Raw genomic sequence first — 57,671 nt, 5'->3', positions numbered from 1 at the left:
GGGCCGGGAGATGCCGATCATGTCGGTTTCCTGGAACGCGTCGGTACCCACCAGCGTGCTGGCCACCTGCCCGGAGAGGATCACCATCGGGATGGAGTCCATGTAGGCAGTGGCGATACCGGTGATGGCGTTGGTGGCACCCGGACCGGAGGTCACCAGCACGACACCGGCCTTGCCGGTGGCACGGGCATAGCCGTCGGCCATGTGGGTGGCTGCCTGCTCGTGACGGACCAGCACGTGCTCGACAGCAGGCTCCTTGAACAGGGCATCGTATACATGCAGGAGGGCACCGCCGGGGTACCCGTAGATGTGCTTAACGCCTTCGTCGCGCAAGAAGCGGACGACCATTTCAGCGCCAGATAAAAGCTCCACGTTGTTCACCTCTAAAACGCCAGAATACCGTTCCATGGGAACGGGTCTTAATAGGTTTACTGCCAGCAGAGCATGAGCGACGGTGGTCGCCGACGTACGTCAGCACTGACTGAGCAAGTATTGGGAGTACCCAAGTGTCACGGGTTTTTCCCACCCAGCGCGAGGTAACGCGTTGCGGGTATTACGGGTCGGCGCTGGTGTGCGCCTGTGCTCTGCTGTGTGGGTCTGCTTCTGGCAGTCCCTGTACAGCGGACTTTCGATTGTTGTGATTCGTCTGCTGCAAGTCAAGCGATGCGTGCATTTTATTGCGCGCCTGCACCCAAACGGCGCAATAAACCCTGCCGAGCTGCCAGGCTATGGTAGTTTCATGCGTAACCCACCCTCAGAGAAGGCGCCATGCGTTCAACCATTGCTGTGAGTATCCTGCTGCTTGCCCTGTGCCCGTTGGCAATGGCAGGGCAAATCTACAAATGGGTCGATAGCCAAGGTGTGACGCATTTTGATGCACGACCGCCCAACGGTGTTCAGGCGACAGCCGTCGAAGGCGTGAAACCGGTGACCCCGCCCGAGCCGATCTCCAACGAGGCGGTGATGAAAGCCAGTGGCGAAGCCGAGCAACGCAGGATCGACCGCAAGGTGAAATCGCAGGTTGCCGACGAGTCAGCGCGGCGTAACGAATTCTGTACGGGCGTCAGGACCAACCTGGCGCAGCTGAAGAACAATCCGCGGGTGCTTCAACAGGTCAACGGCGAGGTCAAGCGCCTGACAGAGCAGGAGCGTCAGGCGAGGATCGAGGAAGTGCGCAAGGTGATCGACGAGCAGTGCAGCTGAAGGGCTAGCGCACCTGGCCGATCAACTCGTCGAAGCGCGCCAGGCTGGCGCGCAGGCCGCGGCTCTGCTCGGCGCGATCGGCATAGACCATTTCGGCCATGGCCAGGATGCCCGACGCATTGGGCAATGGCAGGTCCTGCTGGATGATGGTTTTCATGCGCGGCAGGAAGATCCACTGCAGCCACTGATCGAAATCCAGTGTGTCCACGCTGAACGGCTCGACACTGGCCAGCGCTTCGGCGCTGGGTGGCACGTCCTGCCACCACCCCTGCTGGCGCAGCTCGCGTTCGATCAACAGCAGGTGTTCGGCAATCGCCAGGAAACGATTATCCATCAAGACGCGCTCTTGGCTTTCTGACGGGCCAGATTGGCCCCGGCGGCATCACCCTGCTTGTCGCGCGACTGGGCAATGGTGTTCCACAGGCTCGCCTGCAGATCCGGACGGCCATTGGCATAGGTCAGCGCGCGACGGGCCAGTTGCTCGGCCTGGGCCGCATCACCCTGGGCCAGGCGCACCTGAGCCAGCTTGTACAGAACCTGCGGTTCGCGCGGTGCGATCCGCTGTGCACGCTCCAGGCTCGATGACGCACCGTTCAAGTCGCCACCGCCCTGCTGTTGCTGGGCCGTGGTCAACAGGGCAAGCACCGGCCCGTCCAACTGCTCATCGGCGGACAGGCCGGCACTGTTGCCGCTGGCTCGCGGAATCCCGCTAGGAGCATTGGCCGGCATGTTGTAGGTCGTGCTGGGCGCCGGCGGGGCATAGGCCGGGGCCGAGCTGCTCGGGCCGGGGACGATCGGGCCTGGTGTGATCGGGCCGGTGCTGATCGGCGCGCTGTTGCCCGGCGCCGGAAAGCTCTGGATCGGCTGCGAGCCTGCACCCTGCGGGACCATGACCACCACGCCGGAATCTTCGGTGATCGCCTGGGCCTGCGCCTTGGGCCGGACCACGGTGGTCTGGCGGAAGCCGCCGGTACGCGATACGCGTTCGCCATTGGTGACCGCAGAGCCGGAATCGACCACTGGAATGGAGCCACGCTCCACGCTGGCGCAACCGTTGAGCAAAGCCAATGCCGTCAAGGCAGGAAACCACCACTTGTTCACTTCATTCCCCTTTGCTTAGTTCAACCAGCCTTTGACCCAGTCCATCACCGAATCGTCGGCCGCCGGATTGGCACCGCCGCATGCGGTGCCTGGCGTCGGTTCGCTGCCACGAATATACGGCATCTGCACAGCGTTGGGGCAGCTGGCATCCGAGCCCTGTCCGGTCTTGGCGTCGATCCAGGCCTGCACCACGTTTTCCGGCACCGGCGTATCCAAAGGCAAGGGATCGGCTTTCTTCATGAAGCTGGTCCAGACCTGCAGCGCACCGGTGGCACCGGTGAACGGCGTCTTGCCATTGTCGTCACGGCCCAGCCAGACCACGGCCAGCACGTCCTGGCTGAAGCCGGCGAACCAGCTGTCGCGAGAGTCGTTGCTGGTGCCGGTCTTGCCGGCCAGGTTAAGGCTGCTCGGCAGCACGTTGTAGACCGAACGTCCGGTACCTTCGCGCATCACGCGCTGCATGGCGTTCTGGATCAGGTAGATGGAGGCAGGATCGAAGCGCTGCTGAATCTGGAACGGGTAGCGCTTGAGCGGTTCGCCTTCGGCCGTGAGGACACTGCGAATGCCACGCATAGGCGTGTTGAAACCGCCGTTGGCCAGGGTTTGGTACATGGTTGCCACTTGCATGGGCGACAAGCCACCGGCACCGAGCAACATCGACGGGTAGGCTGGCCAGTCGACCTGCACGCCCAGTTCGCCGAGGGTCTTGAGCACATTGGGCACGCCCAGTTCCAGACCCAACCGAGCCGTCGACAGGTTGTAGGAATGGGCCAGGCCCTGATACAGGAACACCGTGCCATTGGAGGTACGTTCGTAGTTCTGTGGCTTCCAGATCTGGCCGTCCGCACCCTTGACCGAGAACGGTACGTCCTGCACCCAACTGGTCAGGGTGTATTTGCTTGGCTGCTCCAGCGCGGTCAGGTACACCGCAGGCTTGATCAGCGAGCCGATCGGGCGTACGGCGTCGAGCGCGCGGTTGAAGCCGGCAAAACCCGGTACGCGACTGCCGACCAGCGCCTGGACCTCACCACTTTCAGGGTTGGTGACGACCATGGCCGCCTCGACCTCGTCCGACCCCTTGCGCCCGGCCAGGCGCTTGAAGGTATCGGTGACCGACGATTCGGCCTTGGTCTGCAGGATAGGGTCGAAACTGGTGAAGATGCGCAGGCCTTCTTCGGTCAAGTCTTCGTCGCGGTAGTCGTCGCGCAGCTGGCGTTTGACCAGGTCGAGGAAGCCAGGGAACGAGCTGTCCGCCAGGCTGCCGCGCTTGGTCACGCCCAATGGCATCTTCTTGGCCGCATCGACCGCCTCCTGGGTCGCCACGCCCTGTTGGGCCAGCAGATCGAGCACCAGGTTGCGGCGTTCCATCGCCCGTTCCGGATTGCGCCGCGGGTTATAGGAAGACGGCCCCTTGACCATCCCCACCAGCAAAGCCACCTGATGCAGCTTGAGTTCGGACAAGGGTTGGCTGAAGAAGAACTGGCTGGCAAGACCGAAGCCATGCACGGCGCGCTGGCCGTCCTGACCAACGAAGACCTCGTTGAGGTAGGCCTCGAGGATTTCACCCTTGTCGTAGTGCAGCTCCAGCAACACCGCCATCATCGCTTCGGTCAGCTTGCGGGTCAGGCTGCGCTCGTTGGTCAGGTAGAAGTTCTTGACCAACTGCTGAGTCAGGGTACTGCCGCCCTGGCGCATGGCGCCCGAGGACGTGTTGACCCAGATGGCGCGTGCGATCGACTTGGGCGAGACGCCAAAGTGGTGGTAGAAGTCGCGATCTTCGACGGTGACCAGTGTGTCAAGCAGGTACGGCGGCACCTGGTCGAGCTTGATGAGGATGCGGTCTTCGAGGTTTTTCGGGTACAGGCCGCCGATCAGCAACGGCTCCAGACGCACCACCGCGACCTTCTTGCCTGCGCCGCCACCCAGTTCGGAGACGTAGTCGCCGGAAAACTTCACGCGCACCGCCTGCGGCTGCTCGAGCCCTTCGTAGAACTGGAAGCCGCGTGTATTGAGGTCGACCGTGTTGCCACTGACCGAGGCGGTGCCGGGACCGTCGACGGTCGTTTGCCGACGGTAGCCGAGCGCATCGAGCTCGGTGAGGAAATCATTCTTTGCCAGTTTCTGACCGACGAACAGCTCGAGCGGGCGTGCGTAGACCTTGGCGGGAATGGTCCAGCGCTTGCCAGAGAATTTTTCCTGCACAACGGCGTCCAGGTAGACGGCAAAGCCGGCCAGGATCACCAGGCCTACCAGACCCAGCTTGAGGCCCCAGCCAAGCCAGGTGCGCAAGCCGCCGGAAGGAGGTTTTTTCGGGGTACGGGAAGATCGGGTTCGAGTCATGGCGGCGGATTATACGCACTTTGAATTGTCGCGGGCAGGGACCGTCGGCGGTTTGCATCATCGGTGGCAGTGGCCATAATGACCGCCTTGAAATCACCTCTGCCAATGAAGGATCGCCTGTGAGCCAGACCCTGATCGCCGCCCTGCAAAACCCGGCCCTGTACCCGCATCCGGTAGAAGGGTTCCAGGTCGTCGAGACGCATATCTCCTGGGTGATACTGACCGGGCCTTACGCTTACAAGATCAAGAAACCGATGAATTTCGGCTTTCTGGACTTCACCGAACTGTCCGCCCGCTCCCACTTCTGCGCCGAGGAGCTGCGACTGAACCAGCGCCTGACCACCGACCTGTATCTGCAGGTTCTGCCGATCACCGGCAGCGTGCAAACGCCTCAGCTGGGCGGCGAAGGCGCCCCCATCGAGTATGCCTTGCAGATGCGCCAATTCGAAGGCGGCAATTTGCTGAGCACCCTGCAGGCCAATGGTGAGCTGACCCAGGAGCACGTGGATTCGCTGGCGCGGCAGATTGCCGATTTCCACCGGGCCGCGCCAGTGGTGCCGGAGGCGCACGAGGCCGGCACGCCGAAGGCGGCGATGGCCCCGGTCGAGCAGAACTTCGAACAGATTCGCCCGTTCCTTACCGAAAAGGATGATCTGGCCCAGCTGGATGCCTTGCAGGCCTGGGCCCAAAGCAGCTACGTACGCCTGGAGCCGCTGCTGGCGCTGCGCAAGCAGGAAGGGTTCATCCGCGAGTGCCATGGCGACATACACCTGGGCAACGCCACCGTCATCAATGGCGAAGTGGTGATCTTCGACTGCATCGAGTTCAACGAGCCTTTCCGTTTCACCGATGTGTATGCCGATATCGCCTTCCTCGCCATGGACCTCGAAGACCGCGGGCTGAAAAGCCTGGCGCGGCGCTTCGTCAGCCAGTACCTGGAATTGACCGGTGACTACCAGGGGCTGGAGCTGCTCAACTTCTACAAGGCCTACCGCGCATTGGTACGGGCCAAGGTGGCCCTGTTCAGCATGTCGCCCGATGCCAGTGGAGTGCAGCGTGCAACGACGCTGCGCCAATACCGCAATTACGCGAACCTGGCGGAAAGCTACAGCGCCATTCCTTCGCGTTTTCTGGCCGTTACCAGCGGTGTGTCGGCTGTAGGCAAGAGCCACGTCGCGCTGCGCCTGGTCGAAGCGCTGGGCGCCATCCGCCTGCGCTCGGACGTGGAGCGCAAACGCCTGTTCGGTGCCCAGACCGCCGAAACGGGCCTGTATGACGCCAGCACCAGCGAAGCGACCTACCTGCACTTGCACGCATTGGCCGAGCACGTGCTGCGCGCCGGCCTGCCGGTGGTGATCGACGCGACCTATCTCAAGGCTGACCAACGGGCGGCAGCGGCTCGAATCGCCGAATCCACCGGAGTGCCGTTCCTGATCCTGGACTGCAACGCGCCCGCAGCCGTGATATCCAGCTGGCTGCAGCAGCGCCAGGCACAGGCCGAGGATCCTTCGGATGCTACCCAGGCCGTGATCGACGCTCAGCAGGCCGGCCGCGAGCCGTTGAGCGAAGCCGAGCTGCTGCAGACTCGCCGCGTGGAAACCAACGAAAGCGGCAGCCTGGACAAGCTGGTCGAGCAGATCCGGCAACGCCTGCCAGGGCTGTAACATACAGCCAGACCCGGAAAGGCAGATCGGCCATTCGGCACGCCGCTCTGCCACCGCTACACTGCCAGATTGGCAACTGCTTCATCGCCCCCCGCTCATTCCTTGGCCGAGGCCAGGAGGTTTGATGACCGATGAACTTCTGGCCCTGAAGAATCTGGGCAAGACATCCGCGCAGTGGCTGCATGCCGTCGGCATCCACAGTGCTTCCGACTTGCGCCGGGCAGGTGCCGTGCAGGCGTACTGCGCGGTGAAGCAGCGCGGCTTCCGCGCCTCGAAAGTGCTTCTCTATGCCATCGAAGGGGCGTTGCGCAATGTGCATTGGAGTGAGCTGTCGTGCGAACTGAAAAACAGTCTCAATAGCCAGGTCGAAGCCCTGTCGCCCCCTCGCAGGCTCTAGACCGAGGGTCCGCAGGTGGATTAAATAATTGCACGTAGCACTTGACTCTTAAATGAGAATCGTTATGATTATCACATCCAGTCGCGAGACTGGTGATCTCTGGAAGGCCCTTGGTTCGGACTTTCAGATGTCTCCTCATCAGGCTAATCACGGTTATTGACCCGGCACTTTGCCGGGTCTTTTTTTGCCTCGACTTTTGCAGCACCTCGCCCACTCAGCCTTGCAGGATTACCGGCAAGCGATGGTCGATGACAATCTCGTGCGTATCCAGATGCACCCCATAAGCCAGCACTTCAACACCAGCCTCCACTGCCTGGCGCAATGCCAATGCGTAGCCTGCGTCTATCTCGGTAGCGGGGCGTACAGCATCCACACCGTCAAGGTTGACGCAGTACAACTGCACGGCCCGCACTCCGCTGCGCGCCAGTACGGCCAGCTCGCGCAAGTGCTTCGCGCCGCGCTGGGTGACAGCGTCGGGAAACGCTGCAATGCGACTGCCGGCAAAGCCCAGGGTCACACTCTTTACTTCGACCCATGCGGACGCGCCAGGATAGTCCAGCCGGAAGTCGATACGGCTGCGCTCCTGGCCATAGGGCACTTCGCGTTTGAGCGCAACGAAGCCGGCAAGCTCCGGTATGCGACCTGCGTGCAATGCCTCCTCGACCAGAGCGTTGGCCCGCGCGGTATTGATGCATGCCAGCCGACCTTGCGGTGTTTCGCTGATCTCCCACGTGCCTGGAAGCTTGCGCTTGGGGTCGCTGGAGCGGGTGAACCACACGCGGCCACCGGGCATCATGCAGTTGAGCATCGAGCCAGTGTTGGGGCAGTGGATGGTCATCCGCTCACCGCTTTCAAGTTCGATGTCGGCCAGAAACCGCTTGTAGCGCTGGATCAGGCGCCCCTGCTCCAGGGCCGGCGAAAAAATCATCGCGCCTGCCAGCTCTGCAGGCCACGGGCAATCCGCGCCACAGCCTGTTCCAATCGGGGAAGGCTTTGGGTATAGGCAAAGCGCACATGGTGGCTGGCCTTGTAGCGGCCGAAATCCAGGCCGGGCGTGAAAGCAACGTGCTCGGTTTCCAGGAAATGCTGGCAGAACGCGAAGGCATCGTCGCTGAATGCACTGATATCGGCATACAGGTAGAACGCACCCTCAGGCTCGACCGCAATCGCAAAGCCCAAGGCACGCAAGGCGGGCAGCAGATAGTCACGGCGGTGACCGAAGGCTTCGCGGCGTTGCTCGAAGATCTCCAGCGTGGCCGGTTCGAAGCAGGCCAATGCTGCATGTTGCGCCATGCTCGGCGCACTGATGTACAGATTCTGCGCCAGCTTTTCCAGCTCAGGAATGGCTTGGGGCGGCGCGACCAGCCAGCCAAGCCGCCATCCGGTCATTCCGAAATACTTGGAAAAACTATTCAGGACGAATGCGTCGTCGTCCACTTCAAGCACGCTGGCGGCCGTCGTGCCATAGGTCAAGCCGTGGTAGATCTCGTCGACCACCAGATGCCCCTGGCGCGCCGTGACGGCCTGGCTCAATGCGCTCAGTTCGTCCTTGTTCAACAGTGTGCCGGTAGGGTTGGCAGGCGATGCCACCAAGGCGCCGACGCTGTGCTCGTCCCAGTGCTGCTCCACCAGTTGGGCGTTGAGTTGGTAGCGCTGTTCGGGGCCTACCGGCACCAGATGCGCGGCGCCCTCGACCAGGCGCAGAAAGTGCCGATTGCACGGGTAGCCGGGGTCTGCCAGGAGCCAGTGCTTGCCCGGATCGACCAGCAGGCTGGCGGCCAGCAGCAAGGCTCCCGAGCCGCCCGGGGTGATCATGATGCGCTGCGGGTCGATGTCCAGGCCGTAGCGCTGCTGATAGAAACCGGCGATCGCCTCGCGCAGCGCCGGCAGGCCTCGCGCTGCGGTGTAGCGGGTATGGCCAGCGGCCAATGCGGCCTGCCCGGCGGCAACGATGGGGGCCGCCGTGGTGAAGTCTGGTTCGCCGATTTCCAGGTGGGTCACGTCGTGACCCTGGCTCTGCAGTTCATTGGCACGGGCCAACAGCGCCATCACGTGAAAAGGTTCGATGGCGCGACTGCGTGCGCTGTAGAGCGAAGCCATGGGTATTCCTTGGGACGAGGAAAAAAGCCGATTCTACCCAACCTTTGCATCGAACGTTTCGCCGAACGTGCGATCGAAACCCACCACATCGTGCCTGCGACGCAGGCGTTCCGGGCACGACAACCGGGAGTAGCGCGTGCTGGTTCGATCTGGTAAGTTCGCCGGCTTGCAGTCGCAGGGCCGGCGGGTGTCGGAGAGGGATCATCCTGCGCAATGGATTAGTAGAGCGAGAGGCGGTTGATTCATGCCCACCAATGAAAAGCAACAAAGTACTGGCAACTTTTCCGGCTTCGCTCCCTACGTTGCGACGAAGGGCGAGGAATACATGGGCGCGCCGATGCGTGCTCACTTCACCAAGATCCTGAACAAGTGGAAACAAGACTTGATGCAGGAAGTGGATCGCACCGTCGACCACATGAAGGATGAAGCCGCCAACTTTCCAGACCCGGCCGATCGGGCCAGCCAGGAAGAGGAATTCAGCCTCGAACTGCGCGCGCGCGATCGCGAGCGCAAGCTGATCAAGAAGATCGACAAGACGCTGCAGTTGATCGAAGACGAAGAGTACGGCTGGTGCGAATCCTGCGGCATCGAGATCGGCATTCGTCGTCTCGAGGCACGTCCGACCGCCGATCTGTGCATCGACTGCAAGACCTTGGCGGAAATCAAGGAAAAACAGGTCGGCAAGTGACCTGTCGACAAAGGGGCGCCACGGCGCCCTTTTGTTTCTGTATTGCCCGTAGAATCCCGCACCCATGACTACCCTTCCTTATATAGGTCGCTTTGCTCCGACCCCGAGCGGCTACCTGCATTTCGGCTCCCTGGTGGCCGCTCTGGCCTCATGGCTGGACGCACGCGCCGCAGGTGGCCGCTGGTTGCTGCGCATGGAAGACCTGGACCCGCCCAGGGAAGTCGCCGGCGCACCGGCAGCGATCCTCAAGACCCTTGAGCGCTACGGGTTGCAGTGGGATGGCGAGGTGGTCTACCAGAGCCAGCGGCATGCGGCCTATCAACAGGTGATCGACCGCCTGTTGGCGCAGGGGCTGGCCTATGCGTGCACCTGCTCACGCAAGCAGTTGGAACCCTACCAAGGGATCTATCCCGGCACGTGCCGCAATGCCGGACATTCCACGCAGGATGCAGCCATCCGCCTGCGTGTCCCGGAACTGCGGTATCGCTTCGAGGACCGTGTCCAGGGAACGTATGCACAACATTTGGGCAGCGAGTCGGGGGATTTCGTCATTCGTCGTCGCGACGGTCTGTATGCCTATCAACTGGCCGTGGTGCTGGACGATGCGTGGCAGGGAGTGACCGACATCGTGCGCGGTGCCGACCTGCTCGATTCGACGCCGCGCCATCTGTATCTGCAGGAGCTGCTCGGGTTGCCGCAGCCGCGATACCTTCATGTTCCCTTGATTACCCAGCCAGACGGCAACAAGCTGGGCAAAAGCTACCGATCGCCGCCCCTGGATGCGGACCAGGCTGCGCCACTGCTGGTGCGTGCCCTGCGGGCGCTGGGCCAGCGGCCCGAGGCGGACCTGGCGCACGGCAGTGTGGACGATGTGTTGCGCTGGGGTGTGGAGCACTGGGACAGTGGTGCGATTCCCCCGGTGCGCACGGTGGCGGAAGCGCAGCTGGAGTAGCGATCGGCTGGTGCCCGGCTCTTCGCAGCGACACGCCGATCCGCTACCATCGCCGCACTGTTTTCGCACACTTACCCTACCCCGAGGCCAGCATGTATATCTATCGTTTGGTCCTGCTTCTGGTGGTGGGGATATACCTGTTCTCCCCCGCCATCATGGACTGGTGGATCGAGCCCACGGGCGCGTGGTATCGACCTTACCTGCTGTGGCTGATTCTGATCGTGGTGACCTTTATCCTGCAGAGCCAGCGTGATGCCGATGAGCTTTAGCCTTACCCAGATGCTTCTGGTCAGCGCCGCGTACCTGCTGGTGCTGTTCGCCGTGGCCTGGGTCAGCGAGCGCGGCATGATCGCGCGGGCGATCATCCGCCATCCGCTGACCTACACCTTGTCGCTGGGTGTCTATGCCAGCGCCTGGGCGTTCTACGGCACCGTGGGCCTGGCCTATCAATACGGCTATGGTTTCCTGGCTTGCTACCTGGGGGTTTCCGGCGCATTCCTGCTGGCGCCGGTGTTGCTGTATCCGATACTCAAGGTCACCCGTACCTACCAATTGTCGTCGTTGGCAGACCTTTTCGCGTTTCGTTTTCGCAGCACCTGGGCCGGCGCGCTGACCACGGTATTCATGCTGGTCGGCGTACTGCCCCTGCTCGCGTTGCAGATCCAGGCGGTGGCCGACTCCATTGGCATCATGACTCGCGAACCGGTGCAGAACCACGTGGCGTTGAGTTTTTGCGTGCTGATCACGCTGTTCACGATCTTCTTCGGCTCACGCCACATCGCCACCCGCGAGAAGCATGAAGGCCTGGTATTTGCCATCGCCTTCGAATCCGTGATCAAACTGATCGCCCTGGGCGGTATTGGCCTGTATGCCCTGTACGGGGTGTTCGACGGCCCGCACGATCTGGAGCAATGGCTGCTGCAGAACCAGACGGCCCTCGCTTCGCTGCATGCGCCGCTGCAAGAGGGACCCTGGCGCACGCTGCTGCTGGTGTTCTTCGCCTCGGCGATCGTCATGCCGCACATGTACCACATGGTCTTCACCGAAAACCTCAATCCGCGTGCGCTGGTCAGTGCCAGTTGGGGGCTGCCGCTGTTCCTGCTGCTGATGAGCCTGGCGGTGCCGCTGATCCTGTGGGCCGGCCTGCGCCTGGGCGCGACGACCAGCCCCGAGTTCTTCACCCTGGGCATCGGTATTGCCGCCAACAGCAAGTCACTGGCGCTGCTGGCTTATGTAGGCGGACTTTCCGCGTCCTGCGGGCTGATCATCGTCACCACCCTGGCGCTGTCGGGCATGATGCTCAACCATCTGGTGTTGCCGCTGTACCAGCCGCCGGCCGAAGGCAACATCTACCGCTGGCTGAAGTGGACACGCCGGGCGCTGATCGTCGCCATCATCATGGCCGGCTATGCCTTCTACCTGCTGCTGGGCGCCAAGCAGGACCTTGCACACCTGGGGATCGTCGCCTTTGTCGCCACGCTGCAGTTTCTGCCGGGCGTGCTGTCGGTGCTGTACTGGCCCACCGCCAATCGACGCGGATTCATCGCCGGCCTGCTGGCCGGCATGGCCGTCTGGCTGGTGACCATGCTGCTGCCGCTGATCGGCAACCTGCAGGGCTTCTACATCCCGCGCCTGAACATGATCTACGTGCTCGACGATACCAGCTGGCACATGGCAGCCATCGCTTCCCTGGCTGCCAACGTATTGCTGTTCACGCTGATCTCGCTGTTCACCGCTGCCAGCAGCGAAGAAGTCAGTGCTGCCGAAGCCTGTGCCGTGGATAACGTGCGGCGCCCGCAGCGGCGCGAACTGCATGCCGCATCCCCCCAGGAGTTCGCCACGCAACTGGCCAAACCGTTGGGCGCCAAGGCCGCCCAGCGCGAGGTGGAACAGGCCCTGCGCGACCTCTACCTGCCCTTCGACGAGCGCAGGCCCTACGCATTGCGGCGCCTGCGGGACCGGATCGAAGCCAATCTGTCAGGGCTGATGGGCCCCAGCGTGGCGCAGGACATGGTGGAAACGTTCCTGCCCTATAAATCAGGCAGCGAGAACTATGTCACCGAGGACATCCACTTCATCGAAAGCCGGCTGGAAGATTATCACTCGCGCCTGACCGGCCTTGCCGCCGAGCTCGATGCCTTGCGCCGCTATCATCGACAGACCCTGCAGGAGCTGCCCATGGGCGTTTGTTCGCTGGCCAAGGACCAGGAGATCCTGATGTGGAACAAGGCCATGGAAGACCTGACCGGCGTGCCCGCGCAGCATGTGGTCGGCTCGCGCCTGGTAACCATCAGCCAGCCATGGCGCAGCCTCCTGATCGACTTCATCAACGTGCCCGATGAGCACCTGCACAAGCAACGCCTGGCCCTGGATGGGCAGACACGCTGGCTGAACCTGCACAAGGCCGCCATCGACGAGCCGCTCGCGCCCGGCAACAGCGGGCTGGTGGTGTTGGTCGAGGACCTGACCGAAACGCAGATGCTCGAAGACAAGCTGGTGCACTCCGAGCGGCTGGCGAGCATCGGCAGGCTGGCGGCCGGGGTCGCCCACGAGATCGGCAACCCGATCACCGGCATCGCCTGCCTGGCGCAGAACCTGCGCGAGGAGCGCGAGGAAGACAGCGAGATCACCGAACTGAGCAGCCAGATTCTCGAGCAGACCAAGCGCGTGTCGCGCATCGTCCAGTCGCTGATGAGCTTTGCCCATGCCGGCGGCCACCAGCACAGTGACGAGCCGGTCAACCTGGCTCAGGTAGCGCAGGATGCCATCGGCCTGTTGGCGCTGAACAGGCGCAACTTCGAGATCCAGTTCTACAACCTGTGCGATCCGGAGCACTGGGCCGTGGGTGATCCACAACGCCTGGCCCAGGTGCTGATCAACCTGTTGTCCAACGCCCGGGATGCCTCTGTGGCCGGAGGCGCGGTGCGGGTCAAGACCGAAGCGTGCGAACACACCGTCGACCTCATCGTCGAGGACGAAGGCAGCGGTATTCCCAAGAACATCATGGATCGGTTATTCGAACCGTTCTTCACTACCAAGGACCCGGGCGAAGGAACCGGACTGGGGCTCGCTCTGGTCTATTCCATCGTTGAAGAGCATTATGGACAGATCACCATCGACAGCCCGGCCGATCCCCTGAGCCAGCGCGGTACCCGAATTCGGGTGACATTGCCGCGTCATGTCGAAGCGACGTCCGCTGTGAACTGAGACCGTCGAGAGAATTGAATCAATGCCGCATATTTTGATCGTCGAAGACGAAACCATCATTCGATCTGCCCTGCGTCGCCTGCTCGAACGCAACCAGTATCAGGTCAGTGAGGCCGGCTCCGTGCAGGAAGCGCAGGAGCGGTTCAGCATCGCATCGTTCGACCTGATCATCAGCGACCTGCGCCTGCCGGGTGCACCGGGCACCGAATTGATCAAGCTGGGCGAGGGCACCCCGGTGCTCATCATGACCAGCTATGCCAGCCTGCGCTCGGCAGTGGACTCGATGAAAATGGGCGCGGTCGACTATATCGCCAAGCCCTTCGACCACGATGAAATGCTCCAGGCCGCCGCGCGTATCTTGCGCGATCGCCACAACGCACCCGCGGCAGCGGTGGAGCGCCCGGCGAACAAGGCCGGTGCGGAAAAGCCCGCCGCGCAGAATGCCAATGGCGATATCGGTATCATTGGTTCCTGCCCGCCCATGCAGGACCTCTACAGCAAGATCCGCAAGGTCGCCCCGACCGATTCCAACGTACTGATCCAGGGTGAGTCCGGCACCGGCAAGGAGCTGGTCGCGCGGGCACTGCACAACCTGTCCCGGCGCGCGAAGGCACCGATGATCTCGGTGAACTGTGCGGCGATCCCGGAAACCCTGATCGAATCCGAACTGTTCGGTCACGAGAAAGGTGCTTTCACCGGCGCCAGCGCCGGTCGCGCCGGGCTGGTCGAGGCTGCCGATGGCGGAACACTGTTTCTCGACGAGATCGGCGAGTTGCCTCTCGAGGCCCAGGCGCGCTTGCTCAGGGTGCTGCAGGAAGGCGAGATTCGCCGCGTAGGCTCGGTGCAGTCGCAGAAAGTCGACGTTCGCCTGATTGCCGCAACCCACCGGGACCTGAAAAGCCTGGCCAAGCTGGGGCAGTTCCGCGAAGACCTCTACTACCGGCTGCACGTGATTGCCTTGAAGTTGCCGCCCTTGCGCGAGCGCGGCGCCGATGTCGGCGAAATTGCCAAGGCGTTCCTCATTCGCCAGAGCTCACGGATCGGGCGGACCGACCTGCGCTTTGCCGCCGATGCCGAACAGGCCATCCGCCAGTATTCCTGGCCCGGCAATGTGCGGGAACTGGAGAACGCCGTCGAACGCTCGGTGATCCTGACCGAGAGCACCGAGATATCGGCCGAACTGCTGGGCATCGACATCGAACTTGCCGACCTGCAGGACACCGATGACTTCGTCGGCCTGCCATCCCAGCAGAACGGGGCGAACAACACGGCCCACGATCCCACCGAAGATCTTTCCCTGGAAGACTATTTCCAGCACTTCGTGCTGGAGCATCAAGACCACATGACCGAGACCGAATTGGCGCGCAAATTGGGCGTCAGTCGCAAGTGCCTGTGGGAGCGTCGTCAGCGCCTGGGGATTCCTCGGCGCAAGTCGAGCGTGGCCAGCGAAAGCTGATACGTTTCAGCTCTAGCCCGCGGGTTTGCGCGGGTTGACGGGTAGCCGTGACAAACTGTTACCCTAGGCCTGCGACGTAACAAGACACGGTTCCATCGGTAACGAATACAGGGTCAATTTCAGCCCTCGATCACCGCCCTCCTCCTCGCAAAGCCCCGTTCTTGAGGGGTTTGCAAAAGTTGGCATGGGACCTGCTATATCTCTGGTACAAGAACAACAACAAGCAAGCAAACTCATAACAAGAACAAGACGAATCGACTCACGCATAACAAGAACAACACGGCGGAGGCGCAGCTAACTGATTCTTTTGGAGAGGCGTTGTTTTTGGGGAAACCCGCAGCCAGGCAGAGAACTACAACAACTGCTTTGAAGCAGATGCCAGAACTGGTTGGATCACATCGATCATCACAGCACAGCGACCAAAGCAATCCGTTTGCTCTTGCTCCCGAATAGGGAGACACCCCCGAACCCAGGTTCGGTGGGCAGGGCACTCAACAAAAACAAAAAGCCCGACAAAAAACAAAAACAGAGCACGCAACTACTTCTTGGGGAGCTTCGGCTCCCCTTGTAGTTTCCGGCTTTTGTCCTGCCGCTTGTGCCGACCGGCGCAGCCTCCTACACCATCCCTCGACTAAATGCTAGAATCCCCGCCCATCATGCGGTCGTTCTTCGTATATGGCCGAAAATCCCTTCAAACAGTGCATCCCATGCTGAAGAAGCTGTTCAAGTCTTTGAATACTCCCGCGCGTCATCCGCAGCACCGGCGTACCACGCCCGAAGTGCTCAATGCTGGCCAACACTCGCTGCAGCGCAGCCAGTTCAGCCGCCACGCCGTGGGCATCGTCGAACGCCTGCAGACTGCTGGCTACCAGGCCTATCTTGTAGGCGGTTGCGTACGTGACCTCATGCTGGGCATCGTGCCCAAGGATTTCGACGTCGCTACCAGCGCCACGCCCGAACAGGTACGTGCCGAGTTTCGCAATGCGCGAGTGATTGGCCGACGCTTCAAGCTCGTGCACATCCATTTCGGCCGCGAGATCATCGAGGTCGCGACGTTCCGCGCCAATCACCCGGAAGAAGACGACGAACAGGACGTGCATCGCTCCTCGAGCAGCGAGAGCGGACGCATCCTGCGCGATAACGTCTACGGCACCCTGGAAGACGACGCCCAACGCCGCGACCTCACCATCAATGCCCTGTACTACGATCCGGTCAGCGAACGCATCCTGGACTACGCCAATGGCGTACACGACGTGCGCAACCGCCTGATTCGCCTGATCGGTGATCCAACTCAGCGCTATCAGGAAGATCCGGTGCGCATGCTGCGGGCCGTACGCTTTGCCGCCAAGCTGGATTTCGGCATCGAGAAGCACACGGCTGCGCCGATTCGCGAGCTGGCGCCGATGCTGCGCGAGATACCGTCGGCACGCCTGTTCGAGGAAGTGCTCAAGCTGTTCCTGTCCGGCCATGCCGCCGACACGTTCGAGATGCTGGTCGACCTTCACCTGTTCGATTCGCTGTTTCCGGCGACCACGCAGGCGCTGGAAGACACGCCGACCTACACCCATACGTTGATCAGCGAGGCGCTGCGCAACACTGACCTGCGCATCAAGCAGGGCAAACCGGTGACGCCGGCCTTTCTGTTCGCCGCCCTGCTCTGGCCGGCGTTGCCGGCACGCGTACTGCGCCTGCAGAGCCGTGGCATGCCACCGATCCCGGCAATGCAGGAAGCGGCCCATGAGCTGGTTGCCGAGCAATGTCAGCGCGTCGCCATTCCCAAGCGTTTCACCATCCCTATTCGCGAGATCTGGGACATGCAGGAGCGCCTGCCGCGCCGCAGCGGCAAGCGTGCCGACCTGTTGCTCGACAATCCGCGCTTCCGCGCCGGCTACGACTTCCTGCTGCTGCGCGAAAAAGCCGGCGAAGAGACCGAAGGCCTGGGTGAGTGGTGGACCGACTATCAGGACTGCAACGACAGTCAGCGCCGCGAGATGATCGCGGATCTGGGCGGCAAGGATGAATCAGGTGCGCCACGCAAGCGTCGCCGTACCGGCGCCAAGCGCAAGCGCGCCGAGGGCGACGAATAAGCATGGTGCGCGTGCACATCGGGCTGGGCAGCAATCTGGACAGCCCGCAACGGCAACTGCATGAGGCCCTGCAGGCCTTGGGCGCACTGCCGGAAACCACGCTGGCAGCGGTTTCTTCGTTCTACACCAGCGATTCACTGCTGCCCGGCCAGCCGCGCTACAGCAATGCCGTAGCAGCCCTGGACACCGGGCTGGCGCCGCTGCCACTGCTCGATGCGCTGCAGGCGATCGAGAACGAGCAGGGCCGCGAGCGTGCCGAGCGCTGGGGGCCGCGCACCCTGGACCTGGATATCATCACCTATGCCGACCGGGTGATCGACGAGCCTCGTTTGCAAGTGCCGCACTACCACCTTCAAGTCCGTGCATTCGTGCTGTATCCGCTGGCCGAAGTGGTTGACGAGGGCTTCATGCTGGCGGACGGCCGCAGCCTGCGCGAGCTGCTGGCTGCCTGCCCGTTCGCAGGGCTGGAGAGGCTGTAGCGCAGGCAGGCCTCTTCGCAGGCTCTGTTCGCGCAGAAGCCGTCAACCCAATTGACTTCCCCGGTCGTGCTCACGACTATAGGCGGCCCGTTGCACCCCCGAGGTGCCAAACGGCGCGAAACCAACCTTTATGAGTGGGTTTCCAAACATCACGACAGATGATGTTGTGTCGACACAGCGCCAGCCCGAGGATACTTTTCATGCCCGAACTCACCCTGACCGCCCTGCAGAGCCTCAAGCTCAAGGGCGAAAAGATCACCATGCTGACCTGCTACGACGCGACGTTCGCCCACGCCGCCTGCGCGGCCGGCGTCGAAGTATTGTTGGTGGGGGATTCGCTGGGCATGGTGCTGCAGGGGCATGACAGTACCTTGCCGGTGACCGTGGCGGACATGGCCTACCATGTCGGCTGTGTGAAACGTGGCAACCAGGGGGCCTTCATCGTTGCCGACCTGCCGTTCATGGCTTATTCCACCTGCGAGCAAACCCTGGCCAACAGTGCACTGTTGATGCAGGCCGGGGCGCACATGGTCAAGCTCGAAGGCGCCGCCTGGCTCGCCGAATCGGTGCGCCTGCTGGCCGAGCGCGGTATTCCAGCCTGCGTCCACCTGGGGCTGACCCCGCAATCGGTGAACTTGCTGGGCGGCTACAAGGTGCAAGGGCGCCAGGACATCCAGGCACGCCAGATGCGTGCCGACGCCATCGCCCTGGAGCAGGCCGGAGCGGCCATGCTGCTGCTCGAATGCGTGCCCGTCGAGTTGGCTGCCGATATTGCACAGGCAGTGAAAGTGCCGGTGATCGGCATTGGCGCCGGCAGTGCGGTCGACGGCCAGGTGCTGGTTCTGCACGACATGCTCGGGCTCTCCCTGAGCGGCCGCGTGCCGCGGTTCGTGAAAAACTTCATGGCCGGGCAGAGCGATATTCAAGGCGCAATGCGCGCCTACGTAGCCGCCGTCAAGGCGGTGGATTTCCCCGCACCTGAACATGGATTCGCCTCATGAACACCGTCAAGACCGTACGAGAACTGCGCGCCGCCGTGGCCCGTGCCCGTGGCGAAGGCAAGCGTATCGGCCTGGTGCCGACCATGGGCAACCTGCACAGCGGTCATGCCGCGCTGGTCGCCAAGGCTACCCAGCGTGTCGATTTCGTCGTGGCGAGTATCTTCGTCAACCCGTTGCAATTCGGCGCCGGCGAAGACCTGGACAAGTATCCGCGCACCCTGGCGGCCGATCAGGAACGGCTGGTGCAGGCAGGCTGCAGCCTGCTGTTCGCACCATCGGCAGCGGAAATGTACCCCGACGGCATGGCCGGGCAGACCCGAGTGAGCGTTCCGCAATTGTCCGAGGGCTTGTGCGGCAGCAGTCGTCCAGGCCATTTCGAAGGCGTGGCGACGGTGGTCAGCAAGCTGTTCAACATGGTCCAGCCGGACCTTGCCGTGTTTGGCCAGAAGGACTACCAGCAACTGGCCGTGATTCGCGCGCTGGTACGCGACCTCAATATGCCCATCCAGATCATCGGCGAGCCGACCGTGCGTGCCGAAGACGGCCTGGCGCTGTCTTCGCGCAATGGGTATCTGAGCCAGGAGCAGCGTGCCCAGGCACCTCTGCTGTATCAGGTGCTCAGCCAGGTCGCGGCGCAGATAAGCCAGGGCCGTCGCGATTACCCGCTGCTGCTGGACCATGCCAAGCAGGTCATTGCCCAAGCCGGCTTCGCTCCTGAATACCTGGAAATCCGGCATGCGGTGACCCTGCGTCCGGCCACTGCCGAAGACCGCGACCTGGTGATTCTGCTCGCGGCGAATCTGGGTACCACACGACTGATCGACAACCTGCACCTGGACCTCGATCACGACACTCAACACAGCTGAACCGCGACAGCCTGAAAGTCCCTCGCGCATCGTTCACTAGGCGCAGACAGAACGCGCGCGGCGGTTTAAGGTGGTGCAGCGTCCGAACCGTGCATTGGCAGCCGATCAGCGGCCCGCAACCACCCTGGCCGCCTGCTGGATCTTTCGATGCAGCAGGCACGCAACCGGCCGAGCGTTCCAATGTCCAAAGGCAGTTCAAGAAAAAGGAAATTTGCAGCGATGGCGTACTACCGAACCCCGCATGACGTGACCACCCTGCCCGCTTGGCAGGCGCTAACCCAGCACCGCGCTGCCATGCAAGACTTCAGCATGCGCGATGCCTTCAATGCCGACCCTCAGCGCTTCGAGCATTTCTCCCTGAGCGCCTGCGGGCTGTTCCTCGACTATTCGAAAAACCTGATCGACACCCAAACCCGCGATCTGCTGGTGCAACTGGCCAACGAAGTGGACCTGCAAGGCGCGATCAAGGCGATGTTTGCCGGCGAACTGCTGAACGCTTCCGAAGGCCGTCCGGCGTTGCACACCGCATTGCGCCGGCCGGTGGGCGACAAGCTCAATGTCAACGGTGTCAACGTGATGCCGGACGTGCACAAGGTGCTCAACCAGATCACCGAGTTGGTCACGCGCATCCATGACGGCCTGTGGCGTGGCTACACCGAGAAGCCGATCACCGACGTGGTGAACATCGGTATCGGTGGCTCCTTCCTCGGCCCGGAACTGGTGTCCGAAGCTTTGCTGCCGTATGCCCAGAAAGGCGTGCGCTGCCACTACCTGGCCAACATCGATGGCAGCGAATTCCACGAGCTGTCGGCCAAGCTGCGTGCCGAGACCACTCTGTTCATCGTTTCCTCGAAATCGTTCAGCACCCTGGAAACGCTGAAGAACGCCCAGGCTGCGCGTGGCTGGTACCTGGCCCAGGGCGGTTCGGAAGCCGAGCTTTACCGCCACTTCATCGCGGTGTCGAGCAACAATGCCGCAGCCGTCGAATTCGGGATCCGCGAAGAAAACATCTTCCCGATGTGGGACTGGGTCGGCGGGCGTTATTCGCTGTGGTCGGCCATCGGCTTGCCGATTGCCATGTCGATCGGCATGGCCAACTTCAAGGAGCTGCTGTCGGGCGCCTACACCATGGACCAGCACTTCCAATCGGCGCCGTTCGAACAGAACATGCCGGTGCTGCTGGCCTTGCTGGGGGTCTGGTACGGCAATTTCTGGGATGCCAAGAGCCACGCGATCCTGCCGTACGACCACTACCTGCGCAACATCACCAAACACCTGCAGCAATTGGACATGGAGTCCAACGGCAAGAGCGTGCGCCAGGACGGCACGCCGGTGAATATCGACACCGGCCCGGTCATCTGGGGTGGCGTGGGCTGCAACGGCCAGCATGCCTATCACCAGTTGCTGCACCAGGGCACCCACATGATCCCGGCCGACTTCATCGTCCCGGTGGTGAGTTTCAATCCGGTCGCCGATCATCACCAGTGGCTGTTCGCCAACTGCCTGTCGCAGAGCCAGGCGCTGATGCTGGGCAAGAGCCGCAGCGAGTCCGAAGCCGAACTGCGCGAGCGCGGCATGGCTGAAGACGAGGTGCAGAAGCTGGCCCCGCACAAGGTCATTCCCGGCAACCGTCCGAGCAACACCTTGGTGGTCGAGCGCATCAGCCCACGTCGCCTCGGCGCCCTGGTAGCCATGTATGAGCACAAGGTGTTCGTGCAGAGCGTGCTGTGGGGCATCAATGCTTTCGATCAGTGGGGCGTGGAACTGGGCAAGGAGCTGGGCAAGGGTGTCTACCAGCGCCTGATCGGTGAAAACGAATCGCTGGCCGAAGATGCCTCTACCCAGGGCCTGATCAACTATTTCCGCGGTCGTCATCGCGGCTGACCCTGGATACCCCGCGGCGCTGCAAGCCAGCGTCGCGGTGGTTCGATACCCCGTTGCGCCGGGCAATTGATGTAGAATTGCCTCCCTTCTTTTTGCGTCAGGCTCCGTGCATGTCCGCTTTGATCCAGGCGCTGCGCGCCGCCCTCGACGTCCGCTCCTCGCTGCTCGAGCAACTGCATGAACAGGGCACTGATTGCTATCGCCTGTTCCATGGCAGCCAGGAAGGCGCCGGTGGCTTGACCGTCGACCGCTATGGTCCGCAATTGCTGATCCAAAGCTTCCATCAGACGCTGACACGCGAAGATCTGCTGGCCCTGCACGGCGCCGTCGAGCAACACCTGCAGACGCCGCTGCTGCTGGTGTACAACGACCGTTCGCGGGGCAACTCGCGGATCGATCGGGAAGACACGGTGTATCGTGCCGAAGACGCGGCGCTGGCCGACATGATCGGACACGAATGGGGCTTGAATTATCGCGTGCGCGGACGGCATCCCGGGCAGGACCCGTTGCTGTTTCTCGACCTGCGCAACGCGCGCGGGTGGGTCAAGCGACACAGTGCTGGCAAAAGCGTATTGAACCTGTTCGCCTACACCTGCGGCGTGGGCCTGAGCGCAGCAGCAGGCGGCGCCCGCGAGGTGTGCAACCTGGATTTTGCCGAAGGCAACCTGGCAGTCGGCGCCGAGAACGGTGCACTGAACCCCGACCTTGCGCCCATGCAATTCATCCAGTCGGATTACTTTCCCGCCATCCGCCAACTGGCTGGTTTGCCCATCACCCCGCGTCGCGGGCAGAAGCTGCCATCCTACCCGCGCCTGCAACAACGCCAGTACGATCTGGTCTTTCTGGACCCGCCCGCCTGGGCAAAGAGTGCGTTCGGCACGGTCGATCTGCTGCGCGACTACCAGAGCCTGCTCAAGCCCGCGATCCTGGCCACGGCCGACAGCGGTGTACTGGTCTGCTGTAACAATTTGGCCAAGGTCAGCCTCGACGACTGGCGTGATCAGGTGTTGCGCTGCGCCGAGAAAGCCGGGCGGCCCGTGCGTGAATGCTCGGTAATGGGCCCGGCGGCCGATTTCCCTTCCAGCGACGGCCAGCCACCGTTGAAGACGCTGATCCTGAATTTCTAGTTTTCCTACAGCAACTGGTGAAAATTCCATGACTTACGCGGCCTGAGTCATAGGAACCGCATTGACGTGCCATACTCCAAGCACCTCCGATCACGTCAGATGGCCTCTTTTCCATGTCCAAAGGATTGAAACGCACCGCCGCCACGCTTGTGGCGCTGGTAGCGCTGTACGCTCTGCTCGGCTTCCTGATCCTGCCTGGCATCGCCCTGCGGGTTGCCAATCAGCAGCTGGCAGACTATTCCACTGTTCCTGCTCAGCTGCAGCGCCTGGAATTCAATCCGTTCAGCCTCGAGCTGACCCTGTGGGGGCTGAAGATCGGTGAACCCGGCGCGGAGCAGATCGGTTTCGAGCGGTTGTACGCCAATCTGCAATTGGACAGCCTGTGGACCGGCGCGCTGCATCTGGTTGCGGTGGAGCTGGAAAAGCCCCGGACCGAAGTGCTGTTCGACAAGACCGGCAAGCTCAACTTGAGCGGCTTGTTCAAGCTTCCCGCCAGCGACCCTGCTGCGCAAGACGCACCGTCCGAACCTTTCGCGTTGCGTATCGAAAGTATCAAGCTGGTGGACGGCTATCTGCATTTCAAGGATCTGCGTCCCAGCCAGCCGATCGAGTTTCTCTACGACTCGATGAATCTGGAGCTGCAGAACCTCAGCACGCTACCGGACGATCATGCCGACATGACGCTGGTAGCGAACAGCCCCCAGGGCGGGCGTATCGACTGGCGCGGACGTATTGGCCTGAGCCCGGTGTCTTCCCAAGGCTCACTGAAGGTGACCGATGCGCAGATGAGCGTCTGGTGGCCGTACGTGCGTGACAGCATGCCCTTGGCCCTGGAGAAGGGCGTGTTCACCCTCAGTGCCGACTACAACCTGAACCTGGCCAAGCAGACCGAACTCACCTTGGACAAGGTGGCCCTCACCGTTGCGCCCTTCGCGATCGCCGCTCCCGATGGCCGTCCCTTGGTACGGCTCGAACGCCTTGAGGTCAGCGATACATCGGTGGATCTGGTCAAGCAGTTGGTCAGGGTTGGTCAGATACGCAGTCACGGCCTGGAAACCTGGGCCGCCCGCGAGGCGGATGGACAGCTCGACTGGCAGAAGCTGTTCGCCAGCCCAACGACGGCACAGATGCAGGCACAGACGCCGGCAGCCAGCAAGCCGGCAGCCGCGCCAGCCAAGCCTTGGCAGGTGTTGCTCAAGGATGTGCAGTTGCGCGACTACCGGGTGCATCTGGCGGACCGTGTGCCGACCGACAACGTGGCAGTAGAGCTCGGGCCCCTCAACCTGGATCTGCGTGATTTCGACAGCCTCAACGGCGCTCCCTTCACCCTCAAGCTGGACACCGGGCTGGGCAAGCAAGGTCACTTGCAGGCCAGCGGCGAGGTCAGCCTGGCCCCGGTTGGCGCACGCCTGAAGGTCAGCACCCAGGACATCGACCTGCGTGTCGCGCAGGCCTACATCAGCCCGCTGATTCGCCTGGAGCTGCGCAGCGGCATGCTCGACAGCGATCTCGCTGTGCAACTGACCAGCACTGAACCCCTGGCGATGACGGTGTCCGGCCGCGCCGAAATCGATCAACTGCACACGCTCGATACGCTCAAGGAGCGCGATTTCGTCAAATGGCAGCACCTGACTCTCGACGGTCTCGACTACCGCCACGGCGATCGCCTGCAGATCGAGCGGGTGCAGCTGCAACAGCCCTACGCGCGCTTCATGATCAACGAAGACCGTACCACCAATATCGACGACCTGCTGATTCCGCAGCCGGCGCAGCCCGCCAACTCGGTCAACGCGGGGAAACCCGCAGGTGCCGAAAAACCGCTCGGCATTCGCATCGGCGCCGTGGACATCGACAATGGCTCGGCCAACTTTGCCGACTTCAGCCTCACCCCGAACTTTGCCACGGCCGTTCAGCAACTCAACGGGCGCATAGGTACGATCGACAACCGTCAGGCCAAGCCCGCACGCATCGACATCCAGGGCAAGGTCGACCGCTATGCGCCGGTGACCATCGCTGGTGCGCTGAATCCGTTCGACCCGATGGCCAGCCTGGATATCACGACCAGCTTCAAACGCGTGGAGCTGACCACCCTGACGCCCTATTCGGGCAAGTTCGCCGGGTATCGCATCCGCAAGGGCCGCCTGAACCTCGACTTGCACTACCTGATCACCAAAGGCCAGCTCAAGGCAGAGAACAAGCTGCTGGTGGAACAGCTGCAACTGGGCGACAAGGTCGACAGCCCGGATGCGGTCGATCTGCCGCTGCGCCTGGCCATCGCGCTGCTCAAGGATTCCCAAGGCAGGATCGCCATCGAACTGCCGGTGAGCGGAGATCTGAACAGCCCGCAGTTCAGCGTCATGCCGATCGTCTGGCAGACCCTGCGCAACCTGATGGTTCGTGCCGCTCAGGCGCCGTTCAAGTTCATCGGTGGGCTGGTCAATGGCGGCGGCTCGGAAGACCTGAGCACCGTGTCGTTCCGCCCAGGTTCGGACGAATTGAGCCCAGAGGCCCAGGCGGCCCTGGTGAAGCTGGCGGCGGCCTTGAAGGAGCGCCCGACCCTGCGCCTGGAAATCGAAGGCACCAGCGCCCAGGCCAGCGACGGCCCGCTCATTGCGCAGCAACGCCTGGAGCGCGAATACCAAAGCACCTACTATAAAATGGCCCAGCGCCGTGGCGACAAAGTCCCCGCCACCGCAGCCGAGATGCAAGTGCCTGACGACGACAAGCCGGCGATGCTCGAAGCCATCTACCGCACCCGGCTCAAAGGTCAGCCACCGGTGGAATGGCAACAGCTGGAAAGCAAGGTCCGCACCGACAAACTACGTGAAGCGGTGCTCAAGTCCTGGGCTTCGAACAATGCATTGCTGCGTCAGCTGGGGCAGGCCCGTGCAGGCAGCATCAAGGACTTTCTGGTCGACAAGGGCCAGTTGGCGGACGAGCGTGTGTACTTCATCGATGCAGCCCTGGGCCAAGCCGAAAAAGATGGGCGCATCATCACCCCCCTGCATCTGGATGCCGAATGAACAAATTGACTTGGATGACCTGCGTGCCATTGCTGCTGGCACTGTGCAATACAGCCAGCGCTGCCTCGACGATGCGCTGTGGCAACACCCTGGTGTCGCTGAACGATCGCACGGTTCAGGTAGAGCAGAAGTGTGGTGCGCCCGCCAGCAAGGCGCAGACAGGCTACGAACGCTCGGGGCCGATCAATCGACGCGTCGAACTGCCGATAGAAGAGTGGGTGTATGGACCTTCCAATGGCATGAGCCAATACCTGAAGTTCGTCGGCAGCAAACTGGTGCAGATCGAAAGCAGCCGCAACTGACGCATCATTTGAGCGCATGAACAACGCCCATAAAAAAAGCCCCAGCGCATGGCGCCGGGGCTCTCAGTGGCCACATCCCTGTGGCCTTCGCATGAAACTTACTCGGCTTTCAGGCCATCGGCGGAAACTGCTACCACGCCTTTGATTGCCTTGGTGATACGCACGGCAGTAGCTTTCTGAGCATCGGTCACAGCAACGGTCGACGACAGGGATACCACGCCTTTGTTGGTTTCTACCTTGATGTCGGTGCCTGGAATGCCTTTTTCGGTGACCAGATCGGATTTGACCTTGGTGGTGATCCAAGTGTCGGAGGTTGCTTCTTTGGCTTTAGTCATGTCACTAGCAGCAACAACCATTGGAGCCTGGGTGGACTGTTGAGCGAAAGCAGCGTTGGCCATGGTCAAGGTCAGCGCGGTAGCAGCAGCGGCAGCAATAGCGAACTTCTTCATACGAGTCACTCCTGTTTTTTGAAAGGTCTGCACCATTTAATGTCTTGGTGGCAGGTGACAAGGATATTGCAGACCTCGTGCCAACCGGTCAACATCGATAAAATCCTTTATTATCAACGACTTGAAATTCTGCCAAAAGACGTCTTTCGTGCAAGTTGCACGCCTGCGGGTAATTTTGCGTGCAAGTTGCAAGTTCGCAAAAGTTCCCTGATGTATTCGAGCGCCTCGGCTTGGCACTTTGAACAAAACCTAGACTACTGAGCAAACTCTAGACGAAAAAAAAGAGCCCCGCAGGGCTCCTTTTCTCAAGCCAGCGGGTTTACGCGCCCGAAGCCTTTGCAGCAGCAACGTCCTTGATGGACAGCTTGATACGGCCGCGGTTATCCACGTCCAGTACCAGTACTTCCACTTCTTCGCCTTCCTTGAGGATGTCGGTCACTTTCTCGACGCGCGCATCGCTGAGCATCGAGATGTGAACCAGACCGTCCTTGCCAGGCAGGATGTTGACGAAGGCACCGAAGTCAACGATGCGCTCGACCTTGCCCAGATAGATCTTGCCGATCTCGGCTTCTGCGGTGATACCCAGAACGCGCTGACGTGCTGCTTCAGCCGCTTCCTTGGATTCGCCGAAGATCTTGATCGAGCCGTCGTCTTCGATGTCGATCGAAGCCTTGGTTTCCTCGCAGATGGCGCGAATGGTAGCGCCACCCTTGCCGATCACGTCGCGGATCTTGTCGGTGTCGATCTTCATCGCGATCATGGTCGGCGCGTTTTCCGACAGCTCGGTACGCGAAGTGCCGATGATCTGGTTCATCTGACCGAGGATGTTCAGGCGCGCTTCCAGCGCCTGGCCCAGGGCGATTTCCATGATCTCTTCGGTGATACCGTTGATCTTGATGTCCATCTGCAGCGCGGTAACGCCCTTGGCGGTACCGGCTACCTTGAAGTCCATGTCGCCGAGGTGGTCTTCGTCACCGAGGATGTCGGTGAGGATGGCGAACTTGTCGCCTTCCTTGACCAGGCCCATGGCGATACCGGCAACCGGCGCCTTCATCGGCACACCGGCGTCCATCAGTGCCAGGGAAGCACCGCAGACCGACGCCATGGAGCTGGAACCGTTCGACTCGGTGATTTCCGATACCACGCGGATGGTGTACGGGAACACGTCGGCGGCTGGCAGCATGGCCTGTACCGAACGACGGGCCAGACGGCCGTGGCCGATTTCACGACGACCCGCGCCGCCCATGCGACCACACTCGCCCACCGAGAACGGAGGGAAGTTGTAGTGCAGCATGAAGGGGTCTTTCTTCTCGCCTTCCAGGGTGTCCAGCAACTGGGCGTCGCGGGCAGTGCCCAGAGTCGCCACGACCAGCGCCTGGGTTTCACCGCGGGTGAACAGGGCCGAACCGTGGGTTTTCGGCAGAACACCGACTTCGATGTTCAGCGGGCGCACGGTCTTGGTGTCGCGACCGTCAATACGCGGCTTGCCGTTGACGATGTTTTCGCGAACGGTGCGGTATTCGATCTCGCCGAAGATTTCCTTCACTTCGGCTGCGGTCGGCTTGCCTTCTTCGCCGGAGAACTTGGCGATCACCTGGTCACGCAACTCGCCCAGCTTGGCGTAGCGATCGGCCTTGACGGTGATGGTGTAAGCCTGGGAAACGGCATCGCCGAATTCGCCACGGATTGCGCCCAGCAGCTCGGTGTTCCAGGCTTTCGGAGTCCAGCTCCAGGTGGGCTTGGCGGCTTCTGCAGCCAGCTCGCCGACGGCCTTGATGACCGATTGGAACTCGTCGTGGGCGAACAGCACGGCGCCCAGCATCTGGTCTTCGGTCAGCTCTTTGGCTTCCGATTCAACCATCAGCACGGCATCTTTGGTACCGGCCACGACCATATCCAGGCTCGAAGCCTGCTGCTGCTCGTAGGTCGGGTTCAGCAGGTAGCCAGTGCTCTCGTGGAAGGCCACGCGCGCAGCGCCGATCGGGCCGTCGAACGGAATGCCGGAAATAGCCAGGGCCGCCGAGGTACCGATCATCGCAGCGATGTCCGGATCGGTTTTCTTGCTGGTGGAAACGACGGTGCAGACGACCTGCACTTCGTTCATGAAGCCTTCGGGGAACAGCGGACGGATCGGGCGATCGATCAAACGCGAGGTCAGGGTTTCTTTCTCGGAAGGACGGCCTTCACGCTTGAAGAAACCACCGGGAATCTTGCCGGCAGCGTAGGTCTTTTCCTGGTAGTGCACGGACAGCGGGAAAAAGCCTTTGCCTGGATCGGCTTGCTTGGCACCTACCACGGTCACCAGTACGGTCACGTCGTTATCGACGGTGACCAGCACGGCGCCGGAGGCTTGACGGGCAATACGGCCCGTTTCGAGGGTTACGGTCGATTGACCGAATTGAAACGTCTTGATTACCGGGTTCACGGTTTCCTACCTTCTGTTGGCTCTTGGGGGAACTGGTTTCTTGCGAAATTCTTGGGCAGAGCGGGGAATCGGCCCCGTTGACCGTCCAGATACAACTTGAGGCTGGAAACCTGCCCGCCCCCGCGGAAAACCCGCTGGGGTACGACAGACAACCAACCTCAGGATTGCGCGTGGCGCCCTCGCAGGCCCGGGCTTGAGCCCGGGCCTGCGAACATGGCAAACCACGCTTGTCACCGCGTGTCGAGCCGCTATTAGCGACGCAGACCCAGACGACCGATCAGGGCGCTGTAACGGGTGACGTCCTTGCCCTTCAGGTAATCCAGCAGCTTGCGGCGCTGGTTGACCATACGGATCAGGCCACGACGCGAGTGGTGGTCCTTGCCGTTGGCCTTGAAGTGACCCTGCAGCTTGTTGATGTTGTGCGTCAGCAGTGCAACCTGCACTTCTGGCGAACCGGTATCACCAACGGCTTGCTGGTAGTCGGCAACGATTTGAGCTTTGTCTTCAACGCTAAGAGCCATGAGGCATCTCCACTATCAAGGGCACTGCACGCAGTGTCCAACAGGCCAGGGCAAAACCCTGTTTTCATGAGAAGAGGCGCGACCGTGCCTGTTGACAGCCGTCCTCGACCAGCCGCCACGAATACCGTGACGACCGGGATCGGTCATTCCGACCGAATCAAGCGACGTGGCGCAATGCGCCCGTCTTCGCTCACTTCACCGATTCCGATGAAGCGACCATTGTGATCCTGCACCCGCACCATGCCGAACTTGGGAGCTTCGGGAGCCCTCACCGGCTGGCCGTGGAGCCAGTAGAACGCGCTGTGCTCCGAAAACTGCAGCAGCGGCCAATCCTGCAGGCCGCTGTCCGATGGCAGCAGGAACCTGTCCACTGCCTCGTTGCCGCCTTCGGCATGCACGGCTTCGAGCTCTTCGAGCGTGACCGTCTGCGCCAGGCTGAACGGGCCCGCTTGCGTGCGACGCAGTTCTGCAACGTACGCACCACACCCCAACGCCTCGCCGATGTCCTCGACCAGGGTCCGAATGTAGGTGCCTTTGCTGCAGTCCACGGCGAACCTTGCAGTGGTCTGCTCGCAGCCAAGCAATTGCAGCCGCGCAATAGTAACAGAACGCGGCTCGCGCTCCACTACTTCACCGGCACGCGCCAGCTTGTACAATGGCTGCCCATCGCGCTTGAGCGCCGAGTACATCGGCGGTATCTGGCTGATCTGGCCACGGAAACGAGGCAATACCGCCTCGATGTCGGAGTGACCGACGGTCACCTCGCGGGTCTGCAGAACCTCGCCCTCGGCATCGGCCGTGGTCGTGGTCTTGCCCAGTTGCGCCAGGGTCTCGTAGCCTTTGTCGGATTCGAGCAGGTACTGGGAAAACTTGGTCGCCTCGCCGAAACACAGCGGCAGCACACCGGTGGCCAAGGGATCGAGACTGCCGGTATGACCGGCCTTCTCGGCATTGAGCAGCCAGCGCACTTTCTGCAGCGCGGCGTTGGAAGTGAACCCCAGTGGCTTGTCCAGCAGGATGATGCCACTGACATTGCGACGGATACGCTTGACCTGAGCCACCGGGATTACTCCTTGGTCTCTTTGGCCGACTCGTCCGCGTGATGCTGGCTGTCCTCGGCCACGGCACGCTCGATCAACGCCGACAGATGAGCGCCACGGCTCACGCTTTCGTCGTAGTGGAAGTGCAACTGCGGCACGCTGCGCAGCTTCATTTCCTTGGCCAACTGCATGCGCAGGAAACCCGCGGCCGAGTTCAACACCTTGATGCTCTGGGCGATGTCGGCAGCGCTGTCCTGGCCCATGACGGTGATGAAGATCTTGGCATGACCGACATCGCGGCTGACTTCGACCGCTGTGATGGTGACCAGGCCAACGCGTGGATCCTTGACCTCGCGACGGATCAGTTGCGCCAGCTCGCGCTGCATCTGATCGCCGATACGCTGGGTACGGCTGTATTCTTTTGCCATGTTTCATTACCTGTAACTAGAGCGGCAAACGCCCGATCAGGCTGGGCCGGATCGGGCGTTGCGTTTAGAACCGGCCCGGCGCTGGCCGGACAGGTTCCTGGAGGTCGCAGCTTAGAGAGTACGAGCCACTTGGACTTTCTCGAAGACTTCGATCTTGTCACCGACCTTGACGTCGTTGTAGCTCTTGACGCCGATACCGCATTCCATGCCGGCACGCACTTCGGACGCATCGTCCTTGAAGCGACGCAGCGATTCCAGCTCGCCTTCGAAGATCACGATGTCTTCGCGCAGTACACGGATCGGACGGTTGCGGAAGACCACACCCTCGATGACCATGCAGCCGGCGATCGCACCGAACTTCGGCGAACGGAACACGTCACGCACTTCGGCGATACCCAGGATGTTCTCGCGAACATCGCTGCCCAGCATACCGGTCAGGGCTTTCTTGACGTCTTCGATGATGTCGTAGATCACGTTGTAGTAACGCATATCCAGACCTTCCTGCTCGACGATCTTGCGCGCGCCAGCATCGGCCCGCACGTTGAAGCCGAACAGTACCGCTGTCGAAGCCAGCGCCAGGTTGGCATCGGATTCGGTGATACCACCGACGCCGCCACCGACCACACGCACTTGCACTTCGTCGTTGCCCAGGCCATTCAAGGCACCCTGCAACGCTTCCAGCGATCCACGGACGTCGGATTTGAGGACGATGTTGAGCGTCTTCTTCTCTTCCTGGCCCATGTTTTCGAAGATGTTTTCCAGCTTGCCGGCGTGAGCACGGGCCAGCTTGACTTCGCGGAACTTGCCTTGACGGAACAGAGCCACTTCACGGGCTTTCTTCTCGTCAGCAACCACGCTCATCTCGTCGCCGGCATCCGGGGTACCATCAAGGCCCAGGATCTCGACCGGAATGGCCGGACCGGCTTCCTTGATCGGCTTGCCGTTCTCGTCGAGCATGGCACGTACGCGGCCGTAGTTCGAACCGACCAGCACCATGTCGCCCTGACGCAGCGTACCGTCCTGAACCAGCACGGTGGCCACCGGGCCACGGCCCTTGTCCAGGCGCGATTCGACGACCACACCACGGCCAGGAGCCGATGGCGTTGCGGTCAGTTCCAGTACTTCAGCCTGCAGCAAGACGGCTTCGAGCAATTCGTCGACGCCAGTACCCTGCTTGGCCGAAACCGGTACGAACGGGGTGTCGCCGCCCCACTCTTCCGAAGTCACACCGTGAACCGACAGCTCGCTGCGGATACGGTCCAGGTCGGCGCCCGGCTTGTCGATCTTGTTCACTGCAACCACCAGCGGCACGCCAGCGGCTTTCGCATGCTGAACGGCTTCGATGGTTTGCGGCATCACGCCGTCGTCCGCCGCGACCACCAGGATCACGATGTCCGTCGCCTTGGCACCACGGGCACGCATCGCGGTAAACGCGGCGTGGCCCGGGGTGTCGAGGAAGGTGACCATGCCGCGTTCGGTTTCGACGTGGTAGGCACCGATGTGCTGGGTGATACCGCCGGCTTCGCCTGCAGCAACCTTGGCACGACGAATGTAGTCGAGCAGCGAAGTCTTGCCGTGGTCGACGTGGCCCATGACGGTCACGACCGGTGCACGAGCGAACGCCTCACCCTCGAACTTCAGCGATTCGGCCAGGGAATCTTCCAGGGCGGTGTCGCTGACCAGGGTCACCTTGTGACCCAGCTCCTCGGCAACCAGCTGGGCAGTTTCCTGATCCAGCACCTGGTTGATGGTGGCTGGCGTGCCCAGCTTGAACATGAACTTGATGATCTCGGCAGCCTTGACCGACATCTGTGCGGCCAGATCGCCAACAGAGATGGTCTCGCCAATTTTCACGTCACGCACCAGCGGGCCGGTAGGGCTCTGGAAACCGTGAGCGTTGCGCTTCTTCAGCTTGCCCTTGCCACGACCGCCACGACGGAAGCCATCGCTCTCTTCGTCGGTGGTACGCGGTGCGGCACGCGGCGTCGGAGCCTTTTCCTTGACGGTGGCACGGTGAGGCTGGTTCTTGCGCTCGCCATCACTGTTGCCACTGCCGCTGCGACGGTCGTCGTTGCGCGGCTTGTCGGGACGCCGAGGCTCTTCCTTCTTGCGCTCAGGCGCCGGTGCAGGTGCCGGGGCGACCGCAGCCACATCGACGCTTGGCGCCGAAGGAGCTTGGGTTGCGGCGGCAGGGGCGTCGGCCTGAGCGGTGCTGCCAGGCTGCTTGCGCGTTTCTTCGTCGGTACGCGAACGGGTGTCCTGCTCGACTTTCTGACGGGCAGCATCATTCGCTGCGCGACGCTCGTCGAGCTCGCGCTTCTGCTCGGCCTGGATCTCTTCCGGGCTGCGCTGAACGAATACCTTCTTCTTGCGTACTTCTACGCTGATGCTCTTGCTACCGGCCACACGCAGGGTGCTTTGGGTCTTGCGCTGCAAGGTAATCTTGCGCGGTTCTTCCGCTTTCGCCTTGTGGCTGCTTTTCAAATGAGCCAGCAGAGCCTGCTTCTCATTGTCGGTCACAACTTGTCCGGCGTCGGTGTGCGGCAGACCTGCCTCACGCATCTGCTGAAGCAGGCGCTCTACCGGTGCGGCGACCTCTTGGGCCAATTCTTTCACCGTGACTTGCGTCATGCACTTCTCTCCTCAGGCCGCGCCAATTACTCGAACCAATGGGCTCGGGCGGCCATGATCAACTTGCCGGCACGATCTTGGTCAATGCCGTCGATGTCGAGCAGGTCGTCAATCGACTGCTCGGCCAGGTCTTCGCGGGTAACTACGCCGCGCACCGCCAGTTCCATCGCCAAATCCTTGTCCATACCCTCAAGCGAGAGCAGGTCTTCGGCCGGATGGGCGTCTGCCAGCTTTTCCTCTGTAGCGATGGCTTTGGTCAACAAACGATCCTTGGCCCGAGCGCGAAGCTCGTTGACGATGTCTTCGTCAAAGCCGTCGATGTTGAGCATCTCTTCCAACGGTACGTAGGCAATTTCTTCCAGGCTTGTGAAGCCTTCGTCGACCAGTACCTGGGCCAGCTCTTCATCGACTTCCAGCTCGTCGATGAAGTTGCGCAGGATGTCACCGGTTTCCGCTTGCTGCTTGGCCTGAATGTCCGACTCGGTCATCACGTTCAGTGTCCAGCCAGTCAACTGGCTGGCCAGACGCACGTTCTGCCCGCCACGGCCAATTGCCTGGGCCAGGTTGTCGGCACCCACGGCGATGTCCATGGCATGGGCGTCTTCGTCGACGATGATGGCCGCGACTTCCGCCGGGGACATGGCATTGATGACGAACTGTGCCGGGTTATCGTCCCAGAGGACGATGTCGACGCGCTCGCCGCCCAACTCGCCGGACACAGCCTGCACACGCGAACCGCGCATGCCGATACAGGCACCTTGCGGGTCGATGCGCTTGTCCTTGGAGCGAACGGCGATCTTGGCGCGCGAACCCGGATCACGGGATGCGGCCATGACTTCAATGAGGCCTTCAGCGATTTCCGGCACCTCGATGCGGAAAAGCTCGATGAGCATTTCCGGCGCGGTACGCGAAAGGATCAGTTGAGGACCCCGGTTTTCGGTACGAATTTCCTTGAGCAGCGCGCGCAGGCGCACACCGACACGGAAGGTTTCGCGCGAAATGATATCTTCCCGAGCCAGCAAGGCCTCGGCGTTGTTGCCCAGATCGACGATGACGTTGTCGCGGGTCACCTTCTTGACCGTGCCAGAGATGATCTCGCCCAGTCGTTCACGGTAAGCATCCACCACCTGGGCGCGCTCGGCCTCGCGAACTTTCTGCACGATCACCTGCTTGGCGGTCTGGGCAGCGATGCGACCGAACTCGATGGAGTCGATCTTCTCTTCGATGACATCACCCACCTTGGCTTCGGGGTGTGTCAGTACAACCTTGCTCGGCCAGGTTTCGATGGCCGGATCGTCCAGGTCGTCTTCTTCGACGACCGTCCAGCGACGGAAGGTTTCGTAGGAGCCGGTGTGGCGATTGATTTCCACACGAAGATCCACTTCGTCTTCGAAGCGTTTCTTGGTCGCGGTCGCCAGAGCAATCTCCAGCGCTTCGAATATTACGCCTGCCGGTACACCCTTTTCATTGGATACCGACTCAACAACCAGCAGTACTTCTTTGCTCATCGTACGCCTCGCCTTTCGCAAGCCATTGGATCCGCGGGACCCGCAGTATCTGGCACGTCTCAGTCAAAACTGGGAATGATATTGGCCTTGTCGATCGAATCGATCGGCAGCAGGAATTCGTGTTCGTCTACTCGAATCACGACATCCTGGTCCTCCACACCATGGAGAAGGCCCTGAAAGTTGCGTCGTCCTTCGAAAGGGGCGCGCAGCTTTATCTTTACTTGTGCTCCGGCGTACGCGGCAAACTGTTCGATGTTGAACAGCGGGCGTTCCATGCCTGGAGAAGAAACTTCAAGGGTGTATTCGACGGTGATTGGATCTTCAACGTCCAGTACACCACTGAGCTGGCGGCTGACAATGGCGCAATCGTCCACCAGCACTCCGCCCTCTTTATCGATATAGACACGCAAAAGTGAATGGCGGCCTTGAGCCGAAAACTCAATACCCCAGCATTCATAGCCAAGGGCCACGACCACCGGGGCCAACAAGGCCTGCAACTGTTCTAGCTTGCTCGACACCTGAACCCCCTCGTGCATGCTGTGCAAATAAAAAATGGGCGAAGCGCCCATCCCGGATACGCCGTTGAATACCGGCGCTAAGAACTGTCCAGCTAACAAAAAGCCCCTTTGAAAAGGGGCTTTGCTAAAACTGGTTGCGGGAGCTGGATTTGAACCAACGACCTTCGGGTTATGAGCCCGACGAGCTACCAGACTGCTCCATCCCGCGACAAAGCTGGGGCGAAAGTATACGACCGAACCCGTTTTGGGTCAATCCAAGCTTCCACCGACAAGAAAGCCCGCAACAGCGGGCTCTCCTGATAATTGGTACCGAGAAGGGGACTCGAACCCCTACACCCTATGGGCACAACCACCTCAAGGTTGCGTGTCTACCAATTCCACCACCTCGGCAATACAACGTGTGAAACCCTTACCGCTTTTGTAACCCTGACACTCTTGCGAGTATCACTTTTGCCCTTGAGCCTGAGGAACGTCGGTAGCAGGAGCTACGTCGGTCTTTTGCTCTTGGAGCACCGGAACATCATCTGCTGCCGGCTTCTGCCTAGGTGCTTCGATGACCGCTGGATCTGGCAAACCTACTTGAGTCAGCTGTTGAGCTTTCTCTTTAGCAAAGTAACCTAAACCCAAGCTGGTTATGAAGAAACAGGCGGCAAGTATAGCAGTAAACTTACTAAGAAAGGTAGAGGAACCTTGGCTTCCGAAGACAGTATTTGATGCACCTGCCCCGAATGACGCGCCAGCGTCCGCACCTTTACCCTGTTGCAGCAAAACCAGAGCGACAACGCTCAGTGCACCCAACAGATGAAGAACGACTACGACTGTTTCCAGCATTTTCTCAGTTTCCCGCGGCGCGACAGATCGCACCGAAATCATCTGCATTCAGGGAAGCACCACCAATGAGGCCCCCATCGATATCCGGCATGCCGAACAGTTCGGCCGCATTGGCCGCTTTGACGCTACCGCCGTACAACAGCCGCACAGCTTGTGCGACCTTGGCATCTTCTGCCGTCAACTGAGCGCGGATGGCGGCGTGCACATCCTGAGCCTGTTGCGGCGTGGCAGTCAGCCCGGTGCCAATGGCCCAGACCGGCTCGTAGGCAATCACCGCATGGGTGAAAGCTTCGATACCCAAGGCTGCAATGACGCTGCCCAGCTGACGACCTACAATTTCCAAAGTCTGACCGGCTTCGCGCTCTTCAAGGGTTTCCCCCATGCAAAGCACTGGCGTCAGGCCGGCCGCTTGCGCGGCGCGGAATTTCTCGATCAGTTGCTGCTCGCCTTCGCCGATGACCTGGCGACGCTCGGAGTGACCGATCAGAACCAGCGAACAACCGGCATCGACCAATTGGCTCGAGGCGGTTTCGCCGGTCAATGCACCTTGCTCGGCCTGAACCGCGCAGTTCTGCGCACCGACAGCGATATGGCTGCCCTGCAGACCCTCGACCACACGGTCGACGAACAACAGGGGCGGGAACACCGCAACCTCGACAGAGTCGGACAAGGACTGTTCGGACAGACCCTTGATCAGCTCGGCGACGCTGGCGCGGGTACCGTGCATTTTCCAGTTACCAGCTACCATGGGGCGACGCATGCTGTACCTCGTCGATCAAAGTGGGCGCAGATGTTACCCAACGCAACGTTCACTGGCAAGCCGTATTCAGGCGCAAACTTCACTCACCAGCCTGGCAAGCTCATCGGCGTAGCCACGCACGACTTTTTCGTCGTCGCCTTCGACCATTACCCGCACCAGCGGCTCGGTTCCGGACTTGCGCAACAGCACGCGCCCGCGACCACCCATGGCCTCGGTCACCCGCGCGCAGGCTTCCTTGACCGAGGGGTGCTCGACCGGATTGACGTCGCCGCCGGCAAAGCGCACGTTGACCAATACCTGAGGACACTTGCGCAGCCCCTGACGGGCGTGTGCAAGGGTTTCGTCACGGCGCTTGAGGGCCAGCAGCACCTGCAGCGCAGCGATGATCGCATCGCCCGTGGTGGTGTGATGGCAGCAGACGATGTGGCCCGAATTCTCGCCACCCAATTGCCAGTCACGCTCCTTGAGCTCGGCCATCACGTAGCGGTCGCCGACGCTGGCGCGAACGAATGGGATGGACAGGTCCTGGAAGGCCAGTTCCAGGCCCAGGTTGCTCATCAGGGTACCGACCACGCCGCCGTGCAGCTTGCCGCGCTCGTGGAGATCGCGGGCGATGATGAACAGCAAGTCGTCGCCATCGACGATGGCGCCCGTATGGTCGACCATCAATACGCGGTCACCGTCCCCGTCGAAGGCGATGCCCAGGTCGGCATGGCCTATCAGCACGGCAGCCTGCAACGCTTCCATGTGGGTCGAGCCGCAGTTGTCGTTGATGTTCAGGCCATCGGGCGCGGCAGACAGCACGGTGACCTGTGCCCCCAGCTCACGAAACACGTTGGGTGCGACCTTGTAGGTGGCGCCATGGGCACAATCGATCACCAGCTTGAGGCCGGCGAAGTCGGTGGTGGTGGGCACACTGCTCTTGCAGAACTCGATGTAGCGGCCAGCGGCGTCGTTGATGCGCGAAACCTTGCCCAGCTTGCTGGATTCGGCCACCGTCATCGGCGCATCCATGAGCTCCTCGATCATCGACTCGACTTCGTCGGGCAGCTTGGTGCCCTGGCCGGAGAAGAACTTGATGCCGTTGTCATCGTGCGGGTTGTGCGATGCACTGATGACGATCCCGGCCTCGGCATGGAACGTACGCGTCAGGTAGGCGATGGCGGGCGTGGGCATCGGGCCGAGCAACAGGACGTCGGCGCCGGCCGCGGACAGGCCGGCCTCCAGCGCCGACTCGAACATGTAACCAGAAATCCGCGTGTCCTTGCCGACCAGCACGCGGCACGCGCCCATCTTGCGGAACGCCATGCCGGCCGCCCAGCCCAGCTTGAGCATGAAATCAGGGGTAATCGGGTACTCGCCGACACGACCACGAATGCCGTCGGTGCCAAAATATTTCCTGCTCATAAGTACTCCGTAATTCTTATTCGGCCGCTTCAACGGCGGCGATCATCCGAACGACATCAATCGTTTCGGCCACATCGTGGACGCGCAAGATCTTCGCACCCTTGGTCATCGCCAAGGCCGCCAGGGCCAAGCTGCCATTGAGGCGCTCGGCCACTGGCTTGTTCAGGGCCAACCCGACCATGCTCTTGCGCGAAACACCTACCAGCAAGGGCCGCCCAAGCGCATGCAGCGCCTGCATATGCTTGAACAGGCTGAGGTTGTGCGCATGCGACTTGGCGAAACCGAAGCCTGGGTCGAGCAGTATACGCTCTGCAGGGATGCCGACCGAAGCACAGGCGTGCATGCGTTCGGACAGAAAGCCCGCCACCTCGCCCAGCAGGTCGTCGTAGTGGGGATGGTCCTGCATGGTGCCTGGCTCGCCCACCATGTGCATCAGACACACCGGAAGGCCGGTGGCCGCAGCGGCGTCCAGTGCGCCGTCGCGGCGCAGCGCGCGCACGTCGTTGATCAAACCGGCGCCGAGCCGTGCACTTTCGCGCATGACTGCCGGCGTGGAGGTGTCCACTGAAATGATCACATCCAGCTCGCGGTTGATCGCCTCCACCAGAGGGGCGACACGCTCAAGCTCTTCCACCGCAGACACCGCACGAGCGCCGGGGCGTGTCGATTCGCCACCGATGTCGATCAGGGTTGCGCCGGCATCGACCATCGCCTGCGCATGGCGCAGGGCCAGATCGCGCTGGTTGAAGCGGCCACCGTCGGAAAAGGAGTCGGGAGTGATATTGAGAATGCCCATGACATGCGTCTGGGCCAGATCGAGAACTCGGTTGCCGCAAGGCAACCGAGTGGGGTATTGCGAAGGGGTCATGTCAAACCTTAGGTATCGAGCGTTGAGGCGTCTGTATCAGACCTCGGCCGCTGGCCCACCGATGGGTGTTTCAGGACGTGGATCCGGGGCGATGGTCGTGCCCGACGAACCCGACCCACCGCCGGACCAATCGCGAGGCTCACGCGGTGTGCGGCCTGCCATGATGTCGTCGATCTGATCGGCATCGATCGTCTCGTACTTCATCAGCGCGTCCGCCATTGCATCCAGCTTGTCACGGTTGTCCGTGAGGATCTGCCTGGCCGTGCCGTAGCACTGGTCGATGATGCTGCGCACTTCGGAGTCAATGACCTTGGCAGTCTCGCCCGACACTGCTGCCGCACCACCGCCGCCGCCACGACCCAGGTAACCCTGGTCTTCGTCTTCCGCATAGAGCAGCGGCCCGAGCTTCTCGGACAGGCCCCACTTGGTGACCATGTTCCGAGCGATCTGGCTGGCACGCATGATGTCGTTGGACGCACCGGTGGTAACGCCATCGAAGCCCAGCGTCATTTCCTCGGCAATGCGCCCCCCGTACAGCGAGCAGATCTGACTGATCAGGGCGCGCTTGGAGAGGCTGTAGCGATCTTCTTCAGGCAAGAACATGGTCACACCCAGCGCGCGACCGCGCGGGATGATCGAGACCTTGTAGACCGGGTCGTGCTCGGGCACGACGCGACCGACGATGGCATGGCCCGCTTCATGGTAAGCCGTGTTCTGCTTCTCTTTCTCGGACATGACCATGTTTTTGCGCTCGGCGCCCATCATGATCTTGTCCTTGGCGAGCTCGAATTCCTTCATCTCGACAAGGCGCTTGCCATTGCGGGCAGCGAACAGCGACGCTTCGTTGACCAGGTTGGCCAGATCGGCACCGGAGAAACCCGGTGTACCGCGAGCGATGACCGCAGGGTTCACGTCGTCGCCCAAGGGCGCTTTCTTCATGTGAACCTTGAGGATCTGCTCGCGACCGCGGATATCCGGCAGGCCCACCACGACCTGACGGTCGAAACGGCCAGGGCGCAGCAGCGCAGCGTCGAGCACGTCCGGACGGTTGGTCGCGGCAATGACGATGATGCCGTCATTCATTTCGAAGCCGTCCATTTCGACCAGCAACTGGTTGAGCGTCTGCTCGCGCTCGTCGTGACCACCGCCCATGCCGCCGCCACGATGGCGACCCACGGCATCGATTTCGTCGATGAAGATGATGCAAGGCGCGTGCTTCTTCGCCTGTTCGAACATGTCACGTACACGGCTCGCACCGACACCGACGAACATCTCGACGAAGTCCGAACCGGAAATGGTGAAGAACGGTACCTTGGCTTCGCCGGCAATGGCCTTGGCCAGCAGCGTCTTACCCGTACCGGGCGGGCCGACCATCAGCACGCCGCGGGGGATGCGACCGCCCAGGCGCTGGAACTTGCCTGGATCGCGCAGGAACTCGACCAGCTCGCCGACTTCCTCCTTCGCTTCGTCGCAACCGGCCACGTCGGCCAGGGTGGTCTTGACCTGGTCTTCGGAGAGCAGGCGCGCCTTGCTCTTGCCGAAGCTCATCGGGCCGCCCTTGCCACCCGCCCCGCCCTGCATCTGGCGCATGAAGAACATGAACACCGCAATGATCACCAGGATCGGGAAGCTGGCCACCAGAAGCTGGGTCCAGATGCTTTGCTGTTCAGGCTGCTTGCCCTCGACCACGACCTTGTTGTCCACCAGGTCGCCGATCAGGCCATTGTCCTGAATGGCAGGCCGGATGGTCTTGAAGGCATCGCCATCGGTACGCTTGCCGGTGATGACATAGCCATCCACGGCAACGCGCTCGACCTTGCCGTCCTTCACCTGCTGGATGAAGTCGGAATAGTTGAGGGTCTGCGGCTCATTGGGGCTGGAGAAGTTGTTCATGACCGTCACCAGGACGGCGGCGATGATCAACCACAGGATCAGATTCTTTGCCATATCGTTCAATTCGCTACCCTCTGAAGCCTGCTACCCGCAACCCGCGCAGGCGTGCTTCGCATGATGTTCACCGGCCAAACTTACTACATTGCCTACGGCTCCGCAGGCGGCGTCTGTAACCTTTTGTGAAACTTTGACTGCGTAATCTTCGTTTATGCTCAGCATGCCGCGCCATTTAATAAAAGCTATCGACAGCCTCAGACCTCATGGTCCGGCTTTTCCGCGCCCTTGAAACCACGGCCCAGCAAGTACTGCTCGCGTGAGCGGTCACGGGACGAGGAAGGCTTGCGCATCTGCACTTTCTCGAACATCTGCCGAACGGTCTTGTGATACACGTCGAAGCCTTCACCCTGGAAGACCTTGATCAGGAAATCACCGCCCGGACGCAGGACCCGGCTGGCCAGGTCGAGCGCCAGCTCGCAGAGGAACATTGCACGCGGCATGTCGACTGCGGCCAGTCCACTCATATTGGGGGCCATATCGGAAATCACAAGGTCGACCTGCGAATTACCGACGGCCTCGAGGATCTGCGCGAGCACTGCATCCTCGGTGAAGTCGCCCTGAATGAAGGTGACATCGGGGATGCTGTCCATTTCCAGGATATCGGACGCGATGAGTCGGCCCTGGCCACCAATCAGACGACTGGTCACCTGGGACCATCCGCCAGGCGCGGCGCCCAGGTCGATGACACTCATGCCGGGGCGGATCAGGCGGTCGCGCTCCTGTATTTCCAGCAGCTTGTAGCTTGCACGCGAACGATACCCGTCTTTCTGCGCCATCTTGACGTAGGGATCGTTGAAGTGTTCTTTCAGCCAATTGAGGCTTGTCTTGGAACGGGCCACGGGGCACCTCGAATAACGGGTCGTGATTAACTGGGCGGAGCCGAGGGCGCTCGGGTAAACTGGCCGCCGCTTTTTACAAGATCAGATGAAGGGTCAGATTATGCCGCTCACTCAAGAGCAGAAGAAACAGTACAAATCGATTGGTCACCATCTGAAGCCGGTTTTGATGGTTGCCGACAATGGTTTGACTGAAGGTGTTTTAGCAGAATTCGAACGCGCCTTGAGCGATCACGAGCTGATCAAGATCAAACTCAACATCCTCGACCGCGAACAGCGCCTGCAAGCCGTTGCCGAATTGTGCAAGGTCGGCCGTGCCGATCTGGTCCAGGTCATCGGCAAGATGGCCCTGGTTTACCGCAAGAACCCGCAAGTGAACAAGCAACTGTCGAACGTGCATCGCTTTCGCTGATGCCCGGGCCGACCCTCGAGGTCGCGCCCTGCGCGCCGCCGAGGGGCCCGGCTGCCCTACCAACACCAGGCTAACGCCCAACAGCTGGTAGCACCACAGCTGCCAGATGGCGGCGCTCACGCGCCGCCACGGCAGTCGATCAAACGTGGGCGACTTCGACGATCTCGTACTCGATCACGCCGCCGGGGGTTTTCACCGTGACCACGTCGCCTTCTTCCTTGGCGATGAGGGCACGTGCGATGGGCGAGCCATGGGACAGCTTGCCACCCTTGATATCGGCTTCGTCCTCACCGACGATCTTGTACTTCACGCGCTCGTCGGTTTCGACATTGGCGATTTCCACGGTCGTGCCGAAAATCACCTTGCCGGTTTTCGGAATCGTGGTGACGTCGATTACCACGGCGTTCTGCAAACGCCCCTCGATGTCACGGATACGCGCCTCGACCATGCCCTGCTCTTCGCGGGCCGCATGGTATTCGGCGTTTTCCTTGAGGTCGCCCAGCTCGCGCGCCTCACCGATGGCCTGGCTCAGGCGCGGACGCTCGACCTTGCTGAGTTTTTCGTGCTCTTCCTCCAGGGCACGATGGCCCTGGACGGTCATTGGGTACTTGATCATGCGTTGAGTCCTGCGTGGAGATCCTGCAAACGGCGCACGGTCTTTTCAGGACCGAACTTGAGCGCTTCACAGATCGCTTCGCCAGCGGCAATGGTCGTGGTGCAGTAGATCTTGTGCTGCAAGGCGTTGCGACGGATCGAGTAAGAATCGGCGATCGACTGACGGCCTTCGGTGGTGTTGATGATCAAGGTGACTTCGTCGTTCTTGATCATGTCGACCACGTGCGGGCGACCTTCGGTCACCTTGTTGACGCGACGTACCTTCAAACCGGCTGCTTCGATGACGCGTGCGGTGCCTGCGGTGGCGACCACTTCGAAGCCCAGTGCGATCAGGTCGCGGGCCACGCCAGCCACCAGCGGCTTGTCGTCGTCACGCACGCTGATGAAGGCCGTGCCGCCGGTCGGCAGCACTTCGCTGGCGCCCATCTGCGCCTTGGCGAAGGCTTCGCCGAAGGTGTCGCCGACACCCATCACTTCACCCGTGGATTTCATTTCCGGGCCAAGGATCGGGTCGACGCCAGGGAACTTGGCGAACGGGAACACCGCTTCCTTGACGCTGTAGAAGTTGGGAATGATTTCCTTGGTGAAGCCGATTTCCTTCAGGGTCTTGCCGGCCATGACGCGCGCGGCAATCATCGCCAGCGAGGTGCCGATGCACTTGGACACGAACGGTACGGTACGCGAGGCACGCGGGTTGACTTCGATCACGTAGATCTTGTCGCCCTGCAGCGCCAGCTGCACGTTCATCAAGCCGATGACACCCAGTTCCAGGGCCATCTTCTTGACCTGCTCGCGCACTTCGTCCTGGACGTGGGCCGGCAGCGAGTACGGCGGCAGCGAGCAGGCCGAGTCACCGGAGTGAACACCGGCCTGCTCGATGTGCTGCATGATCGCGCCGATGACCACGTCGGTGCCGTCGCACACCGCATCCACGTCCATCTCGATGGCGCAGTTGAGGAAGTGGTCGAGCAGTACCGGGCTGTCGTTGGACACCTGTACGGCTTCACGCAGGTAGCGCTTGAGCTCGTCGAGTTCGTAGACGATCTCCATGGCGCGGCCGCCCAGTACGTACGACGGGCGCACGACCAGCGGGTAGCCGATCACGCCAGCGGCGCGAATGGCTTCTTCTTCGCTGCGCACGGTCGCGTTCGGCGGCTGCAGCAGGTTCAGGCGCTGGACCATCTGCTGGAAACGCTCGCGGTCTTCGGCGCGGTCGATGGAATCAGGGCTGGTGCCGATGATCGGCACGCCGGCCTCTTCCAGGGCGCGGGCCAGTTTCAGCGGGGTCTGGCCGCCGTACTGGACGATGACACCCTTAGGCTTCTCGACGCGCACGATTTCCAGCACGTCTTCGAGCGTCAGTGGCTCGAAGTACAGGCGATCGGAGGTGTCGTAGTCGGTGGACACGGTTTCCGGGTTGCAGTTGACCATGATGGTCTCGTACCCGTCGGCGCGCAGGGCCAGGGCTGCGTGAACGCAGCAGTAGTCGAACTCGATGCCTTGGCCGATACGGTTCGGGCCACCGCCCAGGATCATGATCTTGTCGCGGTCGGTCGGGTTGGCCTCGCACTCTTCCTCGTACGTGGAGTACAGGTAGGCGGTGTCGGTGGCGAACTCGGCGGCGCAGGTGTCGACGCGCTTGTAGACCGGGAACACGTCCAGCTTGTGGCGGTGACGACGCAGATTCTTGTCGGTGATGCCCAGCAGCTTGGCCAGGCGCTGGTCGGAGAAACCCTTGCGCTTGAGGCGGAACATCAAGGCCTTGTCGATATCGGCCAGACCCAGGGTCTTGACCTTCTCTTCTTCCTTGATCAGGTCTTCCATCTGCACCAGGAACCAGCGGTCGATCATGGTCAGGGCGAAAATGTCGTCCACGCTCATGCCGGCGCGCATGGCGTCGGCGACGTACCAGATGCGCTCGGCGCCCGGCACGGTCAGTTCGCGCTTGAGGATGCCGTTGGCTTCGGGGCTGCTCAGGTCGACTTTCGGGTCCAGGCCACTGACGCCCACTTCCAGGCCGCGCAGGGCTTTCTGCAGGGATTCCTGGAAGGTCCGGCCGATGGCCATGACTTCACCCACGGATTTCATCTGGGTGGTCAGGCGCGCGTCCGCTTTCGGGAATTTCTCGAAGGCGAAGCGTGGCAGCTTGGTGACGACGTAGTCGATGGACGGCTCGAACGACGCCGGGGTCTTGCCGCCGGTGATGTCGTTCTGCAGTTCGTCGAGGGTGTAGCCGACGGCCAGCTTGGCCGCGACCTTGGCGATCGGGAAGCCGGTGGCCTTGGAAGCCAGTGCCGAGGAACGCGACACGCGCGGGTTCATCTCGATGACGACCATGCGGCCGGTGTCCGGGCAGATACCGAACTGCACGTTGGAGCCACCGGTTTCCACGCCGATCTCGCGCAGCACTGCCAGCGAAGCGTTGCGCAGGATCTGGTATTCCTTGTCGGTCAGGGTCTGCGCCGGTGCGACGGTGATCGAGTCACCGGTGTGCACGCCCATCGGGTCGAAGTTCTCGATGGAACAGACGATGATGCAGTTGTCCTTTTTGTCGCGGACCACTTCCATCTCGTACTCTTTCCAACCGATCAGCGATTCGTCGATCAGCAGTTCCTTGGTTGGCGACAGGTCCAGGCCACGGGCGCAGATCTCTTCGAACTCTTCACGGTTGTAGGCGATGCCGCCGCCGGTACCGCCCATGGTGAACGATGGACGAATGATGCACGGGAAGCCGAGCTTCTCCAGCACGGCATTGGCTTCTTCCATGCTGTGGGCAATACCCGAACGCGGGCAGGCCAGGCCGATGGACTTCATGGCCTTGTCGAAACGCGAACGGTCTTCGGCCTTGTCGATGGTGTCGGCATTGGCACCGATCATTTCCACGCCGAACTTGGCCAGAACGCCTTCGCGCTCCAGGTCCAGGGCGCAGTTCAGGGCAGTCTGGCCACCCATGGTCGGCAATACGGCGTCCGGACGCTCTTTCTCGATGATCTTGGCCACGGTCTGCCACTTGATCGGTTCGATGTAGGTGGCGTCGGCCATGTCCGGGTCGGTCATGATGGTGGCCGGGTTGGAGTTGACCAGGATGACGCGGTAACCCTCCTCGCGCAGGGCCTTGCAGGCCTGGGCGCCGGAGTAGTCGAATTCGCAGGCCTGGCCGATGACGATCGGGCCGGCGCCAAGAATCAGGATGCTTTTCAAGTCTGTACGTTTTGGCATGGTTCTCACTCAATTGCGCAGTTCAGCCGGCTGCCCGCCTAAACTTTATTGGGCGGCGCCCTGGCGGCCTGTCCGTCTTCGACGGGGCCGGCCGGGGCGCGCGTTACACACGGGTCCGACAGTGATCAGCGGCGCTTGGCCATCGATTCGATGAAGCGGTCGAACAGCGGCGAGACGTCGTTCGGACCGGGGCTGGCTTCAGGGTGACCCTGGAAGCTGAACGCGGCCTTGTCGGTCAGCTCGATACCCTGCAGGGTGCCGTCGAACAGCGATTTGTGGATCGCGCGGACATTGCTCGGCAACGTCGCTTCATCTACCGCGAAGCCGTGGTTCTGGCTGGTGATCATCACCACGCCGCTGTCGACATCCTGCACCGGGTGGTTGGCACCGTGGTGACCATGACCCATCTTGACGGTCTTGGCGCCGGCAGCCAGGGCCAGCAACTGGTGGCCGAGGCAGATGCCGAAGACCGGAATCTCGGTCTGCAGCACTTCCTTGATCGCCTGGATAGCGTAGTCGCAGGGCTCTGGATCGCCAGGGCCGTTGGACAGGAACACGCCATCGGGGTTGAGCGCCAGCACGTCGGCGGCCGGGGTTTGCGCAGGCACCACGGTGAGGTGGCAGCCGCGCTCGACCAGCATGCGCAGGATGTTGACCTTGACGCCGTAGTCGTAGGCGACCACATGGTAAGGCAGCTCGCTGTTGGGCCTATCGGGGTGGCTGTCGGATTTCAGTTCCCAGACGCTGGAGCGCCACTGGTAGGTGTCCTTGGTGCTGACTTCCTTGGCCAGGTCCATGCCCTTGAGGCCGGGGAAGGCGCGCGCGGCGGCGATGGCGGCCTCTTCGCTGATGTCGTCACCGGCCATGATGCAGCCGTTCTGCGCGCCTTTCTCTCGCAGGATGCGGGTCAGGCGGCGGGTGTCGATGCCGGCGATGGCAACCACGTTGTTGGCTTTCAGGTAGTCGTCCAGGGCCATGGTGTTACGCCAGTTGCTGGCCACCAATGGCAGGTCGCGGATCACCAGGCCTGCGGCCCAGACGCGATCGGACTCGGCATCTTCCGGGGTGGTGCCGGTGTTGCCGATGTGGGGGTAGGTCAGGGTGACGATTTGCTGGGCATAGGAAGGATCGGTAAGGATTTCCTGATAGCCGGTCATGGCGGTGTTGAACACCACCTCTCCAACGGTTTGCCCGTCGGCTCCAATGGCTTCGCCGCGAAAGATGCTGCCATCGGCAAGGGCGAGTATGGCTGGCTTAGTCAAGAAGACCTCCCGTAAATAAAGCCTGAAAGGGCGATCGCAGGTTGTAAAAAAGCGGAATGCCGTATGGATACGTCACCCCGCTTCTTTTCATCGAATTATCTGCGCGCTTTTAGTGGACACACTAAAGCTGTAGCTTACAGAAAAGAGGGGTTTTGGTCTACCGCGAATGCGGTGCGGACTTGAGGGAATGCGACTTTGGCGCGCCTTCCCCTGTAGGAGCGGTCATTGGCCGCGAATAGGCACCGCGGTGTGTCAGCAAGACCGCGGCGTCTGGTTCGCGGCCGATGACCGCTCCTACGGGAGGAGCGAGCCTGGCACAGCTGGGTCAATGCAGGTCCAGCACGTCCTGCATGTCGTAGAAGCCTGGGGCGCGACCGTCGAGCCAGAGGGCGGCGCGTACCGCTCCCTTGGCGAACGTCATGCGGCTGGACGCCTTGTGAGTGATCTCGACGCGCTCGCCGTCAGCGGCGAACAGCACGGTGTGGTCACCCACCACGTCGCCAGCGCGCACGGTGGCGAAACCAATGGTCTGGCGCTCGCGCGCGCCGGTCTGACCTTCACGGCCGTACACCGCCACCTTTTTCAGATCGCGACCCAACGCGCTGGCAATCACTTCGCCCATGCGCACGGCCGTGCCCGAGGGCGCATCGACCTTGTGCCGGTGATGGGCTTCCATGATCTCGATATCGACGTCGTCGCCCAACACGCGCGCAGCGGTGTCGAGCAACTTCAGGCACAGATTGACGCCGACACTGAAGTTGGCGGCGAAGACGATGGGGATATCCTTGCCCGCCTCGGCCAGCAATGCCTTTTCTTCGGCACTGAAACCAGTGGTGCCGATGACCATGGCCTTGCCCGCCTTGCGGCAGAACGCCAGGTTCTTCAGCGTTACCGTTGGGTGGGTGAAGTCGATCAACACATCGAACTCCTCCGCCACCTTGGCCACGTCGCCCGACAGCGGTACGCCGATCCGCCCCAGCGCAGCCAGCTCGCCAGCATCGGCGCCCACCAGCGTGCTGTCCGGCCGATCGACCGCCGCCGTCAAACCGGCGCCGGGCGCCAGCTGGACCGCTTCGATCAAGGTCTTGCCCATGCGCCCGGCGGCGCCCATCACAGCTATACGTCGCATGCTCGAATCCTTATGCCTTACAGGTCGCCGAAGAAACGCTTCACACCCTCGAACCAACCATTGGCCTTCGGCGAATGGGATTCGTTGCCCTCAAGCGAAGTGCGGAATTCTTCCAGCAACTCACGCTGACGACGGTCGAGGTTGACCGGCGTTTCCACCGCCACCCGGCACATCAGGTCGCCGGCACCGCCGCCGCGCACGGGCGCAACGCCCTTGCCGCGCAGACGGAACTGCTTGCCGGTCTGGGTGCCTTCCGGAATCTTCAGCTTGACCCGACCGTCGAGGGTCGGCACTTCCAGCTCGCCGCCCAATGCCGCGTCGGTGAAGCTGATCGGCACTTCGCAGTACAGATGCTTGCCGTCGCGCTGGAAGATCGCGTGCTCGCGCACGTTGATCACCACATAGAGGTCGCCGGTCGGGCCACCCTGCATGCCCGCCTCGCCTTCACCCGACAGGCGAATGCGATCACCGGTGTCGACGCCCGAAGGCACCTTGACCGAGAGGGTCTTGTATTCTTCGACACGGCCTTCGCCATGGCACGAATCGCACGGGTCAGAGATGATCTTGCCCTGGCCATGGCAGCGCGGGCAGGTCTGCTGCACCGAGAAGAAGCCCTGCTGCATACGCACCTGGCCGATACCGCCACAAGTCGGGCAGGTGATCGGCGCCGAGCCTTTCTTCGCGCCACTGCCGTCGCAGGGCTTGCAGTTGACCAGCGTCGGCACACGGATGCTGACCGTGGTGCCGCGCACGGCTTCTTCCAGGTTCAGTTCGAGGGTGTAGCGCAGGTCGCTGCCACGCTGGGCGCCACCGCGGCCATTGCCGCCGCGACCGCCACCGAAGAAATCGCTGAACACATCGCCGAAGATATCGGAGAAATTCTGGCCGCCGAAACCCTGGCCACCACCCCCCATGCTCGGGTCTACGCCGGCATGACCATACTGGTCGTACGCCGCGCGCTTGCTCGCATCGGACAGCACTTCATAGGCCTCGTTGGCCTCTTTGAAGGCTTCTTCCGATTCCTTGCTGTCGGGGTTGCGATCCGGGTGATGCTTCATCGCGAGGCGGCGATAGGCCTTCTTCAGATCTGCTTCGCTGGAGCCGCGCTCCACCCCCAGAACCTCGTAATAGTCACGCTTTGCCATAAGTCTTTTTACTCTTTTGGGAGCCAGCACGCAGGGGCGCCGCTGACCGCGCCGCCAACATCCGATCGCTGTCGCATGTTGTTAAAATTCGTGTATTCCAGACACGCCAACGCGGGAGCAAGCCCCCGCGCGGCGACATCCTACCAGTCACCGTGCAAGCACAGTCAACCGGCCGACCAACAAGTGTTTACTTGTTGTCTTTGACTTCTTCGAACTCGGCATCGACAACGTCGTCGTGCTTGCCGGCTTCTTCGGCTGGCTGGGCAGCAGCGCCTTCAGGCTTCTCGGCCTGGTCGGCGTACATCTTCTGCGCCACTGGAGCGGAGACCTTGGACAGCTCTTCGACCTTGGCATCGATGGCAGCCTTGTCGTCGCCCTTGACCGCAGCTTCCAGCGCCACGACGGCCGCTTCGATGGCAGTCTTCTCGTCGGCAGTGACCTTGTCACCGGCGTCGGCGACCATCTTGCGCGTCGAGTGCACCAGTGCATCACCCTGGTTGCGGGCAGCAGCCAGCTCTTCGAACTTGCGGTCTTCCTCGGCATTGACTTCAGCGTCACGCACCATCTGCTGAATTTCGTCTTCGGACAGACCGGAGTTGGCCTTGATCACGATCGACTGGGTCTTGCCGGTGGCCTTGTCCTTCGCGCCGACGTGCAGGATGCCGTTGGCGTCGATGTCGAAGGTCACTTCGATCTGCGGCACGCCACGTGGAGCTGGCGGGATCTCGGCCAAGTCGAACTTGCCCAGCGACTTGTTCTGCGCGGCTTGCTTGCGCTCACCCTGCAGGACGTGAATGGTCACGGCGCCCTGGTTGTCATCGGCCGTCGAGAATACCTGCGACTTCTTGGTAGGAATCGTGGTGTTCTTCTCGATCAGCGCGGTCATCACGCCACCCATGGTTTCGATACCCAGGGTCAGCGGGCTGACGTCGAGCAGCAGCACGTCTTTCACGTCGCCGGCCAGTACGGCGCCTTGGATGGCAGCACCCATGGCAACGGCTTCGTCAGGGTTGACGTCCTTGCGGGCTTCTTTGCCGAAGAAGTCGGTGACCAGCTTCTGAACCAGCGGCATGCGGGTCTGACCGCCGACCAGGATCACGTCGTTGATCGCGCCAACGTCGATACCGGCGTCTTTCATGGCGATGCGGCAAGGCTCGATGGTGCGTTGAACCAGGTCTTCGACCAGCGATTCCAGCTTGGCGCGGGAGATCTTCACGTTCAAGTGCTTCGGACCGGTCGCGTCTGCAGTGATGTACGGCAGGTTGACGTCGGTCGACTGGCTCGAGGACAGCTCGATCTTGGCTTTCTCAGCGGCTTCTTTCAAGCGCTGCATCGCCAGTGGGTCACCCTTGAGGTTCATGCCGCTTTCTTTCTTGAATTCGTCTACGAGGTAGTCGATCAAGCGGATGTCGAAGTCTTCGCCACCCAGGAAGGTGTCGCCGTTGGTGGCCAACACTTCGAACTGGTGCTCGCCATCAACTTCGGCGATTTCGATCACGGACACGTCGAAGGTACCGCCACCCAGGTCATAAACGATGACGGTGTGGTCGCCCTTGGCCTTGTCCATGCCGTATGCCAGTGCAGCGGCAGTCGGCTCGTTGATGATGCGCTTGACGTCCAGACCGGCGATACGACCGGCGTCCTTGGTGGCCTGACGCTGGCTGTCGTTGAAGTAGGCCGGCACGGTGATGACCGCTTCGGTGACCGCTTCGCCGAGGTAGTCTTCGGCGGTCTTCTTCATCTTTTTCAAGATTTCAGCCGAGATCTGCGGCGGTGCCATTTTCTGGCCGTTGACTTCGACCCAGGCGTCCTTGTTGTCGGCTTCGACAATTTTGTACGGGACCATCTGGATGTCTTTCTGCACGACGTCTTCGGCGAAACGACGGCCGATCAGGCGCTTCACTGCATACAACGTGTTATGCGGGTTGGTGACGGCCTGACGCTTGGCCGACTGACCGACGAGAATTTCGCCGTCGTTGGCATAAGCGATGATCGAAGGTGTGGTCCGAGCGCCTTCGGCGTTCTCGATGACCTTGGCCTTGCCGTTTTCCAGAATGGAGACGCAGGAGTTGGTGGTCCCCAGGTCGATACCGATAATCTTGCCCATGTTTCTTCTCCTGGCACTAAGGCCCGAAAATTTTGGATTTGGTTGCCGCAGCAGTGGTGGCTGTCTGCGGTAGCACTTAAACGCTTGACACTAAGATGGGGGCCACTTGGCCGATTTCAAGCCTGCTCGTCAATCGAAGGCGAAACCGGTGCGGCGGCCTTGCTGACCACGACCATGGCCGGGCGCAGCAGGCGTCCATTGAGCTGATAGCCCTTCTGGAAAACCTTCAAGACACTGTTGGGCTCGACATCCGCGCTTTCCTGCATCGCCATGGCCTGGTGATGCTCGGCGTTGAATGGCTGGCCGTGCGGGTCGATGGCTTCCAGGTTGTAGCGCTTGAGGGTGTCCTGAAACATTTTCAGGGTCAGCTCCATACCTTCGCGCATCGGACGAATGCTTTCGTCGTCGGCACTGGACAGCTCGATGCCGCGCTCCAGGCTGTCGAGCACAGGCAGCAGGTCGCCGGCGAACTTCTCGAGGGCGAACTTGTGCGCCTTTTCCACGTCCTGATCGGCGCGGCGGCGAACATTCTGCAGGTCGGCCGCGACACGCAGCGACTGGTCCTGAGCGGTGGCGAGCTGCTCTTCGAGCAACTGCACGCGCGCGGTGAGGTCTTCGGCGCCAGCGCTGGCAGCCTGATTAGCGTCTAGATTCTGATCGTCCAGATTCTGTTCATCAGCCATTGGTTCTCTCCTCTCGATAACGTCCGCGAGGTCGACTCGCGCTTCTGACCGGTATATGGGGTCGCAAATTCGCGCTTCAAGGGCTGACGACCAGCGGCTGAGTGTGGGCTTTCGAATGAAGCGATAAAAAACCCAGGCATCAGGCGAAAACGAGCTAAGGACCAATATTGTCAGCCCTGTATAAAACACTGTATAAATAACCAGACATCCATGCCTGGGGGCGGTCTTATGCTGGTGCACCTGTCCGTACACAACTATGCCATCGTCGAACATCTCGACCTCGAACTCGAGCGCGGGATGAGCGTGATCACGGGCGAAACCGGCGCCGGCAAATCGATCATGCTCGATGCGCTGGGCCTGGCCCTGGGCGACCGCGCCGACAGCGGCGTGGTCCGGCCCGGAGCAGACAAGGCCGACATCCTTGCCACTTTCGATCTGGTCGATATCCCCGAGGCCAGCACGTGGCTTGCCGAGCGCGACTTGGAAACCGACGGCCCCTGCATCCTGCGCCGGGTGATCACGGCCAAGGGCGGTTCGCGCGGCTACATCAACGGCACCCCCTGCCCGCTCGGCGACCTCAAGTCGCTGGGTGAGCTGCTGATCGATATCCATAGCCAGCACGAGCACCAGTCGCTGCTCAAGACCGATACCCATCGCCGCCTGCTGGATGAATACGCCGGTGCCAGCGATCTAGCCCGGCAGGTGCACCTGGCTGCGCAGAAATGGCGCCAGACCCGCCAGGAACTCGAGCGCTTGTCGGACTCCGGTGACGAACAGCGCGCACGTCACCAGTTGCTCAGCTACCAGCTGGAAGAGCTGGAGAACCTCGGGCTGGGCGAGAACGAGCTGGAGCAGCTGGAACAGGAACACAAGAACCTGACCAACGCCGAAGCCTTGTTCGGCATCTGCCGCCAGGTCATCGACCATTGCAGCGAAAACGATTCGGGCAACGTGCTCAGCGCGCTGACCGCCAGCCTTAATCGCCTGGGCGGCGTCAGCAATGCTCCGAACGCGCTGGGCGAAGCGGCCTCGATGCTGGCAACGGCGCAGATCCAGGTCGAAGAAGCCGTGGGCGAACTCAATCGCTTCCTCGACCACTTCGAAGCCGATCCGGCGCGCTTGCAGCATATCGAGGAGCGCCTCGACACCATCTATACCCTGGCGCGCAAACACCGCGTTCACCCGACCGAAGTGGTCGCGCTGCAACACCGCTTGCTCGAAGAGCTGGAAGGGTTGAACGCCAGCGACGAGTCAATCGAGCAGCTGGGTGAAGAGCTGGCGGCCTATGCACGCCACTACCAGGAAAAAGCCGGTGAGCTGACCGGACTGCGCACCCACGCCGCCGCGCAACTGGCGGCCGCAGTGGAGGTGGAAATCCAGCGCCTGGGCATGCCTGGTGGGCGCTTCACCATCGAGCTGCGCGCCAATGCCCACGAGGACTTGCACCCCAATGGCCTGGAGCAGGTCGAGCTGTTGGTCAGCGCCAACCCTGGCCAGCCAATGAAACCCTTGGCCAAGGTGGCGTCGGGCGGCGAGCTGTCGCGGATCAGCCTGGCAATCCAGGTGATCACGGCGCAGACCTCGCGGGTTCCGACGCTGGTGTTCGACGAAGTGGACGTGGGCATCGGTGGCCCGACAGCCGAGATCGTCGGGCAGTTGCTGCGACGCCTGGGTGAGCGTGGGCAAGTGCTGACCGTGACTCACCTGCCGCAGGTGGCGGCGCAGGGGCACCATCACCTGTTCGTGCACAAGGTGCGCGGCAGTGACGAGACGCGCACGGCAGTGTCGAACCTGGGCAAGGGTGAGCGCGTGGAAGAGGTGGCGCGGATGCTGGGTGGGATTGACCTGACCAAGGAATCGCTGGCACATGCGAAGAAGATGGTTGTTACCGCCAAGGGGTGATGGTGGCCAGGCGGGCCTCTTCGCGGGCAGAGGGCTCGCCGCCCGCCCCGCTCCCACAAGGCTGGCACTGACCGGTGGGAGCGGGCTCTGCCCGCGAAGAGGCCCCAACTGATTCACCCCAACAAAAAAGGCGACCCCAGGGTCGCCTTTTTGCATCACTCCTGAAGTTACTTTGGCTTGCGCACGTACAGCACCAGGTTGTGATCCACCAGCTCGTAACCATGCTCGCTGACGATTTCCTTCTGGCGGCGCTCGATCTCGTGGTCGGTAAACTCGATCACATCACCCGAGTCGACATCGACCATGTGATCGTGGTGCTCGCCGTCTGCCAATTCGAACACGGCATGGCCGCCATCGAAGTTATGACGTGCTACCAGACCCGCCGCTTCGAATTGGGTCAGAACACGGTAAACCGTGGCCAGACCCACATCTTCACCCGCTTCCATCAGCGCCTTGTAGACTTCCTCGGCGCTCATGTGGCGTTGCTGTGCCGACTCCAGCATTTGCAGAATCTTGACCCGTGGAAGGGTCACCTTGAGGCCGGCTTTACGCAGTTCGCTATTATCAACCATGGTCAGCTTTCTCAACGATGCGGCTTCGCAGCATCTCTTAATACGGGTATGATCGGGGTTTACGTTGTCCCAGCCAAGATAGTGGAAGTCGCCCACCGATGCAAAACACCAAGCACTTGCTAACCAGCCTCACCTTCGTGGGACTGCTCGCACTCGCCGGTTGTTCATTCCCCGGGGTTTACAAAATCGACATCCAGCAGGGCAATGTCGTCACACAGGACATGATAGACCAGTTACGGCCCGGAATGACCCGTCGGCAAGTAAGGTTTATCATGGGCAACCCCCTGTTGGTCGACACGTTTCACGCCAATCGCTGGGATTACCTGTACAGCCTGCAGCCAGGCGGCGGCGAACGCCAGCAGGAACGCATGAGTGTCATGTTCAACGGCAACGACCAATTGGTCGGCCTCTCTGGCGATTTCATGCCGGGCGTCAGCAGGGACCAGGCAATTCTGGGCAGCGACACCGACACCACCGCTACGCCCCAGCAGGGCGAGCCGCAGAAGGCCGAAGAGCCACCCAAGCCTGGCTCGATGCTCGACGACATCCAGCGCGACGTGGACGGCGTGAAGACCGTCCCCGTCCCGGCACCCCAGCCGCTGGACGTTTCGCCGCAGTAAGCAGGCGGTACGAAAAAAGCCCGGTCATGCCGGGCTTTTTCATGGGCGAAGGAAAGTTATCTCAACGAGGCTTGCGCGCTTGCGCCGCCTTGGCCGCGCGCAATCGTCGCACCTCTTTCGGGTCCGCGAGCAACGGCCGGTAGAGTTCGATGCGGTCACCGGATTGCAGCACGTGCTCGGCGGGCGAATCCAGCAGCTTGGCGAAGATGCCTACCGGGCACTGATTGAAATCTACGTCAGGGAAGCGCTGAGCAATGCCCGACATCTCGATCGCCTGGGCGACGGTTGTGCCCTCAGGCACTTTCAGCCCGAGCAATGCCTGCTCGTCGACCGCGGCATAGGCCACTTCGATGTCGATCAACTGCTCAGCCATGCAATTGCTTGGCGCGCTGGCAGAAGGCATCCACCAGCGTGTTGGCGGCCTGATTGAACAGCGGCCCCAAGGTGGCGCGAATGATCGGGCCGGCATAGTCGAAGGACAGATCCAGGCTGATCTTGCAGGCCTTCTCGCCCAGCGGCTTGAACACCCACACTCCGTGCAGCTGGTTGAACGGACCTTCTTCCAGGTTCATTTCAATGGAGCTGCCGGGCACCAAGGTATTGCGAGTCACGAAATGCTGACTCAGCCCACCCTTGGCAATGTCCAGGTTGGCGCGCATCAGGGTGTCGGTTTCTTCAAGGATGGTGGTTGACGAACACCAAGGCAGAAATTCGGGGTAGCGGGACACGTCGTTGACCAGGTCATACAGGGCCTGAGCAGGATAAGGCAGCAGGGCCGAGCGTTGAATATGGGTAGTCATGCGGGCGTCACTTCCAAAGCTGGGCGGCGGACGCGAAAATCTGCGCCGGCCGAACGACGCCAACGGCGCCTTGAAAATAAGGTAGGCATGCCAGCAGACAGGGGGCACGCCAACGAAATCACGGGGCTTCTTTGTCGACAGCGGCAAAGCGCAGGCTATCCATAAAGATCAGGTATTGTCCGGTATTCATTGCAAGCGCTCAAGCGCATAGCAATACCGTAGCCGAGAGCGCAACGACTGCCTATAATGCGCGCCCTATGGCCAAATTAAAGAAACACCCTACAGGGACCATCGCGCAGAACAAGAAAGCGCGACACGATTACTTCATCGAACACCGTTTCGAGGCTGGCTTGGTCCTGGCCGGTTGGGAAGTAAAAAGCCTGCGTGCCGGCAAGGCGCAACTGGTGGACAGCTACGTGCTGCTCAAGGACGGCGAAGCCTGGCTGATGGGTAGCCACTTCACCCCCTTGACCACGGCCAGCACCCATGTGATCGCCGACCCCACGCGTACCCGCAAACTGCTGCTCAACCGCCGCGAGCTGGAAAAGCTGTTCGCCCAGGTTCAGCAGAAGGGCTATGCCTGCGTGGCCTTGTCGATCTACTGGAGCAAGCACTTGATCAAGTGCGAAATCGCTCTGGGCAAGGGCAAGAAGGAATACGACAAGCGCGATACCGAGCGCGAACGCGATTCCAACCGCGAGCTGCAGCGTGCCGTGCGCAACAAGGGCAAGGAAGACTGATTCCTTCCCCTTGCAGCGCTAGCTTTGCCGCATTTACCGGCTTGATTACTGCAAGTTGCTGCGACGCTGTGCGCGAGCGGTGCGTTGCACTGTCTGCCGTGCCTCGTCGAGCACACCCTGCACGTAGGTGATATGCAGGCTGGCCAATTCACGTGCCTGCTCCGCCTGACCGCTCACGATGGCATGAAACAGCTGGCGATGCTGCGCGATCAACTTGTCTCGGGTTTCCCCGCTGTGCCGGTGCATGCCACCGATGTTCACCACCATATTGCGCTTGAGCATATCGAACAGCCCGCGCACGGTGTGCAGCAACACCGCGTTGTGACTGGCTTCGGCAATCGCCAGGTGGAAGTTGGCATCGGCGACGCCCTCCTCTTCCCGCGTGGCGTCCTCGACTCGGCGATAACAATCTTCCA

General features: G+C 61.5%; 51 protein-coding genes and 2 tRNA genes (2 of these 53 cut by a window edge). 20 read left to right on the top strand and 33 right to left on the bottom strand.

All coding sequences use genetic code 11. The annotated features are described in order from the left end of the window. Positions 1-372, bottom strand: partial view of an acetolactate synthase 3 large subunit gene (locus IFU31_RS20555; RefSeq protein WP_122480255.1) — the 5' end (the start) only. Its footprint begins 1,353 nt before the window's first position; 372 of the gene's 1,725 nt are visible here — the first part of the coding sequence; its start codon is at positions 370-372; its stop codon lies beyond the left edge, outside the window. Between the two features lie 396 nt (positions 373-768). Between IFU31_RS20555 and IFU31_RS20550 the strand changes: the two genes are divergently transcribed. Beyond that, positions 769-1,203 carry a DUF4124 domain-containing protein gene (locus IFU31_RS20550; protein WP_192104436.1) on the top strand — a complete coding sequence of 145 codons (435 nt, stop codon included), beginning with the start codon at positions 769-771 and terminating at the stop codon, positions 1,201-1,203. Positions 1,204-1,207: 4 nt separating this feature from the next. Here the strand turns inward: IFU31_RS20550 and IFU31_RS20545 are convergent, their stop codons facing one another. From IFU31_RS20545 to mrcB, 3 genes are read right to left on the bottom strand one after another with little or no spacing between them, the layout of a single operon-like run. Beyond that, complete coding sequence (locus IFU31_RS20545) at positions 1,208-1,537, bottom strand: YqcC family protein (RefSeq protein ID WP_192104434.1); 330 nt, start codon at positions 1,535-1,537, stop codon at positions 1,208-1,210. Further along, positions 1,537-2,304: a hypothetical protein gene (locus tag IFU31_RS20540; protein WP_185795371.1), complete on the bottom strand. Its 768-nt coding sequence runs from the start codon at positions 2,302-2,304 to the stop codon at positions 1,537-1,539. The genes IFU31_RS20545 and IFU31_RS20540 overlap by 1 nt, the downstream gene beginning before the upstream one ends. A gap of 15 nt (positions 2,305-2,319) precedes the next feature. Further along, positions 2,320-4,644 carry a penicillin-binding protein 1B gene (gene mrcB, locus IFU31_RS20535; RefSeq protein WP_122480163.1) on the bottom strand — a complete coding sequence of 775 codons (2,325 nt, stop codon included), beginning with the start codon at positions 4,642-4,644 and terminating at the stop codon, positions 2,320-2,322. A 119-nt stretch (positions 4,645-4,763) separates the two neighbouring features. Between mrcB and IFU31_RS20530 the strand changes: the two genes are divergently transcribed. Both IFU31_RS20530 and IFU31_RS20525 read left to right on the top strand, forming a co-directional pair. After that, entirely contained in the window at positions 4,764-6,308 is a 1,545-nt protein-coding gene (locus tag IFU31_RS20530; RefSeq protein WP_192104433.1) for an AAA family ATPase, read from the top strand. A gap of 124 nt (positions 6,309-6,432) precedes the next feature. Next, a complete protein-coding gene (locus IFU31_RS20525; RefSeq protein WP_192104432.1) occupies positions 6,433-6,705 on the top strand; it encodes a TfoX/Sxy family protein in 273 nt (90 codons plus the stop codon). Between the two features lie 214 nt (positions 6,706-6,919). Here the strand turns inward: IFU31_RS20525 and sfsA are convergent, their stop codons facing one another. Both sfsA and IFU31_RS20515 read right to left on the bottom strand, forming a co-directional pair. Beyond that, positions 6,920-7,633 carry a DNA/RNA nuclease SfsA gene (sfsA, locus tag IFU31_RS20520; protein WP_122480166.1) on the bottom strand — a complete coding sequence of 238 codons (714 nt, stop codon included), beginning with the start codon at positions 7,631-7,633 and terminating at the stop codon, positions 6,920-6,922. Further along, positions 7,630-8,805, bottom strand: a complete 1,176-nt coding sequence (locus IFU31_RS20515) for a pyridoxal phosphate-dependent aminotransferase (protein WP_192104431.1) — start codon at positions 8,803-8,805, stop codon at positions 7,630-7,632. Before IFU31_RS20515 ends, sfsA begins: the two co-directional genes overlap by 4 nt. 244 nt (positions 8,806-9,049) lie before the next feature. Between IFU31_RS20515 and dksA the strand changes: the two genes are divergently transcribed. The 13 genes from dksA (at position 9,050) to IFU31_RS20450 (ending at position 25,877) form a co-directional block, all read left to right on the top strand. Then, entirely contained in the window at positions 9,050-9,493 is a 444-nt protein-coding gene (dksA, locus tag IFU31_RS20510) for an RNA polymerase-binding protein DksA (RefSeq protein WP_122480168.1), read from the top strand. 64 nt (positions 9,494-9,557) lie between these two features. Continuing rightward, positions 9,558-10,445, top strand: coding sequence for a tRNA glutamyl-Q(34) synthetase GluQRS (gluQRS, locus tag IFU31_RS20505; RefSeq protein ID WP_192104430.1), 888 nt, complete (start codon positions 9,558-9,560; stop codon positions 10,443-10,445). Between the two features lie 92 nt (positions 10,446-10,537). After that, positions 10,538-10,714: a hypothetical protein gene (locus IFU31_RS20500; protein ID WP_003250005.1), complete on the top strand. Its 177-nt coding sequence runs from the start codon at positions 10,538-10,540 to the stop codon at positions 10,712-10,714. Then, positions 10,698-13,652: a sensor histidine kinase gene (locus IFU31_RS20495; RefSeq protein WP_163007662.1), complete on the top strand. Its 2,955-nt coding sequence runs from the start codon at positions 10,698-10,700 to the stop codon at positions 13,650-13,652. Before IFU31_RS20500 ends, IFU31_RS20495 begins: the two co-directional genes overlap by 17 nt. A gap of 22 nt (positions 13,653-13,674) precedes the next feature. Then, complete coding sequence (locus tag IFU31_RS20490; RefSeq protein ID WP_192056408.1) at positions 13,675-15,108, top strand: sigma-54-dependent transcriptional regulator; 1,434 nt, start codon at positions 13,675-13,677, stop codon at positions 15,106-15,108. Positions 15,109-15,815: 707 nt separating this feature from the next. Then, the gene (locus tag IFU31_RS20485) at positions 15,816-17,195 is read left to right on the top strand and encodes a polynucleotide adenylyltransferase PcnB (RefSeq protein ID WP_192104428.1); all 1,380 of its coding nucleotides are present in this window, start codon (positions 15,816-15,818) and stop codon (positions 17,193-17,195) included. A 2-nt stretch (positions 17,196-17,197) separates the two neighbouring features. Beyond that, positions 17,198-17,674 carry a 2-amino-4-hydroxy-6-hydroxymethyldihydropteridine diphosphokinase gene (gene folK, locus IFU31_RS20480; RefSeq protein ID WP_192104426.1) on the top strand — a complete coding sequence of 159 codons (477 nt, stop codon included), beginning with the start codon at positions 17,198-17,200 and terminating at the stop codon, positions 17,672-17,674. Positions 17,675-17,874: 200 nt separating this feature from the next. After that, complete coding sequence (gene panB, locus IFU31_RS20475; protein ID WP_192104424.1) at positions 17,875-18,675, top strand: 3-methyl-2-oxobutanoate hydroxymethyltransferase; 801 nt, start codon at positions 17,875-17,877, stop codon at positions 18,673-18,675. Continuing rightward, on the top strand, positions 18,672-19,541 hold the full coding sequence (gene panC / locus IFU31_RS20470; RefSeq protein WP_122480174.1) for a pantoate--beta-alanine ligase: 870 nt from the start codon (positions 18,672-18,674) through the stop codon (positions 19,539-19,541). The genes panB and panC overlap by 4 nt, the downstream gene beginning before the upstream one ends. A gap of 219 nt (positions 19,542-19,760) precedes the next feature. Further along, entirely contained in the window at positions 19,761-21,425 is a 1,665-nt protein-coding gene (pgi, locus tag IFU31_RS20465; RefSeq protein WP_122480175.1) for a glucose-6-phosphate isomerase, read from the top strand. Between the two features lie 110 nt (positions 21,426-21,535). Continuing rightward, positions 21,536-22,552 carry a class I SAM-dependent rRNA methyltransferase gene (locus IFU31_RS20460; protein WP_185795381.1) on the top strand — a complete coding sequence of 339 codons (1,017 nt, stop codon included), beginning with the start codon at positions 21,536-21,538 and terminating at the stop codon, positions 22,550-22,552. Positions 22,553-22,665: 113 nt separating this feature from the next. Continuing rightward, positions 22,666-25,575, top strand: coding sequence for a DUF748 domain-containing protein (locus IFU31_RS20455; protein WP_192104422.1), 2,910 nt, complete (start codon positions 22,666-22,668; stop codon positions 25,573-25,575). Beyond that, entirely contained in the window at positions 25,572-25,877 is a 306-nt protein-coding gene (locus tag IFU31_RS20450; protein ID WP_122480178.1) for a DUF2845 domain-containing protein, read from the top strand. The genes IFU31_RS20455 and IFU31_RS20450 overlap by 4 nt, the downstream gene beginning before the upstream one ends. Before the next feature lie 98 nt (positions 25,878-25,975). On the opposite strand, the gene IFU31_RS20445 is transcribed toward IFU31_RS20450, so the two are convergent. The 16 genes from IFU31_RS20445 to rlmE form a co-directional block, all read right to left on the bottom strand. Next, entirely contained in the window at positions 25,976-26,326 is a 351-nt protein-coding gene (locus tag IFU31_RS20445) for a BON domain-containing protein (RefSeq protein WP_192104420.1), read from the bottom strand. A gap of 319 nt (positions 26,327-26,645) precedes the next feature. Next, positions 26,646-28,751, bottom strand: coding sequence for a polyribonucleotide nucleotidyltransferase (pnp, locus tag IFU31_RS20440; RefSeq protein ID WP_122714828.1), 2,106 nt, complete (start codon positions 28,749-28,751; stop codon positions 26,646-26,648). Positions 28,752-29,002: 251 nt separating this feature from the next. Next, entirely contained in the window at positions 29,003-29,272 is a 270-nt protein-coding gene (rpsO, locus tag IFU31_RS20435) for a 30S ribosomal protein S15 (protein ID WP_043190760.1), read from the bottom strand. A 143-nt stretch (positions 29,273-29,415) separates the two neighbouring features. After that, on the bottom strand, positions 29,416-30,333 hold the full coding sequence (gene truB / locus IFU31_RS20430) for a tRNA pseudouridine(55) synthase TruB (RefSeq protein ID WP_122480181.1): 918 nt from the start codon (positions 30,331-30,333) through the stop codon (positions 29,416-29,418). A 5-nt stretch (positions 30,334-30,338) separates the two neighbouring features. Then, entirely contained in the window at positions 30,339-30,740 is a 402-nt protein-coding gene (gene rbfA / locus IFU31_RS20425; RefSeq protein WP_122480182.1) for a 30S ribosome-binding factor RbfA, read from the bottom strand. A gap of 111 nt (positions 30,741-30,851) precedes the next feature. Then, a complete protein-coding gene (infB, locus tag IFU31_RS20420) occupies positions 30,852-33,371 on the bottom strand; it encodes a translation initiation factor IF-2 (RefSeq protein WP_122480183.1) in 2,520 nt (839 codons plus the stop codon). Positions 33,372-33,397: 26 nt separating this feature from the next. Further along, positions 33,398-34,879 (bottom strand): transcription termination factor NusA, encoded by a 1,482-nt coding sequence (nusA, locus tag IFU31_RS20415; protein WP_122480184.1) that lies wholly within the window; start codon positions 34,877-34,879, stop codon positions 33,398-33,400. A 59-nt stretch (positions 34,880-34,938) separates the two neighbouring features. Continuing rightward, positions 34,939-35,397, bottom strand: coding sequence for a ribosome maturation factor RimP (gene rimP, locus IFU31_RS20410; protein ID WP_163007671.1), 459 nt, complete (start codon positions 35,395-35,397; stop codon positions 34,939-34,941). Positions 35,398-35,528: 131 nt separating this feature from the next. Then, positions 35,529-35,605: transfer RNA gene (locus IFU31_RS20405), tRNA-Met, on the bottom strand. Between the two features lie 96 nt (positions 35,606-35,701). Next, positions 35,702-35,787, bottom strand: a tRNA-Leu gene (locus tag IFU31_RS20400). Between the two features lie 54 nt (positions 35,788-35,841). Then, positions 35,842-36,228 (bottom strand): preprotein translocase subunit SecG, encoded by a 387-nt coding sequence (secG, locus tag IFU31_RS20395; protein WP_122480186.1) that lies wholly within the window; start codon positions 36,226-36,228, stop codon positions 35,842-35,844. A 4-nt stretch (positions 36,229-36,232) separates the two neighbouring features. Beyond that, positions 36,233-36,988 carry a triose-phosphate isomerase gene (gene tpiA / locus IFU31_RS20390; protein WP_192056400.1) on the bottom strand — a complete coding sequence of 252 codons (756 nt, stop codon included), beginning with the start codon at positions 36,986-36,988 and terminating at the stop codon, positions 36,233-36,235. Between the two features lie 66 nt (positions 36,989-37,054). Beyond that, on the bottom strand, positions 37,055-38,395 hold the full coding sequence (glmM, locus tag IFU31_RS20385; RefSeq protein WP_122480188.1) for a phosphoglucosamine mutase: 1,341 nt from the start codon (positions 38,393-38,395) through the stop codon (positions 37,055-37,057). A 16-nt stretch (positions 38,396-38,411) separates the two neighbouring features. Beyond that, positions 38,412-39,263 (bottom strand): dihydropteroate synthase, encoded by an 852-nt coding sequence (folP, locus tag IFU31_RS20380; RefSeq protein WP_122480189.1) that lies wholly within the window; start codon positions 39,261-39,263, stop codon positions 38,412-38,414. A 36-nt stretch (positions 39,264-39,299) separates the two neighbouring features. Next, entirely contained in the window at positions 39,300-41,210 is a 1,911-nt protein-coding gene (gene ftsH / locus IFU31_RS20375) for an ATP-dependent zinc metalloprotease FtsH (RefSeq protein WP_185795388.1), read from the bottom strand. A 197-nt stretch (positions 41,211-41,407) separates the two neighbouring features. After that, positions 41,408-42,052 carry a 23S rRNA (uridine(2552)-2'-O)-methyltransferase RlmE gene (gene rlmE, locus IFU31_RS20370; protein WP_122480191.1) on the bottom strand — a complete coding sequence of 215 codons (645 nt, stop codon included), beginning with the start codon at positions 42,050-42,052 and terminating at the stop codon, positions 41,408-41,410. 100 nt (positions 42,053-42,152) lie between these two features. On the opposite strand from rlmE, the gene IFU31_RS20365 reads away from it, so the two are divergent. Further along, positions 42,153-42,461 carry a YhbY family RNA-binding protein gene (locus IFU31_RS20365; protein ID WP_049858703.1) on the top strand — a complete coding sequence of 103 codons (309 nt, stop codon included), beginning with the start codon at positions 42,153-42,155 and terminating at the stop codon, positions 42,459-42,461. A gap of 139 nt (positions 42,462-42,600) precedes the next feature. Here the strand turns inward: IFU31_RS20365 and greA are convergent, their stop codons facing one another. From greA to grpE, 7 genes are all read right to left on the bottom strand, one after another. Continuing rightward, complete coding sequence (gene greA, locus IFU31_RS20360) at positions 42,601-43,077, bottom strand: transcription elongation factor GreA (RefSeq protein ID WP_122480192.1); 477 nt, start codon at positions 43,075-43,077, stop codon at positions 42,601-42,603. Next, positions 43,074-46,295, bottom strand: a complete 3,222-nt coding sequence (gene carB / locus IFU31_RS20355) for a carbamoyl-phosphate synthase large subunit (RefSeq protein WP_122714823.1) — start codon at positions 46,293-46,295, stop codon at positions 43,074-43,076. Before carB ends, greA begins: the two co-directional genes overlap by 4 nt. A gap of 125 nt (positions 46,296-46,420) precedes the next feature. Beyond that, positions 46,421-47,557: a glutamine-hydrolyzing carbamoyl-phosphate synthase small subunit gene (gene carA, locus IFU31_RS20350; RefSeq protein WP_192059937.1), complete on the bottom strand. Its 1,137-nt coding sequence runs from the start codon at positions 47,555-47,557 to the stop codon at positions 46,421-46,423. A gap of 325 nt (positions 47,558-47,882) precedes the next feature. Then, positions 47,883-48,686, bottom strand: coding sequence for a 4-hydroxy-tetrahydrodipicolinate reductase (dapB, locus tag IFU31_RS20345; protein ID WP_122480195.1), 804 nt, complete (start codon positions 48,684-48,686; stop codon positions 47,883-47,885). Positions 48,687-48,703: 17 nt separating this feature from the next. Continuing rightward, positions 48,704-49,831, bottom strand: a complete 1,128-nt coding sequence (gene dnaJ, locus IFU31_RS20340; RefSeq protein ID WP_122480196.1) for a molecular chaperone DnaJ — start codon at positions 49,829-49,831, stop codon at positions 48,704-48,706. A 187-nt stretch (positions 49,832-50,018) separates the two neighbouring features. Next, a complete protein-coding gene (dnaK, locus tag IFU31_RS20335) occupies positions 50,019-51,938 on the bottom strand; it encodes a molecular chaperone DnaK (RefSeq protein ID WP_122480197.1) in 1,920 nt (639 codons plus the stop codon). A gap of 116 nt (positions 51,939-52,054) precedes the next feature. Continuing rightward, complete coding sequence (gene grpE / locus IFU31_RS20330) at positions 52,055-52,621, bottom strand: nucleotide exchange factor GrpE (RefSeq protein WP_122480198.1); 567 nt, start codon at positions 52,619-52,621, stop codon at positions 52,055-52,057. A 228-nt stretch (positions 52,622-52,849) separates the two neighbouring features. Here grpE and recN point away from each other — a divergent pair, with 228 nt between their 5' ends. Beyond that, a complete protein-coding gene (recN, locus tag IFU31_RS20325) occupies positions 52,850-54,523 on the top strand; it encodes a DNA repair protein RecN (protein WP_122480199.1) in 1,674 nt (557 codons plus the stop codon). Positions 54,524-54,690: 167 nt separating this feature from the next. On the opposite strand, the gene fur is transcribed toward recN, so the two are convergent. After that, complete coding sequence (gene fur / locus IFU31_RS20320; protein WP_122480200.1) at positions 54,691-55,095, bottom strand: ferric iron uptake transcriptional regulator; 405 nt, start codon at positions 55,093-55,095, stop codon at positions 54,691-54,693. A gap of 98 nt (positions 55,096-55,193) precedes the next feature. On the opposite strand from fur, the gene IFU31_RS20315 reads away from it, so the two are divergent. Continuing rightward, entirely contained in the window at positions 55,194-55,715 is a 522-nt protein-coding gene (locus tag IFU31_RS20315; RefSeq protein WP_122480201.1) for an outer membrane protein assembly factor BamE, read from the top strand. Between the two features lie 61 nt (positions 55,716-55,776). On the opposite strand, the gene IFU31_RS20310 is transcribed toward IFU31_RS20315, so the two are convergent. Beyond that, positions 55,777-56,088, bottom strand: coding sequence for an RnfH family protein (locus tag IFU31_RS20310; RefSeq protein WP_192104418.1), 312 nt, complete (start codon positions 56,086-56,088; stop codon positions 55,777-55,779). Next, the gene (locus IFU31_RS20305; protein WP_122480203.1) at positions 56,081-56,515 is read right to left on the bottom strand and encodes a type II toxin-antitoxin system RatA family toxin; all 435 of its coding nucleotides are present in this window, start codon (positions 56,513-56,515) and stop codon (positions 56,081-56,083) included. The genes IFU31_RS20310 and IFU31_RS20305 overlap by 8 nt, the downstream gene beginning before the upstream one ends. A gap of 257 nt (positions 56,516-56,772) precedes the next feature. Between IFU31_RS20305 and smpB the strand changes: the two genes are divergently transcribed. Beyond that, on the top strand, positions 56,773-57,255 hold the full coding sequence (smpB, locus tag IFU31_RS20300) for an SsrA-binding protein SmpB (protein WP_043190812.1): 483 nt from the start codon (positions 56,773-56,775) through the stop codon (positions 57,253-57,255). A gap of 45 nt (positions 57,256-57,300) precedes the next feature. Here the strand turns inward: smpB and IFU31_RS20295 are convergent, their stop codons facing one another. Further along, positions 57,301-57,671, bottom strand: partial view of a GntR family transcriptional regulator gene (locus tag IFU31_RS20295; RefSeq protein ID WP_192104416.1) — the final stretch only. The gene runs 400 nt beyond the window's last position; 371 of the gene's 771 nt are visible here — the last part of the coding sequence; the start codon falls outside the window, past its right edge — the gene reads right to left on this strand; the stop codon is at positions 57,301-57,303.

Origin of the sequence: Pseudomonas sp. CFBP 13602 (assembly GCF_014842725.1) — a bacterium.
GTDB lineage: Bacteria > Pseudomonadota > Gammaproteobacteria > Pseudomonadales > Pseudomonadaceae > Aquipseudomonas > Aquipseudomonas baltica.
This window is presented reverse-complemented; position numbering and strand designations above follow the sequence as displayed.

Bases quoted from the DNA above. Each gene is read 5' to 3' on its own strand.
- IFU31_RS20550 (WP_192104436.1), top strand. From the start codon at position 769: ATGCGTTCAACCATTGCTGTGAGTATCCTGCTGCTTGCCCTGTGCCCG.
- IFU31_RS20545 (WP_192104434.1), bottom strand. From the start codon at position 1,537: ATGGATAATCGTTTCCTGGCGATTGCCGAACACCTGCTGTTGATCGAA.
- mrcB (WP_122480163.1), bottom strand. From the start codon at position 4,644: ATGACTCGAACCCGATCTTCCCGTACCCCGAAAAAACCTCCTTCCGGC.
- IFU31_RS20525 (WP_192104432.1), top strand. From the start codon at position 6,433: ATGACCGATGAACTTCTGGCCCTGAAGAATCTGGGCAAGACATCCGCG.
- sfsA (WP_122480166.1), bottom strand. From the start codon at position 7,633: ATGATTTTTTCGCCGGCCCTGGAGCAGGGGCGCCTGATCCAGCGCTAC.
- IFU31_RS20515 (WP_192104431.1), bottom strand. From the start codon at position 8,805: ATGGCTTCGCTCTACAGCGCACGCAGTCGCGCCATCGAACCTTTTCAC.
- dksA (WP_122480168.1), top strand. From the start codon at position 9,050: ATGCCCACCAATGAAAAGCAACAAAGTACTGGCAACTTTTCCGGCTTC.
- gluQRS (WP_192104430.1), top strand. From the start codon at position 9,558: ATGACTACCCTTCCTTATATAGGTCGCTTTGCTCCGACCCCGAGCGGC.
- IFU31_RS20500 (WP_003250005.1), top strand. From the start codon at position 10,538: ATGTATATCTATCGTTTGGTCCTGCTTCTGGTGGTGGGGATATACCTG.
- IFU31_RS20495 (WP_163007662.1), top strand. From the start codon at position 10,698: ATGCCGATGAGCTTTAGCCTTACCCAGATGCTTCTGGTCAGCGCCGCG.
- IFU31_RS20490 (WP_192056408.1), top strand. From the start codon at position 13,675: ATGCCGCATATTTTGATCGTCGAAGACGAAACCATCATTCGATCTGCC.
- IFU31_RS20485 (WP_192104428.1), top strand. From the start codon at position 15,816: ATGCTGAAGAAGCTGTTCAAGTCTTTGAATACTCCCGCGCGTCATCCG.
- folK (WP_192104426.1), top strand. From the start codon at position 17,198: ATGGTGCGCGTGCACATCGGGCTGGGCAGCAATCTGGACAGCCCGCAA.
- panB (WP_192104424.1), top strand. From the start codon at position 17,875: ATGCCCGAACTCACCCTGACCGCCCTGCAGAGCCTCAAGCTCAAGGGC.
- panC (WP_122480174.1), top strand. From the start codon at position 18,672: ATGAACACCGTCAAGACCGTACGAGAACTGCGCGCCGCCGTGGCCCGT.
- pgi (WP_122480175.1), top strand. From the start codon at position 19,761: ATGGCGTACTACCGAACCCCGCATGACGTGACCACCCTGCCCGCTTGG.
- IFU31_RS20460 (WP_185795381.1), top strand. From the start codon at position 21,536: ATGTCCGCTTTGATCCAGGCGCTGCGCGCCGCCCTCGACGTCCGCTCC.
- IFU31_RS20455 (WP_192104422.1), top strand. From the start codon at position 22,666: ATGTCCAAAGGATTGAAACGCACCGCCGCCACGCTTGTGGCGCTGGTA.
- IFU31_RS20450 (WP_122480178.1), top strand. From the start codon at position 25,572: ATGAACAAATTGACTTGGATGACCTGCGTGCCATTGCTGCTGGCACTG.
- IFU31_RS20445 (WP_192104420.1), bottom strand. From the start codon at position 26,326: ATGAAGAAGTTCGCTATTGCTGCCGCTGCTGCTACCGCGCTGACCTTG.
- rpsO (WP_043190760.1), bottom strand. From the start codon at position 29,272: ATGGCTCTTAGCGTTGAAGACAAAGCTCAAATCGTTGCCGACTACCAG.
- rbfA (WP_122480182.1), bottom strand. From the start codon at position 30,740: ATGGCAAAAGAATACAGCCGTACCCAGCGTATCGGCGATCAGATGCAG.
- infB (WP_122480183.1), bottom strand. From the start codon at position 33,371: ATGACGCAAGTCACGGTGAAAGAATTGGCCCAAGAGGTCGCCGCACCG.
- nusA (WP_122480184.1), bottom strand. From the start codon at position 34,879: ATGAGCAAAGAAGTACTGCTGGTTGTTGAGTCGGTATCCAATGAAAAG.
- secG (WP_122480186.1), bottom strand. From the start codon at position 36,228: ATGCTGGAAACAGTCGTAGTCGTTCTTCATCTGTTGGGTGCACTGAGC.
- tpiA (WP_192056400.1), bottom strand. From the start codon at position 36,988: ATGCGTCGCCCCATGGTAGCTGGTAACTGGAAAATGCACGGTACCCGC.
- glmM (WP_122480188.1), bottom strand. From the start codon at position 38,395: ATGAGCAGGAAATATTTTGGCACCGACGGCATTCGTGGTCGTGTCGGC.
- folP (WP_122480189.1), bottom strand. From the start codon at position 39,263: ATGACCCCTTCGCAATACCCCACTCGGTTGCCTTGCGGCAACCGAGTT.
- ftsH (WP_185795388.1), bottom strand. From the start codon at position 41,210: ATGGCAAAGAATCTGATCCTGTGGTTGATCATCGCCGCCGTCCTGGTG.
- IFU31_RS20365 (WP_049858703.1), top strand. From the start codon at position 42,153: ATGCCGCTCACTCAAGAGCAGAAGAAACAGTACAAATCGATTGGTCAC.
- greA (WP_122480192.1), bottom strand. From the start codon at position 43,077: ATGATCAAGTACCCAATGACCGTCCAGGGCCATCGTGCCCTGGAGGAA.
- carB (WP_122714823.1), bottom strand. From the start codon at position 46,295: ATGCCAAAACGTACAGACTTGAAAAGCATCCTGATTCTTGGCGCCGGC.
- dapB (WP_122480195.1), bottom strand. From the start codon at position 48,686: ATGCGACGTATAGCTGTGATGGGCGCCGCCGGGCGCATGGGCAAGACC.
- dnaJ (WP_122480196.1), bottom strand. From the start codon at position 49,831: ATGGCAAAGCGTGACTATTACGAGGTTCTGGGGGTGGAGCGCGGCTCC.
- dnaK (WP_122480197.1), bottom strand. From the start codon at position 51,938: ATGGGCAAGATTATCGGTATCGACCTGGGGACCACCAACTCCTGCGTC.
- grpE (WP_122480198.1), bottom strand. From the start codon at position 52,621: ATGGCTGATGAACAGAATCTGGACGATCAGAATCTAGACGCTAATCAG.
- recN (WP_122480199.1), top strand. From the start codon at position 52,850: ATGCTGGTGCACCTGTCCGTACACAACTATGCCATCGTCGAACATCTC.
- fur (WP_122480200.1), bottom strand. From the start codon at position 55,095: ATGGTTGATAATAGCGAACTGCGTAAAGCCGGCCTCAAGGTGACCCTT.
- IFU31_RS20315 (WP_122480201.1), top strand. From the start codon at position 55,194: ATGCAAAACACCAAGCACTTGCTAACCAGCCTCACCTTCGTGGGACTG.
- IFU31_RS20310 (WP_192104418.1), bottom strand. From the start codon at position 56,088: ATGGCTGAGCAGTTGATCGACATCGAAGTGGCCTATGCCGCGGTCGAC.
- IFU31_RS20305 (WP_122480203.1), bottom strand. From the start codon at position 56,515: ATGACTACCCATATTCAACGCTCGGCCCTGCTGCCTTATCCTGCTCAG.
- smpB (WP_043190812.1), top strand. From the start codon at position 56,773: ATGGCCAAATTAAAGAAACACCCTACAGGGACCATCGCGCAGAACAAG.